We start from the raw sequence: 56609 nt of genomic DNA on the forward strand, positions 1-56609 counted from the left end.
TTCATCGCGATCCTGGACGCCGACTTCGCGCCCCGGCCGGACTTCCTGCGCCACCTCGTGCCGTACCTCGCCGATCCCGCCGTCGGCATCGTGCAGAGTCCGCAGTGCTTCGACACGGATGAGTCGATGCGGTGGATCCAGCGTGCCGCCGGTGCGGCGCAGGAGTGGTTCTTCCGCTGGATCCAGCCCTCCCGGGACGCCAGCGACGCCGCCATCTGCTGCGGCTCCAACGCCGTCTACCGGCGGAGCGCGATCGACCTGGCGGGCGGCTTCGCGCGGCTCGACCACAGCGAGGACCTGTACACCGGGCTCGCTCTGCACGAGCGGGGGTTCCGCACCCAGTACGTCCCGGTCCTGGTCGCCAAGGGCACCTCGCCCGACGAGGTCACCTCCTTCGTCAACCAGCAGTACCGGTGGGCGATGGGCAACCTGCACCTCCTCGGGACGCCGGTCCTGAAGCGGATGCGCGCGCCGTGGCGGATGCGGCTCTGCTTCTACGAAGGGGTCGTCGGGTACCTCGCCACGGCCGTGAACACCTTCGCCGCGCCGCTGCCGCCGCTGGTGATGATGTTCTGGTATCCGGACCACATCCGGCCCTGGCACGTACTGCCGCTGCTCGCCCCGCTCTGGCTCTGGCATGTGCTGATGCCCCGGATCAGCCGGACCCGCTGGCGGGTGGAGGTGATCCGGGCCAACGTCCTCACCAGCGTGGCCGCCGCCACCGCGTTCTGGCACACGCTGCGGGGACGCAGCGCGGCCTGGGTGCCCACCGGAACGCGTCCATCAGGGAGTTCGGGCGGGATGGCCCGGCGGGTGGTGGGCGTCTCGCTTCTCTGGCTGGCGCTGTCCAACGGTGCGGCCGCCGCCGGGATCGCGCTGGCCGTGGCCCGTAACGGGTGGGAGCCCAACTGGGGCCTGTTCCTTTATCTGTTGGTGCAGCTGCAGATCAATGTGCCGTTGATGCGTGACCTGATGGGCGAACTGCGGCCGGGTACAAAGTCCCCGTCGGTGCGTACGGGAGCGAAGACCTCCCTGGCCGGCCTCCGCCCTTCCGCCGGCGCGCTGCCGGCTCCCGCCGGTCTGCTGCCGCGCCGCTGGCCCGAGACGCTCGCCGCCTCCGCCGTCCTCCTGCTCACCGGTCTGCTCGCCTCTGGGTGGGTCAACCCGATGCTCCCCTGGTCGAGCTGAGCAGAAAGGCCTTTGCTGACATGGACTTCCTCCTCGCGCCCGGCCCGCGCCGGAAGCGCTCCACTCCCCCGTCGACCGTGCCACCCGCCCGGCGCTCCGGTGACGAGTCCGGGCCGAGCCCGCACCGGTCCACGTTCCGGCCCGACATCGAGGGGCTGCGCGCCGTCGCCGTGCTCGCGGTCCTCGCCTTCCACGCCGAAATCCCGGGCTTGGCAGGCGGGTTCATCGGCGTGGACGTCTTCTTCGTCATCTCCGGCTACCTGATCACCGGCCTCCTGGTCCGCGAGGCCGTCACCACCGGCCGCATCCGGCTCGGCGACTTCTTCTCCCGCCGGGCCCGGCGGCTGCTGCCGTCGGCCGCCGTGGTGCTCGCCGCGGTCGCGGTGGCCGGGGCCTGGCTGACCGTACCGCTGCGCCGCACCGACCTGGAGTACGACGTCCTCGCCTCGGCGCTCTCCGTCGCCAACTGGCGTTTCGTCTCGCAGCAGACGGACTATCTCGCCGCCGGACACGACCAGAGCCCGCTGCTGCACTTCTGGTCGCTCGCCGTGGAGGAGCAGTTCTACCTGTTCTGGGCTCCGCTCCTCGCGGTGGTGGTGCTGTTCGCCGCCCGCGCGGTACGACGAGGGCGGGCCGTGCGGTCCGTCGTGGCGCTCGTCACCGGGGCGCTGGTCCTCGGCTCGTTCGCGCTGTCGCTGCACTGGACGGAGCACGCGGTCTCGCTCGCGTACCTCGGAACGCCTTCGCGGGTCTGGCAGTTCGGGGTGGGCGCGCTGCTCGCTCTGCTGCCGTGGCATCTGCTGCGCGGGCCGCGCCCGTTGCGGCTGCTGTGCGGCTGGGGCGGGGCGGTGGCGATCGGCTGGTGCGTGGTGGCGTACGACGCGTCGACGCCGTACCCCGGCCTCGCGGCGCTCGTCCCGACGCTGGCCACTGCCGCCGTGATCCTCGCGGCGATACCGGGGCGTGGCGAGCGGAACGTGCAAGGTCCTTACGGGGTCGGCCGGTTGCTGGCCGGACGGGCGCCTCGGGCCATCGGGCGGCTCTCGTACACCCTGTACCTGTGGCACTGGCCGGTGCTCGTCCTCGCGGAGGCCCGGCTCGGTGCGCTCGGCTGGCCTGCGAGGACCGCGTGGACGCTGGCGGCCGTGCTGCCCGCGCTCGCCACGATGCGGTGGGTCGAGCGGCCGCTGCGCCGCAGCCGTACGGTCTCCGAACTCCCGCGCCGGGGCTTGGCGGTGGGCGTCTGCGCCATCGTGCTGCCGGTCGCGCTCGCCCTCGTGGTGGGCACGGCGACGCTGCACCTGATGGGCCCGACCACGCCGGTCGACGTCAAGGGCCTGCCGCCGGGCGCGGCTTCCGGCCCGTCGCTGCTCGGAGCTGCCGGGACTTCCGGGCCGCCCGGAGCCTCCGTGGCCTCCGGGGCTTCTGCGGGGGACGGCCCGATGGTGCCGAATCCGGCCCAGGCGCGCAAGGACTTCCCACCGGACCAGGGCTGCCAGGTCGCCCCGGAGGTGACCCGCAGCCCGGAGTGCCTGTTCGGCGCGGTGGACAGCCCGGACCGGATCGTGCTGCTCGGCGACTCGCACGCGGGCCAGTGGTTCTCGCCGATGCTGGCGATCGCCTCACAACGCGGCTGGGGACTTCAGGAGTTGGTCAAGCAGGGCTGCCCACTGCCGGAGTTGGACGTGGACAGCCCGCAACTGGGCCGCGCCTACCGGGAGTGCGGCGTCTGGCGTGCGGATGCCCTGGACCGCCTCCGTACGGGCCCGAAGCCCCGGCTCATCGTGATCGCCTCGCTCGACCGGTACACGGAGGACGACGAACTCCTCGCCGCCGCCTGGGAGAAGACGCTGAAGCCGCTGCGGGCGATCGGCGCGCCGATCGTGTACATCGAGGCCACTCCCGTACCCGGGTCGGACATCCCGGCGTGTGTCTCCGGCGCTGCGGACGGTGCCGCCGCCTGCGCGTTCAGCCGGGCGGACGCGGTGCCGGCCGATCCGCTGGCGCGGAGGATCGCGGCGGGGGCGGTGCCGGGCGTTCGGGTCATCGGCGTGAACCAGGTCCTCTGCCCGGGCGACGGCCCGACCTGCCCGGCGGTCCGGGAGCGGATCCTGCTCTACCGGGACGACGCTCACCTGACCAACGTGGCCGCCGTCGTACTGACTCCGAGGCTGGAGCGGCTGCTGACGGAGGCCGGGATGGACCCGGTCAGGCCCTCGGGCTCGGGCTGAGGCCTTCGACGGTGAGGGTGAAGAGGCGGTCGGCCTGGGCGGCCGGGTCGGCGTGGTGCTCGGTGGCCAGCGCGATGCCGACGGCGAGGGTGAGCAGGTCGTGGAAGGTGACGCCCGGCCTGACCACCTCGTCGCGCAGGGCGCGGCGGAGCAGAGGCGTGGCCGCGGTTTCGAGCACGGCGCCGCAGGAGTGCTGCGCGTCGGCGTCGGCCGGGACGTCGGTGGGGGGCTCGTAGGTGAGGGCGTCGGCGAGGCCTCGGGCCGAGACCGCGTACCGCACGAGGTCGTGGAGCCAGCCCAGGAGCGCGGCCCGGCTGTCGTCGGCCCGGGTGAGCTGGTCCGCGCGCTCGCAGAGGGCCTGGACGCGCTCCTGGAAGACGGCTTCGAGGAGGGCCTGGCGGGTCGGGAAGTGGCGGCGCACGGTGGCGGAGCCGACGCCGGCGGTGCGGGCGACCTGTTCGAGCGAGGCGGCGGCACCGTGCCGGGCGACCTCCGTCTCGGCCACGGCCAGGATGCGGCGGTAGTTGCGGCGGGCGTCCGAGCGCTGACCGGTCACGGCTCCCTCTCCTTCGCTCTCTTCTTGCTAAGTGGTGGACCCCGCCATATCGTAGCGAGAGCGAAACGGCGGGCCCCGCCGTTTTGTGTTCACGGCCCCCGCCGGACAGGCACCGACCCGAGGAGACATCGCCATGGCAGCCACACGTTCCGCCCCCGTACTGGTCACCGGTGCCACCGGACGCCAGGGCGGGGCCGTCGCCCGGGCGCTGCTGGCCGCCGGTGTGCCGGTGCGCGCGCTGGTACGCGACCCGGACGCGCCGCGCGCGAAGGCCGTCGAGGCGCTCGGCGTCGAGCTGATCACCGGAGACCTCTCCGACCGGTCCTCCCTGGACCCCGCCTGCGCCGACGTCCGCGCCGTGTTCTCCGTACAGATGCCGCCGATGAGCGAGGCGGGCCCCGACTTCGACGCGGAGCTGGCGCAGGCGACCCATCTGGTGGAGGCGGCGCGGGCGGCGGGCGTGGACCAGTTCGTCCAGTCGTCGACCAGCGGAGTCGGCCGGCACACGGAGACGCCGGGCTGGGCGGAAGGGCGCTGGGCGGCCCTGGAGGGCTACTTCGCCACCAAGCAGGCGATCCTGGAGAGGGTGCGCGGGGCGGGCTTCGCCCGCTGGACCGTGATCAAGCCCGCCTTCTTCATGGACAACCTGCCCCAACTGGCGCCCCACGGCCCCGAAGGCGGCCTGGCCACGGTCCTGTTGCCGGACACCACGCTGGCACTGGTGGCGACGGAGGACATCGGCGCGGCCGCCACCCACGCCGTCCTGGATCCCGCCCGCTTCCACGAGGTGGAGCTGGAGCTCGCCGGGGAGCTGCTCACCATGACGGAGGTGGCCGGGGTGCTGTCCACCGTGTGGGGCGTCCCGGTGGAGGCGCCGACGATGACCCTCGACGAGGCCCTCGCGGCGGGCATGCCGGCCTGGGGCGCCGGACACATCTGGAGCAACGCCATCGTCCAGCCCGCCCGCCCCGAACTCGCCCTGGAGCTCGGCATTCCGGTGACCACGTTCGCCACCTGGGCACAGACCCACCTGGCGAGGGCCTGAGAGGACAAGGCCAAGGCACAAAGGGCGACAGTGGCCTGAGGAGAGCGGCTATGGAACCACGGAGAGCACCGTCACCACGGTCACCGTGGAGATCGCGGCCTGGAGGTTGCGGATCGCCTCCCGGACGCTCACGCCCGCCCAGTGGCCGTCGGCGATCTCGTCCATGCGCGGGGCCAGCTGCTTCTTCGGCAGGCCTGGGAAGGCCTGCGCGTGCATTCCGGTGGCGTGCACGAGGGCGACCAGCGCGCTCGTACGGGCGTCCGGCTCGGCCCCGCGCAGCACCACGGAGGCCAGCCGGGCGCGCAGCTCGCGTTCGACGGAGCCGTCGGCCTCCGGATAGCGGCGTACGGGGAAGACGCCGAGGGCCCGGTGCCGCTCCTCGGTGACCAGGCCGCGGGCGCAGAGGCTGTCCACGACGTCCTGCGAGCCCTTCACGTGCTCCCGGGTCAGCCAGTCGACCACCTTGCGACTGCTGGAGGCCCCGTGGACCCAGCGCGTCACCCGGTCGAGCCGGCCGTCCAGGAGCTTGTCACCCGTCGGCGACGGGTCGAAGACCTCGACGCGGCCGCCCTTCACCGTGACGCGGCCCGCCATGACCAGCTCCAGGAGCATGCCCGCGGCCACGCCCCAGCGCGCCGCCGACTCCCCCTTCGCCGCGCCGGTCGCGTCGTCCAGCGACAGCAGCATGATCTCTTCGCCCAGCGAGACGGCCATGGTCGGATTCCCCGTTCTCTTCGTCCTGCCTGACCGGACAGACGTGAAGAACGCGAGGAGGGTTGCCCGACGGCGGAAACTCCTGCTCAGACGGGGTCCGCGGCCGCCGCCGCGAACGCTCCGCGCGCCAGCCGGTGCAGCAGGGCGGCGGTGGCGTCGCGGCCGGGGCGGGCCTCCGGGCGGGCCAGGTGCGGCGTGGAGTTCAGCAGGCCGAAGACGGCGTGGACGGTGACGCGGGCCTCGTTCTCGGGCAGGGCCGGATAGAGGGCGCGCACGACGCCGACCCAGACCTCCACGTACTCCCGCTGGAGCCGCCGCACCCGCTTGCGGTCCGTGTCGCGCAGCCGGTCCAGCTCGCGGTCGTGGAGGGTGATGAGGGGGCGGTCGTCGAGGGCGAAGTCGATGTGGCCCGCGATGAGCGCGTCCAGGAGCGCCTCCGGGGCGCCGTCACCGCGGGCCGCGTCCTCCGACACCCGCAGGCGGCCGCCTTCGAGGAGGCGTTCACTGATGCCGACCAGCAGCTCGGCGAGCATCGCGTCCTTGCCGGGGAAGTGGCGGTAGAGACCGGGGCCGCTGATGCCGACCGCGGCGCCTATCTCGTCGACGCCGACACCGTGGAAGCCGCGCTCGGCGAAGAGGCGCGCGGCCTCCCGCAGGATCTGCTCGCGGCGGGTGGGGGCCGCGACGCGGGCGGCGGCATGGGTGCTCATGAGGATTCATTCTAGACAGGGTCGTTAGCGGTCGTTAACCTGAGGGAAACGCGTTAACGCTCATTAACAGCAGCGGTTGACTATCGCGGTACGGGCAAGGGGGCTCGACACGATGCAGCAGGCACCGGTCCTGGCGAGCGCGGCCGATCCCGCCTCGGAGGCCTGGCAGGCCAACGAGGCGGCGCATCACGCGCTCGCCGACGAGCTGGCGGCTCGGCTCGCCACGGCACGGCTGGGCGGGGGTGAGAAGGCGCGGGCCCGCCACGAGGCGCGCGGCAAGCTGCTCCCCCGCGACCGGGTGGACGCGCTGCTCGACCCGGGTTCGCCGTTCCTGGAGCTGGCCCCGCTGGCGGCGAACGGGATGTACGGGGACCAGGCCCCGGCGGCCGGTGTCATCGCCGGGATCGGGCGGGTCTCGGGCCGTGAGTGCGTGATCGTCGCCAATGACGCGACCGTCAAGGGCGGCACGTACTACCCGATGACCGTGAAGAAGCACCTGCGCGCCCAGGAGGTGGCCCTGGAGAACCGGCTCCCCTGCCTCTACCTGGTCGACTCGGGCGGCGCGTTCCTGCCGATGCAGGACGAGGTGTTCCCCGACCGGGACCACTTCGGGCGGATCTTCTACAACCAGGCCCGGATGTCGGCGGCCGGGATTCCGCAGATCGCGGCGGTGCTGGGCTCCTGCACGGCGGGCGGGGCGTACGTCCCGGCGATGAGCGACGAGGCCGTGATCGTCCGCGACCAGGGCACGATCTTCCTCGGCGGCCCGCCGCTGGTGAAGGCCGCCACGGGTGAGGTCGTCACGGCGGAGGAGCTCGGCGGCGGCGAGGTCCACTCCCGGATCTCCGGCGTGACCGACCACCTCGCGGAGGACGACGCGCACGCTCTGCGCATCGTCCGCAACATCGTCGCGACCCTCCCGGACCGCGCCCCGCTCCCCTGGTCGGTCGAGCCGGCCGAGGAGCCGAAGGTCGACCAGGCGGGTCTGTACGGGGCCGTGCCCGTCGATTCCCGGACGCCGTACGACGTACGCGAGGTCATCGCCCGCGTGGTGGACGGCTCACGGTTCCAGGAGTTCAAGGCGGAGTACGGTACGACGCTGATCACCGGCTTCGCCCGCATCCACGGCCACCCCGTCGGCATCGTCGCGAACAACGGGATCCTCTTCGCCGAGTCGGCCCAGAAGGGCGCGCACTTCATCGAGCTGTGCGACCAGCGCGGCATCCCGCTCGTCTTCCTCCAGAACATCTCCGGCTTCATGGTCGGCAAGGACTACGAGCACGGCGGCATCGCCAAGCACGGCGCCAAGATGGTCACCGCGGTCGCCACGACCCGCGTGCCGAAGCTGACGGTCGTGGTCGGCGGTTCGTACGGAGCGGGCAACTACTCCATGTGCGGCCGGGCGTACAGCCCGCGCTTCCTGTGGATGTGGCCCAACGCCAAGATCTCCGTCATGGGCGGCGAGCAGGCCGCCTCCGTGCTGGCCACCGTCAAGCGCGACCAGCTCGGCGACGAGTGGAGCGCCGAGGACGAAGAGACGTTCAAGGCTCCGATCCGCGCCCAGTACGAGAGCCAGGGCAACGCGTACTACGCCACCGCCCGCCTCTGGGACGACGGCGTGATCGACCCCGTGGACACCCGCCAGGTGCTGGGCCTCGCCCTCACGGCCTGCGCCAACGCCCCGCTGCCGCAGAAGGACCCGGCCGGTCCCGGCTTCGGCGTCTTCCGGATGTGAGGAACAGATGACGACGATGTTCGACACCGTGCTGGTCGCCAACCGCGGCGAGATCGCCGTCCGGGTGATCCGGACCCTGCGCGAGCTGGGCGTGCGCTCGGTCGCGGTCTTCAGCGACGCGGACGCGGACGCCCGGCACGTACGGGAGGCGGACACGGCGGTACGGATCGGCCCGCCGCCGGCGTCCGAGAGCTACCTGTCGGTTCCGGCCCTGCTCGACGCGGCCCGCCGCACGGGCGCGCAGGCGGTCCACCCCGGCTACGGATTCCTGGCGGAGAACGCGGAGTTCGCCGCCGCGTGCACGGAAGCGGGCCTGGCCTTCATCGGCCCGCCGGCCTCCGCGATCTCGCTCATGGGCGACAAGATCCGGGCGAAGGAGACGGTTGCCGCGGCCGGGGTCCCGGTGGTCCCGGGCTCGTCCGGCAGCGGCCTGACGGACGCCCAACTGGATTCGGCCGCACGGGAGATCGGTACGCCGGTCCTCCTCAAGCCCTCCGCCGGGGGCGGCGGCAAGGGCATGCGCCTGGTCCGGGACGCGGCAGTGCTGGCGGAGGAGATCGCGGCGGCGAGGCGTGAGGCACGGGCCTCGTTCGGCGACGACACCCTGCTCGTCGAGCGGTGGATCGACCGCCCGCGCCACATCGAGATCCAGGTGCTGGCCGACGCGCACGGCAACGTGGTCCACCTCGGCGAGCGCGAGTGCTCGCTCCAGCGCCGCCACCAGAAGATCATCGAGGAAGCCCCTTCGGTCCTCCTCGACGAGGAGACCCGGGCGGCGATGGGCGAGGCGGCCGTACAGGCGGCCCGCAGCTGCGGCTATGTCGGCGCGGGGACGGTGGAGTTCATCGTCCCGGGCAACGACCCGGCCTCGTACTACTTCATGGAGATGAACACCCGCCTCCAGGTCGAGCACCCGGTCACCGAGCTGATCACCGGCCTGGACCTGGTGGAGTGGCAGCTGCGGGTGGCGTCGGGTGAGCAACTCCCGTACGCACAGCGGGACATCACCCTGACCGGCTGGGCGATCGAGGCCCGCGTCTGCGCCGAGGACCCGTCCCGGGGCTTCCTGCCCTCAGGCGGTACGGTGCTGGCGCTGCGCGAGCCGCAGGGCGACGGAGTGCGGACGGACTCGGGGCTCAGCGAGGGCGTGCCGGTGGGCAGCCTGTACGACCCGATGCTGTCGAAGGTGATCGCGTACGGCCCCGACCGCGCGACCGCGATCCGCAAGCTGCGGGCGGCGCTCGCGGACACGGTGATCCTGGGCGTCCCGACCAACGCGGGCTTCCTGCGCCGCCTGCTGGCCCACCCGGACGTGGTCTCCGGAAACCTGGACACGGGGTTGGTGGAACGCGAGGCGGAGGGCCTGGTGCCGGACGGCGTTCCGGACGAGGTGTACGCGGCGGCCGCGGCGGTCCGCCGGGAGGCGCTGGAGCCACGGCCGGACGCGGAGGGCTGGACGGATCCGTTCTCGGTGCCGAACGGGTGGCGTACGGGAGGTGTGCGGGCGCCGCTGGCGTTCCCGCTGCGGGTGTCGGGCGCGGACCCGGTGACGTACGAGGCGCCGGCGGGCGCGACGGTGACGGCCGACCGGGTCACGGTCGAACTCAACCGCACGGTGGGCCACTTCCACCGCTCCGGCGACTGGCTCGGCCGGGACGGCGACGCCTGGCACGTTCAGGACCACGACCCGGTGGAGGCATCCCTGAGCGGGGCGGGCCGGAGCGGTGCGGACACGCTGGCGGCGCCGATGCCGGGCACGGTCACGGTGGTGAAGGTGGCCGTCGGGGACGAGGTCGAGGCAGGTCAGAGCCTGCTCGTGGTGGAGGCGATGAAGATGGAGCACGTGATCTCCGCGCCGCACGCCGGAACGGTGACCGAGTTGGACGTCACGGCGGGGTCGACGGTGGCGATGGACCAGATCCTGGCGGTCGTGGTCCCCGTGGAGGAGTCATGAGCACGCTTCCCATGAAAGTCCCGGCACCCGGCCTGCCGGCCCGGGTCCGCATCCACGAAGTAGGGGCGCGGGACGGGCTGCAGAACGAAAAGGAGACCGTACCGACTTCGGTGAAGGCGGAGTTCATCCGCCGCCTGGCCGTGGCGGGACTGACGACCATCGAGGCGACCAGCTTCGTACACCCGAAGTGGGTGCCCCAACTGGCCGACGCGGAAGAGCTGTTCCCCCTCCTCGGGGACATCGCGGACGTGGGCGACGTCTCGCTCCCCGTCCTCGTACCGAACGAACGCGGCCTGGACCGGGCGCTGGGACTCGGGGCCCGGTCGATCGCGGTGTTCGGCTCGGCCACGGAGACGTTCGCCGCGCGCAACCTGAACCGCACGGTGGACGAGTCGCTGGCCATGTTCGAGCCGGTGGTGGCCCGCGCGAAGGCGGAGAAGGTGCACGTGCGCGGGTACCTGTCGATGTGCTTCGGCGACCCGTGGGAGGGCGCGGTGCCGGTCGCGCAGGTGGTGAAGGTCGCGAAGGCGCTGATGAACCTGGGCTGCGACGAGCTGTCGCTGGGCGACACGATCGGGGTGGCGACGCCGGGGCACGTGACGGCGCTGCTCGCCGCCCTCAACGAAGCCGCCGTCCCGACGTCCGCGATCGGCGTCCACTTCCACGACACGTACGGCCAGGCGCTGTCCAACACCCTGGCGGCGCTCCAGCACGGGGTGAGCACGGTGGACGCGTCGGCGGGCGGCCTGGGCGGCTGCCCGTACGCGAAGAGCGCCACGGGCAATCTCGCCACCGAGGACCTGGTCTGGATGCTTGACGGCCTGGGCATCGAAACGGGCGTCGACCTGTCCGAACTGACGGCCACCAGCGCCTGGTTGGCCGGACACCTGGGCCGACCGAGCCCATCCCGCACGGTCCGCGCCCTGACCCCTCCCCCTTCTTCCTCTCCCACAAGGAGTGAGTGACCCCATGTCCCTGGACCACCGGCTGACCGCCGAACACGAGGAACTGCGCCGCACCGTCGAGGCGTTCGCGCACGACGTGGTCGCGCCGAAGATCGGCGACCTCTACGAGCGCCATGAATTCCCGTACGAGATCGTCCGCGAGATGGGCCGGATGGGCCTGTTCGGGCTGCCGTTCCCCGAGGAGTACGGCGGGATGGGCGGCGACTACCTGGCGCTCGGGATCGCGCTGGAGGAGCTGGCCCGGGTCGACTCGTCGGTGGCGATCACGCTGGAGGCCGGGGTCTCGCTGGGCGCGATGCCGCTGCACCTGTTCGGCACGGAGGAGCAGAAGCGGCAGTGGCTGCCGAAGCTGTGTGCGGGTGAGGCGCTGGGCGCGTTCGGCCTGACCGAGCCGGACGGCGGCTCGGACGCGGGCGGTACCCGCACGACGGCGGTGCTGGACGAGGCGACGAACGAGTGGGTCATCAACGGCTCGAAGTGCTTCATCACCAACTCGGGCACGGACATCACGGAGTTGGTCACGGTCACCGCCGTGACGGGCCGCAAGGAGGACGGCCGCCCCCGGATCTCCGCGATCATCGTCCCCTCCGGCACCCCCGGTTTCACGGTGGCGGCCCCGTACTCCAAGGTCGGCTGGAACTCCTCGGACACCCGCGAACTGTCCTTCACCGATGTCCGCGTCCCGGCGGCGAACCTGCTCGGCGAGGAGGGCCGGGGCTACGCGCAGTTCCTGCGCATCCTCGACGAGGGCAGGGTCGCCATCTCCGCTCTGGCAACGGGTCTGGCGCAGGGCTGCGTGGACGAGTCGGTGAAGTACGCGGCGGAGCGCCACGCCTTCGGAAAGCCGATCGGCGCGAACCAGGCGATCCAGTTCAAGATCGCCGACATGGAGATGCGCGCCCACATGTCCCGCGTGGGCTGGCGTGACGCGGCGTCCCGTCTGGTGGCCGGCGAACCCTTCAAGAAGGAGGCCGCGATCGCGAAGCTGTACTCCTCGACGGTGGCGGTGGACAACGCCCGGGACGCGACGCAGATCCACGGCGGCTACGGCTTCATGAACGAGTACCCGGTGGCGCGGATGTGGCGCGACTCGAAGATCCTGGAGATCGGTGAGGGCACGAGCGAGGTCCAGCGGATGCTGATCGCGCGGGAGTTGGGGCTGCCGGGCTGCGCCCCCACGATTTCGCGGTGAGGGCCGCTCGTCGCGCGTTCGGCCCGGCGCCGACGACGTGGGGCCCACGACTGACACCCGGCACCCAGTCACGGTTTCACTCAACGCCCCGCACAACCCGTATCGGGGCCGGCCTATGGCGGAAGGACGCGGCACCATGATTTCCGGCCGCGACTGGTCCGACGCCCGGCAGGTGTGGCACCACCACCTGATGCACCACACCCCCCGCCCCTGCTCGGTCATCGTCGGGCTCGGCAGCCATGACCTGGGGGTGGCCACGTGGCGGCGGAGTTCTACCTGCGCGGGCTGGCCCCGGTCGTGGTGTTCACCGGCTCGACCAGCCCCACCACCCGGGACCGGATGCCGCGCGGAGAGGCCGTGCACTATCGGGAGCGGGCCGTCGAGCTGGGCGTACCGGCGTCCGCTGTGCTGGTCGAACCGAAGGCTCGCAACACCGGCGAGAACATCCGCTTCTCCAGGGCCCTTCTCGACGAGGCCGGGGTGGGCACCGACTCCGTACTGCTGGTCAGCAAGCCGTACGAGGAACGGCGCGCGTACGCCACGGCGCGGAAGCTGTGGCCGGGCGTGGACGTCGTCTGCGCTTCGAGTCCGATGTCGTTCGAGGCGTACGTGGAGTCGCTCGGGGACGACCGGATGGTGATCGACATGCTGGTGGGGGCCTTGCAGCGGCTGCTCGTCTATCCGGCGCAGGGCTTCATGATCGAGCAGCCGGTGCCGGACGCGGTGGTGGCGGCGTACGAGCGGCTGGTCGGAGCCGGGTTCACGAGTCGGCTGATCGCCTAGGGGGTGTCTTGTCGGCGAGCCCGGCATGATCGGCCAGACACCCCCTTGGGGGTGTCTGGCCGCGGTAGCACCTTGTTCTGCCATGCATCATGCCGATGCCCTGTGTAACGACTGGGAATGCAGGTGACCCCCGCCAGTCGGACCGAGCCCGAAGGAGCGCAGACGCTGTGCCTGCGTTCCCCGGGGCCGGTCCAACGTCAACCCGGTGGTGTGGCCGCCCCACGCAAGGCGGCCGCACCCCCGTCCGAACCGGGCCTAACGGCCCCCCGGCACCCCCACCCCGTCCTCCGTCACGTACTTCACGCCCGCATCGCTCTTCGTGATCGTGAACGCGTCCAGGGTCTCCCCCACCGCCTTGTCCGTCGTCGACCGGTCGTCCCACTTGGCCGCCACCACGGACTCGTAGCGGATCGTGTCCTTGGTGACCGTGATGCCCTGGAACGTCGACGTGTGGGCCGCGCGGGCCACCTGGGTGGCGCCGTTGCGGGTCCAGACGTTGTCGTCGTCCGGGGAGAGTTCGTAGTACTTGGGGCCGGACATCGCCACCGCGTAGACGGGGCCCGTCGTCACGCCCGGGGTGTCCGTCGCGTCCGCATCGACGTAGCCGCGGGCGTACACGTGGTCGTGGCCCATCAGGACCAGGTCGATGTCGTTGCGCTGGAAGACCGGCAGCCAGGCGTCACGGATGGGCTTCTCGTCGCGGCCGACCGCTGCCGAGAAGACCGGCTGGTGGAACGTGGCCACCGACCACTTGTTGGGGTTGTTCGCCAGGATGTGGTCGAGCCAGCGGGCCTGGAGGTCCAGCCAGAGTTTCTGCGGGTCCGGGCAACCGGTCGAGCAAGGCGGCAGGTCGGGCGGGGTCATCAGTTCGCGAGCGTCGTGCGTGCTCGCGTTGAGGGTGATGAAGCGGACTCCCTGGTAGTCCGTGTAATACGCCGTCTCCGTCAGGGACTTCGCCATGTGGGCCTCGTACGCCGCCCGTTGGCGCTCCGCCGGGGTCTCGTCCTTCGCGGGGAGGGGCGTCGGGCCGTTGGCGGGGTACTCGAACGTCGACTTCCACGTCTGCAGGAACAGGTCCGCGTTGTACTCGTGGTTGCCCGGTGCCGCGATCACGTTCGTCGTCTGGCTGCGGCCGTTCATCGCGCCGAACCACTCGTCCCACTGGCCCGCGTTGCCGCCCGAGTCCACCAGGTCGCCCGCGTTGACGCTGCCGACCGCCTTCGGGAAGCGCTGGTAGGCCAGGTCGACGACCGGGGCCCACTTCGCCTTCAGGTCGTTCTGGGCGTCGCCGAAGTAGAGGAACGTGAACTCCTCACCCGGCTTGCCCGCCGAGGTGAACACGTAGCGCTCGCTCAGCTTGTCGGCCGTGCCCACGCGGTACTCGTACCGCGTTCCCGGCTTCAGGTTCGCCATCACCGCCGAGTGCGTCCGCGTCGGGACTCCGCTGCTCAGCAGCTCCTCGTTCGTCACCGCCTTCGCCCTGCGCCAGGCCGAGTTCGAGCCCACCGGGCGGAACTGCGCCTCACCCTGCGTCGTCCCGCTGCCCGTCCGCCATGTCACCGCCTGGGAGGTGGCGGGAGTCCCCGTCGGGGTGAGGACGATGCGCTCGGGAACCACACCCGGCGCCTCCAGGTCCGGGTTGGTCGTCAGCGCCACGTCGAAGATGTGCATGATGCCGCGGTCCGTGCCCTGCGGCAGGACCACCGAGCGCACCCGCTTCTTCCCGTCCAGCACCTGCGGGACCGTGCCGAAGACCACCGTGCGCGTCGTGTCCGACGTGCCGTTCACCTTGTTGCGGCCCTCCGTGGTCACCAACGGGACGTTGCCGTAGAGGTAGTTGGTGCCGGGCGTCCAGTCGGTGAACTGCACCGCCACGTTCTGCGTCGAGCCGTCCTCGTACTCCACGCTCGCCAGGCCCTGCGACGGGCCGTTCGTGGCCAGGCCGAGGAAGGAGATGCCCGTCGCCTTGACGCCCTTGCCGTTCCCGCCGGTCAGGTTCACCCGCTGGCCGTGCGGGATCCAGTTGTCCGGCTGCCCCGCCTCGGTCTTCGGCCAGGTGAACGTCACACCCGTGTCGCCCAGCGGCAGTTTCGCACCCGGTGCCGCGCCCGCCGCCGCCAGCTTCTCGCGGGAGAGGGAGTTGTCGCTGAGGTCGAGCGAGCCCAGCCTGCCCTGGCCGTCCGGCGTCGAGCCGATGTTGTTGCGGGCATCGGAGCCTTCCGTGTACGAGGGCGGGACATCGGCCGCACCCGTGCCCCAGGTGCCCGGCGCCTCGCCCATCGTGTACGTCAGCACGCCGCCCGCCCGCGCGAAGTCCTCGGTCAGCCAGGACTGCGTACGCGAGGCGCCGTTGACCTTCAGCCCCGTCACGTACGGCCGGTCCGCCGACGCGCCCTCCGCCTTGATCGTGATCCGGCGGTCGCTGTCCGCGCTGTCGATCACGATCCGGTCGAACATCGGCGAGCTGAGCACCAGGTTCGCCGTCCCGTACACCGCCGGGTTCATCCCGAGGTTCGCCCACACGTACCAGGCGCTGAGCGAGCCCAGGTCGTCGTTGCCCGGCAGGCCCGACGGAGTCGTGTCGTACATCTCGTCCGTCGCCCGGCGCAGCACCTCCGACGTACGGTGCGGCTGGCGCAGCCAGTTGTAGACGTACGGCATCGAGAAGCTCGGCTGGTTGGAGAGGTAGGCGCCCGTGGTGTTGTAGACGCCCGCGTCCAGCGACTTGGTGTGCTCGTCGAGGTCGCGGGTCACCGGCTCGATGCCGCCTCGCTTCTCGATCAGGGTGCCGAGGTTCTGCGGGACCATCCAGCCGTACTGGTATCCCGTCGCCTGCTCGAACTGGTTGCCGCGCTCACCGAGGTTGAAGGAGCGGTCGAAGCCGTTGCGCCCGCGCGGGCGGATGCGGTCGGTCTCCGGGTCCAGCAGGTTCTGCCAGTTCTGCGCCCGCGTCATGAACCGGTCGTGGGTGGCCTTCTCGCCCAGCCTGCCCGCCAGTTGGGCGATGGCGAAGTCGTCGATCGCGTACTCAAGGGTCTTGGAGGTGGCCGAGTCGCCCTTGCCGTTGTCGATGAAACCGGCGCTGAAGTACTGCTGCGCGTGCGCCCGCTTCGTCGTGTCCGCCGGCAGCGACTGCGTTTTCCGCATCGACGCGAGCGCCGCCTTGCGGTCGTAGTCCACGCTGCCGAAAGCGTCGATCGACGACAGCACCACCTGGAGCGAGTCACCGCTCATCTTCTGCTGCGACTGGTTCAGATGCGGCCAGTTGGGCCAGGCGCCCGTCTGCTTCACCAGGTCCACCAGCGACTGGTTGATGTCGTCGCCGACCTTCGGGAAGAGCAGCGCGATGAGCTGCGCCTGGCCCCGGTACATGTCCCAGCCCGCGTACGTCACGTAGTGGTGCCGGCCCGGCGCCACCTTCCGGACCTTGCCGTCGTGGCCCGGGTACTGGCCGTTCACGTCGTCGGAGACGTTCGGGTGGAGGAGGGAGTGGTAAAGCGCTGTGTAGAACTTCACCCGCTCCGACTTCGTGCCGCCGGTGGCCTTCACCGTGGACAGCGTGTCCTTCCAGACCTGCGCCGTCGCCTTCCGGACCTGGTCGAAGGTGCGGCCGCCGGTCTCCTCCTCCGCGTTGCGGGCCGCGTTCGCCACGCTCACGTAGCTGAGCCCGGTCCGCGCGGTGACCGTCGCTCCCTTCGGGAAGACCAGGTACGCCCCCGAGCCGTGCCTGGCCTCGCCACCGCGCGCGGTCGCCGCGCCGGAGGTGACCGTACCGCCCTGCCAGGTGCCGTACGAGGTGAAGTCGCGGTCGAAGGTCGCGGAGAAGTAGGCGCGGTAGCGGCCGCCCTCGTCGCACACCGACGCCGTCTCGACCCAGCCGCTGACCGTGCGGCCCTCGACCTTCACCTCGCTGCCGAAGACCCGGTTGTTGGAGCCCGCCACGTCCAGGATCAGCGTCGACGAGTCCTTGCGGGCGGGGAACTCGTACCGGTTGACGGCGGTCCGGGTGGTCGCGGTCAGCTCCGTCTCCACGCCGTTGCCGAGGCCGACCGTGTAATGGCCGGGCGCGGCCGTCTCGTCGCGGTGGTCGAAGTCCAGGTAGTACGGGTCGATCTTCGTGCCGGGACTGGTCGGCAGCGCGCCCCCGGTGAGCGGGCCCGTGTACGGCAGCACCGGGAAGTCGAAGGCGCTGAAACGGCCTTCGCAGCCGGTGCCGGAGAGCCGGGTCATGCCGAAGCCGCGGAGCTTGTCGGCGCTGTACTCGTAGCCGCCCTTCTGGTCCCCGTCCGAGGAGCGGTACGTCGTCGGGCTCGACTGGACCATGCCGAACGGGGTCGTGGCGCCCGGCCAGGTGTTGCCGTAGGCGCTGTTGCCCTTGTTCTGGGCCGGGTCCAGCTCGGTGCCGATGAACGGGTCGACGGCGTCGTACGCGCTGATCGACGAGGCACGCGGGGCTGCCTCGGCCGCCGTGGCGGTGACCGTGGCCGGCACCAGGCCCGCGACGAGCGCGCCCGACGTGAGGGCGGCCACGGCGACGGCACGCAGCCGCCCCCGTCTCGTCCGGGGCGGCGGGTGTGCGGCGGCGGTGGGTTCCCGCATGAGCGGTCCTCTCGGGGCAGACGGAAGGCGTGGGCCCCGGCCGGCTGATGACAACGTTGTCCAGCCCCCGTCCGGGCGCGTGCACCACAGTGCTCGGCACAGTTTTCCCCGAGAGGGCCGCGATGGGAAGACCTGGCCAACAGGCCATGTCCGCGAGGCCGCGAGGCCGCGAGCCACGCGCACCCGGCGGGCGCCTCAGCGCCAGGCGTGGCGGATCGTCAGCCGCCCGTATCCCAGGGCCACCGAGAAGCGGACGCGCGGGCCGCCACCTCCGGGAATCCCGTTCGACAGGTCGGCCTCCCGTCCGGCAAAGTCCCTGCATGAGCCACCGTTACTGGCCCCTCCGCGGGCTCCGGATCCGTACGCCCCGCCTCGAACTGCGGCTGCCCGACGAGGCGCTCCTCGACCAGCTGGCCACGGTCGCCACGGGCGGGGTGCACGCCGCGGACCGGATGCCGTTCCTCGTACCGTGGACCGACGGCACGCCCGACGAGGTCGGCCGGGCCACCTACCAGCACGTGCTGGGCACCATCGCCGGGTGGACGCCCGAGGAGTGGCACCTTTCTCTGGTGGTCCTCCACGACGGCCAGGTCGTGGGCCGACAGGACGTGATGGGCAAGGAGTTCGGCGTACGGCGTGAGGTGGTGACCGGGTCGTGGCTCGGCCTCCCGCACCAGCGGCAGGGCATCGGCACGGAGATGCGGGCCGCCGCTCTCCACCTGGCCTTCGCGGGGCTCGGCGCCCGGTACGCCGCCTCGGAGGCCTGGACGGACAATGCGGGCTCGCTCGGTGTCTCGCGCAAGCTCGGGTACGAGCCCGACGGCCTCCAGATCCAGGTGATCCGCGGCGAGGCCGCTCCCTTGCAGCGGCTGCGGCTGGACCGGGCCGGGTGGGAGAAGCACCGGAGCGTCGACGTCACCGTGGAGGGGCTGGACGCCTGCCGGGCCGACTTCGGGGTGTAGGGCCGCAGGACGGCGACTTCGGGGCGCGGGGCCGCCGGAGGGCGGAGGGTTCGCCGGAGGGTGGAGGGTTCGCCGGTTCTCCGGCGGGTGGGGGCGGAGCTGTCGGAGTCGGATCGGAACGGGGTCGGGGCGGGCGGTCGTTTCGGGCCGGCCCGCCTGCGGCACGGCCCCACGACACCGTGACCACCTGGCAAGGTTAGGCTAACCTTCCTCCGGACTGCCCTCGCCGGAGCCGGGCCCGTCCGCCCGTCGCTCCTGCCCGTTCCGGAGGAGCCCTCGTTGACGACGACCGCCGCCGTGCCCCGTGTCGCCCCGTTCCGCTTCTTCGACCTGACCGTCCTGCGGGTCAGGCGGCTCGGCCCCTCCATGCTCCGGATCACGCTGGGCGGACCCGGGGCCGAGGGATTCCGGGCCGGCGGGCGCGACCAGAGCCTCTCCCTCTTCCTGCCGCACCCGGGGCAGGGCGAGGCCGTGGTGCCGGAGGGTGAGGACGGGGCCTGGTACCCGAAGTGGCGGGCGCTGCCCGAGGACGTACGGGCGGTGATGCGGTCGTACACCGTGCGGGCCCAGCGCGTGAAGGCCGACGGCTCCACCGAGGTGGACATCGACTTCGCGCTCCACGGTGACGGCGGTCCGGCGTCCCGCTGGGCACTCATGGCCGCGTCGGGCGACCGGCTCAAGGTGCTGGGGCCGGCGGTCGCGGACAACACCTCTGTCCGCTTCCGGCCGCCGGAGGACACCGACTGGGTGCTCATCTGGGCCGACGAGACGGCCCTGCCCGCCGCCTCCGCGGCACTGGAGTGGCTGCCCGCCGGAATGCCCACGCGGGCCTGGCTGGAGGTGCCGAAGACCGAGGACCGGCAGGCCCTCAACACCGCCGCCAAGGCCCGGATCAGCTGGCTCGTCCGGAGTGAGGGCTCGCCGCCCGCCGTGGAGGCCGTGCGCGCCGCCGAGCTACCGGAGGGCACCCCGTACGTCTGGATCGCGGGCGAGTCGTCCGAGGTGCGCGCGCTCCGCCGCCACCTCGTCCAGGAGCGCGGCTTCGACCGCAGGCGGGTCACCTTCGTCGGGTACTGGCGGCGCGGCCTGAGCGAGGAGCAGCTGCGGGCGGAGACGATCGCCCGCGCCGCAGCGGTGGAGTAGCCGAACCGGAACCAAAGCGGACAACCTCCGCACCCGATGGGGCCGGGAACAACCCGTGATCGAGTTAGGTTAGGCTTACCTCACTTCGACATCGCGTCCCTCGTCCCCCCTTTTCTCTCTCCTGCCCGGAGGGCCGCGATGAAGTTCCCCTCACCCGGGAGGACCCCTTCATGCGTTCGCACCTGCTCAACGACACGACTGCGGAGCACTACCGGCGCACCGTCACCGCAGGAGTGGAACGGGTCGCGGCCAAACTCGCCGCCACCGAGCGCCCCTTCAGCGGGGTCGGTGTCGACGAGCTCTCCCCCGTCGTCGACGCGATCGACCTCGACCGGCCGCTGGGCGACGCCACCGCCGCCCTCGACGAGCTCGGCGAGGTCTACCTCCGCGACGCCGTCTACTTCCACCACCCCCGCTACCTCGGCCACCTCAACTGCCCGGTCGTCATCCCCGCCGTCCTCGGCGAGACCGTGCTCTCCGCCATCAACTCCTCCCTGGACACCTGGGACCAGAGCGCGGGCGGCACGCTCATCGAGCGCCGGCTGATCGACTGGACCACCGAGCGCATCGGCCTCGGACCGGCCGCCGACGGCATCTTCACCAGCGGCGGTACGCAGTCCAACCTCCAGGCCCTGCTGCTGGCCCGCGAGGAGGCGAAGGTCCGGCCGGAGCACTACACCCGGCTGCGGATCTTCACCTCCGAGTGCAGCCACTTCAGCGTGCAGAAGTCCGCCAAACTGCTCGGCCTCGGCCCGGACGCGGTGGTCTGCATCCCGGTCGACAGCAACAAGCGCATGCAGGCCGTGGCCCTGGCCCACGCCCTGGAGCAGTGCGTGGCCGAAGGTGCCGTGCCGATGGCCGTCGTCGCGACCGCCGGCACCACGGACTTCGGCTCCATCGACCCGCTGCCCGAGATCGCCGCGCTCTGCGAGCAGTTCGCGACCTGGATGCACGTGGACGCCGCGTACGGCTGCGGTCTGCTGGCCTCCCGCGAGCGGCGCGGCCTCCTCGAAGGCATCGCGCACGCCGACTCGGTGACCGTGGACTACCACAAGTCCTTCTTCCAGCCGGTGAGTTCGTCGGCGATCCTGGTCCGCGACCGGGCGACCCTGCGCCACGCCACGTACCACGCGGAGTACCTGAACCCGCGCCGGATGGCCGAGGAGCGGATACCCAACCAGGTCGACAAGTCCCTCCAGACGACCCGCCGGTTCGACGCGCTCAAGCTGTGGATGACGCTGCGCGTCATGGGCGCCGACGGCATCGGAGAACTCTTCGACGAGGTCTGCGACCTGGCCGCCGAAGGCTGGAAGCTGCTCGCCGCCGACCCGCGCTTCGACGTGGTGGTGCAGCCGCAGCTCTCCACGCTCGTCTTCCGCTACATCCCGTCCGGTGTCACCTCGCCGGACGAGATCGACCGCGCCAACCTCCACGCCCGCAAGGCGCTGTTCGCCTCCGGCGAGGCGATCGTCGCGGGCACCAAGGTCGGCGCCCGCCAGTACCTGAAGTTCACCCTCCTCAACCCCGAAACGACCGTGGCCGACATGGCCACGGTCCTCGACCTGATCTCCGGCCACGCCGAGCAGTACCTGGGAGACTCCCTTGACCGCGCTTCCTGACCCCCACGACTTCATCGGGATCGGGCTCGGCCCGTTCAATCTCGGTCTTGCCTGCCTGACCGAGCCGATCGACGAACTCAACGGTGTCTTCCTGGAGTCCAAGCCGGACTTCGAGTGGCACTCCGGGATGTTCCTCGAAGGGGCCCATCTCCAGACGCCGTTCATGTCGGACCTGGTCACCATGGCCGACCCGACCTCGCCGTACTCCTTCCTCAACTACCTCAAGGAGCGCGGCAGGCTCTACTCGTTCTACATCCGGGAGAACTTCTACCCGCTGCGGACCGAGTACAACGACTACTGCCGCTGGGCCGCCGCCAAACTGAGCAGCATCCGGTTCGACGAGACCGTGGAGGCGGTGACGTACGACGAGGGCACCGAGCTCTACACCGTGCGCACCGCGTCCGGCGAGGAGTTCCGCTCCCGCCACCTCGTCCTCGGCACCGGGACGCCGCCGTACATCCCCGAGGCCTGTCACGGTCTCGGCGGCGACTTCCTGCACAACTCCCGCTATCTGGAGGGGAAAGCCGAGCTCCAGAAGAAGAAGTCGATCACTCTGGTCGGCAGCGGGCAGAGTGCGGCGGAGATCTACTACGACCTGCTGTCCGAGATCGACACCTACGGTTACCGCCTCAACTGGGTGACGCGCTCCCCGCGGTTCTTCCCGCTGGAGTACACCAAGCTCACGCTGGAGATGACCTCCCCGGAGTACATCGACTACTTCCACGCGCTGCCCGAGGAGACCCGCTACCGGCTGGAGACCGGCCAGAAGGGGCTGTTCAAGGGCATCGACGGGGAGCTGATCGACGCGATCTTCGACCTGCTCTACCAGAAGAACCTGCCCGGCCCGGTCCCGACCCGGCTGCTCACCAACTCGGCTCTGCTCAGTGCGCGTTACGACGAGGAGGGCGGCGCGTACAGCCTGGGGCTGCGGCAGGAGGAGCAGGGCAAGGAGTACGGGCTCACCACCGAGGGCCTGATCCTCGCCACCGGCTACCGCTACGAGGCGCCCGCCTTCCTGGCGCCGGTCACCGGCCGGCTGCGCCACGACAGCCGGGGCCGCTTCGACGTGGCCCGCAACTACAGCATCGACACCACCGGGCGCGGGATCTTCCTGCAGAACGCCGGGGTGCACACCCACTCGATCACCTCGCCCGACCTGGGCATGGGTGCCTACCGCAACGCGTACATCATCGGCGAACTGCTCGGCCGTGAGTACTACCCGGTCGAGAAGTCCATCGCCTTCCAGGAGTTCGCGATATGAACCACCCCCGCAGCGACGAAACCCCCGGAAAACTCGGCGACTTCACCGTCCGCCCGCTCGATCCCGCCGGTGACGCCGAGCTGGTGCACGGCTGGGTGACCCACCCCAAAGCCGCGTTCTGGCTGATGGGCGGGGCCGGACTGGAGGAGGTGGAGCGGGAGTACATGGCGATCGCCGCCCATCCGCACCACGAGGCGTTCATCGGTCTGCACGACGGCGCGCCGGCGTTCCTGATCGAGCGGTACGACCCCACCGAGGTCGAGCTGAAAGGGCTGTACGAGGCGGAGCCCGGCGATGTCGGGATGCACTTCCTGGTCGCGCCGACCGACACCCCGGTGCACGGCTTCACCCGGGCCGTGATCACCGCCGTGATGGAGTTCCTCTTCGCCGATCCGTCGGTGCGCCGGGTCGTCGTCGAGCCCGATGTGACCAACAGCGCCGTCCAGGCCCTCAACAAGGCCGTCGGCTTCGAGGTCCTGCGGGAGATCGCCAAACCGGAGAAGGACGCGCTGCTCAGCGCCTGCACCCGCGAGCAGTTCGAAGCAGCAACCGGAGGAACCGACCGATGACGACCGCCCTCACCGACAGCGTCGCCCACCTCTCGCCGGACCGCTGGGCCACCGCAAACCGACTGCTGGTCCGCAAAGCGCTGGCGGAATTCAGCCATGAACGGCTGCTGACGCCCGCTCCCCTCGGCGAGGACCGCTACACCCTCCGTAGTGACGACGCGGGTACGGAGTATCGTTTCACCGCGCGCGTCTTCGCGCTGGACCACTGGCAGGTCGAGGCCGACTCGATCACGCGCCACCGGCACGGGGCCGAAGTACCGCTCGACGCGCTGGAGTTCTTCATCGAGCTGCGGGTGGCGCTCGGGCTCTCCGAGGAGATCCTGCCGGTCTACCTGGAGGAGGTCTCCTCCACCCTGGCCGGAACCGCCTACAAGCTCACCAAGGAACCGGCCACCTCCGGCCAGCTCGTCGCCGCCGGTTTTCAGGCCATCGAGACCGGGATGACCGAGGGCCACCCGTGCTTCGTGGCCAACAACGGCCGGCTCGGCTTCGGGGTCGACGAGTACCGCGCGTACGCCCCGGAGGCCGCCTCGCCGATCCGGCTGGTCTGGCTGGCCGCCCGCCGCGACCGGGCCACCTTCACGTCGGGCGCCGGTCTGGACTACGACACGCTGGTCGAGGGCGAGCTGAGCGAGGCCGCCCGGGAGCGGTTCGCCGCCACGCTGCGCTCGCTCGGCCTGGACCCGGAGGCGTACTTCCTGCTGCCCGTCCACCCCTGGCAGTGGTGGAACAAGCTCGCCGTGACCTTCGCCGGTGAGCTGGCCGAACGCCACTTGGTGGTGCTCGGCGAGGGCGAGGACGCCTACCTGGCCCAGCAGTCGATCCGTACGTTCTTCAACACCGACCACCCGGAGAAGCACTACGTCAAGACGGCGCTCTCCGTCCTGAACATGGGCTTCATGCGCGGCCTCTCCGCCGCCTACATGGAGGCCACCCCGGCCATCAACGACTGGCTGGCCGGGCTCATCGAGCGTGACAGCCTGCTGACCGCCGCCCGGTTCTCGATCATCCGGGAGCGGGCCGCGATCGGCTACCACCACCGAAGCTACGAGGCGGCCACCGCCAAGGGCTCGCCGTATCTGAAGATGCTGGCCGCGCTCTGGCGCGAGAGCCCGGTAGCCGGTCTGGAGCCGGGCGAGCGGGTCGCCACCATGGCCTCGCTGCTCCACACCGACCACGAGGGCCGCTCGGTGGCCGCGGCGCTCATCGCGGAGTCCGGACTGGACGCGCAGGTGTGGCTGCGGCACTACCTGGACGCCTATCTGGTGCCGGTGCTGCACAGCTTCTACGCCTACGACCTGGTCTACATGCCGCACGGCGAGAACGTGATCCTGGTCGTCGAGGACGGGGTCGTCACCCGCACGGTCTTCAAGGACATCGCCGAGGAGATCGCGGTCATGGACCCGGACGCGGTGCTGCCGCCGAAGGTCGACCGGATCCGCGCCGAGGTGCCGGAGGACATGAAGCTGCTGTCGGTCTTCACCGACGTCTTCGACTGCTTCTTCCGCTTCCTCGGCGCGGGCCTGGCCACCGAAGGGGTCCTGGACGAGGACACCTTCTGGCGGACGGTCGCCGAGTGCGTACGCGGCTACCAGGAGTCGGTGCCGTACCTCGCGGAGAAGTTCGCGCAGTACGACCTGTTCGAGCCGGAGTTCGCGCTCTCCTGCCTCAACCGCCTCCAGCTGCGCAACAACCAGCAGATGGTCGACCTCAACGACCCCGCGGGCGCGCTCCAGTTGGTCGGCCGCCTGAAGAACCCGATCGCCAAGTTCTGAGCGGTCCGCATGAGCCGGTGAGCGCCCGGGGACGGTCCCCCGGGCGCTCACCTCCGTCCTCACCGGTCCCAGTCCACCTGCGGCGAGCGGTGGAAGCCGATACCGAGCGCGGTCAGCCGCGGCCCCTGAGCGGCGAGGCGCACCCGGTACGTGTCCCAGTCGCGGGCCGCGGCCGGCGACCAGCCGATCTCGGCGGCGCCCAGCAGCCGCGGGAAGGCCATCGCCTCGATCTCCGCGCTGTCCGTCAGCGTCTCGGTCCACAGCGGCGCCTCGATCCCGAGGACGGCCTCCTGCGGGGCGCCTTCCAGGTAGGTCGCCGGGTCCCAGTCGTAGGATCGCCGCACCTCGACCGGTCCGGCCCAACTCAGGCCGAGCGGTGTGTCCTTGGTGTACTTCATGTCCAGGTACACCCGGTCGGCCGGTGAGAGCACCAGCCTGGTGCCGCTCCTCGCCGCGTCGGCCACCCGCTTGCGCTCGGCGGCGCCCGTCCGGTCGTGGCCCCAGTACTGCGCCACCGCGCCCTTCACCGGCACCGCGCCGGTCAGCTGGTGCCAGCCCATCACCGTCTTGCCGTACTTCCCGACGACCGCCTGCGCCCTCGCCATGAAGGTGGCGTAGTCCTCCTGGCTGGTGGCGTGTGCCTCGTCGCCTCCGATGTGGAGGTACGGACCCGGAGTGAGGGCGGCGAGTTCACGCAGGACGTCGTCCACGAAGTCGTACGTCACCGGCTTGGAGACGCAGAGCGAGCTGAAGCCGACCGTGGTCCCGGTGTAGAGCAGCGGGGCGACGCCGTCGCAGTTCAGCTCGGCGTAGGAGGCGAGGGCGGCGCTGGTGTGGCCGGGCAGGTCGATCTCCGGGACGACCTCCAGATGGCGGGAGGCGGCGTACCGGACGATCTCGCGGTACTGCGCCTTCGTGTAGTACCCGCCGGGCCCGCCGCCGACCTCGGTGGAGCCGCCGTACGGGGCGAGCCGGGGCCAGGAGTCGATGGCGATCCGCCAGCCCTGGTCGTCGGAGAGGTGGAGGTGCAGCTTGTTGACCTTGTAGAAGGCCAGCTGGTCGATGTAGCGCTTCACCTCGGCGACGGAGAAGAAGTGGCGCGAGACGTCGAGCATGGCACCCCGGTAGCCGTAGCGCGGCGCGTCCGTGATGGTGCCGCCCGCGACCTTCCACGGCCCCTTCTGCCGGCTGTCGGCCTCCACCCGGTCCGGGAGGAGCTGGCGCAGCGTCTGGACGCCGTGGAAGAGCCCGGCCGGGGCGCGGGCGGTGATGGTGAGCGCGGCGGGTGTGGAGCGCAGCCGGTACCCCTCCTCGCCGAGGCCACGCTCCCGCGAGCCCAGCTCCAGCCGGATGCCACCGGGGCCCGGCCGGTCGGTGACGGGCAGCGCGTAGCCGGTGGCCGGGCGCAGCAGCTCCGCCAGGTAGGTGCCGATCCGCCGGACCTCGCCGGAGTGGCCGGAGACCCTGATCGGGGTCGTGGCGGTGATGGCGTACGGGGAGCCGCCCGGCACCACCGTCGCGGGGACCGGCACGAGCTGCCCGAGCGGGCGGGGTGCGGAGGCGGCCACGGCCGAGGAGGTCGCGGCGGTGGCGGAGAAGGCGGCCGCCACGACGAGCAGGAGGGTGGAGAGGAGCCTGGGGAGGGTTCCGGGCCGGGCCTTCGGGGTCGTACGCCGGGCTTTCCCGATCGGACGTCGCTGTCGCACAAGCCTGTCCCTTCGACGGGTGCTACCTGTGGATCTCCGGGTAGCCGAACGCGCCGGCCATGCGTATCGCGGAGCGGTGGAGGGGTCAAGGACCGGGCCCGCTCCCGTACGCCCGGCTGGCAGAATCGCGGGTATGGCAGAAATCATCCAGCGCGACGGAACGTGGACGTTCGACGGGGAGACGGTACGCATCGTGCCGGGCGGCAAGGCGCATCCGGTCCGGCTGGCTCTGGGTGAACTGGCCGTTCCCGTACAGGCCTTGGCGGGTGTCTCGTTCGAGCCGGACCGCAAGGGCGGCCGGCTGCGGCTCCGGCTGCGCGGCGGCGCGTGCCCGGTGCTGCGGGCCGCCGACGGCCGCCTCAAGGACGGCGCCGACCCGTACGTCCTGGCCGTGGAGAAGGACCGCACGGGCGTGGCGGAGTACTTCGTCGACGAGGTCCGCAACGCGCTGCTGATCGAGCAGGTGCCCGAGGGCCCGGTGGACCGCTTCCTGCTGCCGGGGCCCTCGCTGCCGGTCTCCGGCGGAGGCGGTGACGGCACGGCGTCCTTCGACGGCGAGACCGTGCGGCTCACCTGGAACTGGAAGGCCGAGGAGTCCAAGACCGCGAGCGGCCCGGCGACCTTCCCGCTGGCGCGGATCGCGGGCGTGCGCTGGCTGCCGTCGATCGGCCTGGAGAACGGCTATCTGCGGTTCGAGCCGCTGGACGGGCCGGTCTCGGCCCCGCCGAAGTACGACCCGTACTCCCTGGAGCTGTGGGGGCTGTCCAAGAAGGAGTACACGGCGGTCGTGGTCGCGGCGGCGGTCCTGGCCCGGCTGCCCCAGGCCCGTACGGCACTGGACGCGCCCGTGGAGGCCCCGGCCCTCACCAAGGCGCCCGAGCCCGCGCCCGCCGCCGTACCGGCCGCCGACGATCACGACGTGCTGCTGCGGCGGCTGCGGGAGCTGGGCGAGCTGCACCGGGCCGGGGTCCTCACGGATGAGGAGTTCAGTACGGCGAAGCAGGCGATCCTGAGCCGGATGTGACCGTTTCGAGCACCTTCCCCGGGGCGCTCTGCCCGATATCGGGCAGATTTCTTGCGTAGGAGCGGTTCGGCAAGCAATATCGACGGGTGCTTGAACGCCGCTCGTCGCACGACGACCTCATCGACCACCTCGTCCGCTCCACCGCGCTCCAGCGCGGCGAAGCGGCCCGGGTGATCCTCGACGTGCTGGCGTACTTCGACGAGAGCACCGACGACTTCGTCCGGCGCCGCCACCGCGAACTGCAGTCCGGCGGCCTGGTCAACACGGAGATCTTCGAGCGGATCGCGGCCGAGCTGCCGCACCGCGCCGTGGCGCCGCCGGAGCTCTCGCTCCGCCAGCTGCGTCGCATCGTCTACGGCTGAGCGAGCCGGACGCCCGTGCGAGGGCGCGGCACGCAGGCAGACACAGACAAGTACGTGTACGTCGATGGAGGGGCAGAAAATCCATGTGCGGGATCGTCGGATACATCGGGAAGCGTGATGTGGCACCGCTGCTGCTGGAAGGCCTGCAGCGGCTGGAGTACCGGGGTTACGACTCCGCGGGCATCGTCATCACCGGCAAGGCGGCGGCGGGCAAGCCGGGCGCGCTGAAGATGGTCAAGGCCAAGGGCCGGGTCCGCGAGCTGGAGGCCAAGGTACCCAAGCGGTTCGCCGGCACCACCGGCATCGCGCACACCCGCTGGGCCACCCACGGCGCCCCGAGCGACGAGAACGCGCACCCGCACATGGACGCGGACAACAAGGTCGCCGTCGTCCACAACGGGATCATCGACAACGCCTCGGAGCTGCGCGCCAAGCTCACCGCCGACGGCATCGTCTTCCTCTCCGAGACCGACACCGAGGTGCTGGTCCACCTGATCGCCCGCGCGCAGGCGGACACGCTGGAGGAGAAGGTCCGCGAGGCGCTGCGCCACGTCGAGGGCACGTACGGCATCGCCGTCCTGCACGCCGACTTCAACGACCGCATCGTGGTCGCCCGCAACGGCTCGCCGGTCGTCCTCGGCATCGGCGAGAAGGAGATGTTCGTCGCCTCGGACGTCGCCGCGCTGGTCGCCCACACCCGCCAGGTCGTCACGCTGGACGACGGCGAGATGGCCACCCTGAAGGCCGACGACTTCCGTACGTACACGACGGAGGGCTCGACCACGACGGCGACGCCGACCACCGTGGAGTGGGAGGCCGAGTCGTACGACATGGGCGGCCACGACACGTACATGCACAAGGAGATCTCCGAGCAGGCCGACGCGGTGGACCGCGTGCTGCGCGGCCGGATCGACGACCGGTTCTCCACCGTGCACCTGGGCGGGCTCAACCTGGACGCGCGTGAGGCGCGCGGGGTGCGCCGGATCAAGATCCTCGGCTGCGGTACCTCGTACCACGCGGGCCAGATCGGCGCGCAGCTCATCGAGGAGCTGGCGCGGATCCCCGCCGACGCCGAACCGGCCTCCGAGTTCCGCTACCGCAACCCGGTCGTCGACCCCGACACCCTGTACGTGGCGGTCTCCCAGTCGGGCGAGACGTACGACGTGCTCGCCGCCGTCCAGGAGCTGAAGCGCAAGGGCGCGCGGGTCCTCGGCGTGGTGAACGTGGTCGGCTCCGCGATCGCGCGGGAGGCCGACGGCGGTACGTACGTCCACGCGGGCCCGGAGGTCTGCGTGGTCTCCACCAAGTGCTTCACCAACACGGTGGTCGCCTTCGCGCTGCTCGCGCTGCACCTGGGCCGCATCCGTGACCTCTCGGTCGCCGACGGCAAGCGGATCATCGACGGGCTGCGGAAGCTCCCGGAGCAGATCAGCGAGATCCTGGCGGGCGAGGACGAGATCAAGCGGCTGGCGGCGGAGTACGCGGACGCCAAGTCGATGATGTTCATCGGCCGGGTGCGCGGCTATCCGGTGGCCCGTGAGGCCTCGCTGAAGCTGAAGGAGGTCTCGTACATCCACGCCGAGGCCTACCCGGCCTCCGAGCTGAAGCACGGCCCGCTCGCGCTGATCGAGCCCGCGATGCCGACCGTGGCGATCGTGCCGGACGACGACCTGCTGGAGAAGAACCGGGCCGCGATGGAGGAGATCAAGGCGCGCAGCGGCCGGATCCTCGCCGTGGCGCACCAGGTCCAGGAGAAGGCCGACCACACCATCGTCGTACCGAAGAACGAGAACGAGCTGGACCCGATCCTCATGGGCATCCCGCTCCAGCTCTTCGCGTACCACACGGCCCTCGCGATGGGCCGGGACATCGACAAGCCGCGGAACCTGGCGAAGTCGGTGACGGTCGAGTAGTCGGCCGCACGACGAGTTGGGCCCCGCACCGTCGTGATGACGGTGCGGGGCCCAACTCGTTGCAGGACGAGGGCTCCTGTACGCGCTCAGGGGATGACGACGACCGGGCGCTGGGCGCGGCGGGCGAGGCGGCCCGCCACCGAGCCGAAGATCCGGCCGACGAGGCCGTGCGTGGAGCCGACGACGATGGCGTCGGCGGAATACTCGCGTCCGACCTCCTCCAGCTCGTGGCAGATGTCGCCGCCGCGCTCCACCAGCACCCACGGGATCTCGGAGAGGTAGTCCGCGCAGGCCAGCTCCAGGCCGAGGACCTCGGTGCGGTGGTCGGGGACGTCGACGAAGACGGGCGGCTCGCAGCCGGCCCAGACCGTGTTCGGGAGCCGGTTGGCCACGTGGACGATGATCAGGCCCGAGCCCGATCTGCCGGCCATGCCGATCGCGTAGGCGAGAGCCCGCTCGCTGGAGGTGGAGCCGTCGAAACCGACCACCACTCCGTGGCGGAAGGCGGGATCGCACGCGGGGCGCGCTTCTTCGACCGTCCGCGGCTCCGACCTGGGGTCGGCTACCTGCTTGCGGTCTTTGGGTTCAGGGATTTCGTGACCGGCCATCGGTGTCTCGGCGAAGAGAGTCCTCGTGAGGAGGGAGCGGTTTCGAGAGGTGCTCAGCTGAAGGTGCGGCTCTGTCCGGGAATCATCTTCCCAACCCCATACCCCCAAGGGTACGGCGCCACTCCTCCTCTGCCCAGACCCCCGCAAAAGCACGCGTGACGTTGGAGGGAGCATGCCCGAGGCGGTCCGGTATGGCAATGCCAGTTGTGTCGTACACGGGCCTCGGCGGGGCGGGAGGAGGGTGGACGCCCTGTTTTCCGGGGCGCCGGGCGGCGGTACGGGACATGAGGGCGTGGCCGCGGCGGACGGCGTGGGCCGGCGGACCGCACCGCCGATTCCGATCGCCCGCGACCCATCGGTCGGTAATCCGACTGCCATCGCCCCAGGAGCCCCTCCAGCCCTGTCAGACCGTCATGTTCCGCACCGGTGGCCCGAACCCGCCGTGTCTCACCGGACCGAGGGAGCGCACCGGGGCGGCTGCCAGGCGGAAGTTGTGCGCCCGGCGTGACTGGAACCCGTGCACACAACCGTTCATTTTCAGCCAACTTCACATCCTGGCCGAACCCTTCGCGGAGTGGCCGGAGAACCCACCGCCCACCAGGCAGGAATAGACCGCGCGGTACGCTTTCACCCGACGCGGACGGGCCACCTTCGCGAAGGGCACTTCCCTGTGCGCTTCACGGGTGAAACGCTTCGTGATCGAACGCTTCACGCCACGTTTCCTTATCGACTTAACGCCGGTGGGGCAAGGTGTCACGGCGGGGCCACGCGACGAAGTAGATTCGATCTTGAAAATCGGGGGGCTGGGGAACCGTGCGAAACCAAGGGGAAACGTGCAGGAGCGGCAGGCCCGTAAGGACCAGGGAGACGCGAACACCGAGGGGGGCTTAGCGTCATGAGCCAGGACTCCGCCACCGCGACGGAGGCCGCACGCAAGCTGACCGGGCGGCGACGCCGGGAAGTCGTTGCCGTGCTGCTCTTCAGCGGCGGCCCTATCTTCGAGAGCTCCATCCCGCTCTCCGTTTTCGGAATCGACCGGCAGGACGCGGGAGTTCCCCGCTACCGCCTGCTGGTCTGCGGCGGCGAGGACGGACCGCTGCGCACGACGGGTGGACTCGAACTGACCACGCCGTACGGCCTGGAGGCGATCAGCAGGGCAGGCACCGTGGTGGTGCCCGCCTGGCGGTCGATCACCTCACCACCGCCCGCCGAGGCCCTGGACGCGCTGCGGCGCGCCCATGAGGAGGGCGCCCGCATCGTCGGCCTGTGCACGGGAGCCTTCGTGCTCGCGGCGGCCGGCCTGCTGGACGGCCGGCCGGCCACCACGCACTGGATGTACGCGCCGACGCTGGCCAAGCGCTATCCGTCGGTGCACGTCGATCCGCGCGAACTCTTCGTGGACGACGGCGATGTGCTGACCTCCGCCGGTACGGCGGCGGGTATCGACCTCTGCCTCCACATAGTCCGCACCGACCACGGCACAGAGGCGGCGGGCGCACTGGCCCGCAGGCTCGTCGTACCGCCGCGGCGCAGTGGCGGACAGGAGCGCTACCTGGACAGGTCGCTGCCCGAGGAGATCGGCTCCGACCCGCTCGCCGAGGTCGTGGCCTGGGCGCTGGAGCATCTGCACGAGCAGTTCGACGTGGAGACGCTCGCGGCGCGCGCCTACATGAGCAGGCGGACCTTCGACCGCAGGTTCCGCTCGCTCACGGGGAGCGCACCGCTCCAGTGGCTGATCACCCAGCGGGTGCTTCAGGCACAGCGGCTGCTGGAGACCTCCGACTACTCGGTCGACGAGGTCGCCGGACGCTGCGGCTTCCGCTCACCGGTCGCGCTGCGCGGGCACTTCCGCCGCCAGCTCGGCTCCTCCCCCGCCGCGTACCGGGCCGCCTACCGGGCCCGTCGTCCGCAGGGGGTGGCGGAGAGCTCCGCGACGGTGCTGGAGACGGTCGTGCCCAGCCAGGCATCGCCGTCCGGCCGCAGGAGCGCCCCGATGGGCTCCTCGGCTCCGGTTTCCGTGTCGGCCTCTGCGGGCTCCTCGGAGCACTCGCTGCCGGTCCCCGACGCGTACGCTCCCGGGCGCCCGGCCCTGCCGGGACAGCGGAGCGCCCCGTAGGGTGGGGCGCATGAACGACCGCATGGTGTGGATCGACTGCGAGATGACCGGGCTCTCGTTGACGGACGACGCACTGATCGAGGTGGCCGCGCTGGTCACCGACTCGGAGTTGAACGTGCTCGGCGACGGGGTGGACATCGTGATCCGCCCGCCGGACGCGGCCCTGGAGACGATGCCCGAGGTGGTGCGGCAGATGCACACCGCCTCGGGCCTCCTCGACGAGCTGGCCGGGGGCACCACCCTGGCCGACGCCGAGGAGCGGGTCCTGGCGTACGTCCGCGAGCATGTGAAGGAGCCGGGCAAGGCCCCGCTCTGCGGAAACTCGGTCGGTACCGACCGCGGCTTCCTGGCGCGGGACATGCGGGAGCTGGAGGGCTACCTCCACTACCGGATCGTGGACGTGTCCTCGGTCAAGGAGCTGGCCCGCCGCTGGTACCCGCGGGCGTACTTCAACAGCCCGGAGAAGAACGGCAACCACCGGGCGCTGGCGGACATCCGCGACTCCATCGCGGAGCTCCGCTACTACCGGGAGGCCGTCTTCGTGCCGCAGCCCGGCCCGGACTCGGAGCGCGCCAAGGAGATCGCGGCGCGTCACGTGATCCGCGCCGCACCGTAGCGAACCGCCCGCCGCACCGTGGCGAACCGTCCGCTCCACTGGAGCGAGCCGGCCGCGTCACACCGGATGAAACCGCTGGTCAGGGACGTGCGAGCGGCCGCCGACCGGCCCCGGGAAACGGGGGCGCGAGCACCCTCCCGGACCCTGTACACTTTTTCTCGGCCGGTCGGAAACGACCGGGCGACATGGTGGGTATAGCTCAGCTGGCAGAGCACCTGGTTGTGGTCCAGGATGTCGCGGGTTCAAGTCCCGTTACTCACCCTGACAGAAGGGCCCCGGTCTTCGGACCGGGGCCCTTCTTCGTGTGCGGGGCCCGGCGGGGCGTGGGCGGCCGGATCGCGGACTCCCTGATGGCTTCCGCAGGGCGGGATGGGAGCATGGCGGGATGTCATGGAGATCGCAGGCGCACGTCCGAGTGCGCGAGGAGGGCGGCACCTTCGTCGTCGAGGCCTTCGGAGAGCTGGACATCGACGAGCGGGACCTGTTCGCGGCGGCCTGGGACGAGGTGGACGAGCGGTGCCTGCCGGCCACGGTCGTGGACCTCGCGGGCGTCACCTTCGCGGACAGTTCCTTCCTGGACTCACTGCTGCGGGGCCGGGCGCGGCACCTGGCCGCGGGACGGGGGTTCGTCCTGGCGGGTCCGCTGCATCCCACCGTGCGGCTCCTGTTCGACGTGACCGGGGTCTCCCCGCATCTACCCATGGCCGATTCCCTGGCGGAGGCACTGCTCAGGGCTGCCGACGGTGCCGGAGGGACGAGAGGCTGAGACGTCGCCGGTTGTCTTCGGCGGCGACATCAGGGATCGTTGCTCGAAGGCAACTGTCCTCCGAGTCGAAGAGGTGAGGGATTCGCGCAGCGGGTCCTAGGTTTTTGGTTTCCACTCCTGTACGTCATGCCGGGTCCACGGATCGCGGCCTCCTCTGGGGCCCCGCTCCCTACCCCGTGCTGGTCGTCGACCCCCACGGCAGCATCACGCGGCGCAACGAAGCGGCCGCGTCCCTCCTGCCCGAGGCCGAACCCGGCGCGGCCCTGGCGGAGACCGCCCCCCAGTGGCTCGCGACGGCGCACCGGGCGCTGCTCTTCCCCGCCCCGGGCATCGTGCCGGGGGCGGGCGAACCGTTCGGCGGCGCCGTCGGGGACCACTACGTCGAGGCCCATCCGATGATCCGCGAGGAGGGGTCGGTCGCCTGGTGGCTGATCGACGACACCGACCACCGCGTGGCCCGGGAGGCTCTGCGCCTGGAAAGGGAGCGGACCGCCTTCCTCACGGAGGCCTCCAACACCCTGCTCTCCTCCCTCAACCTGGCGCGGTGCATGGACGTGACCGCGCAGCTGGCGGCCGACAGCCTCGCCGACGCGGCGCTGGCCATCGCTCCGACCCGCGGACGCCATCTGCCCGTGGTGACGTGTGTGCGCGGCGGCGCCCCGGTCCTCTCGCAGGTGCGGGCGGACCCCGACGAGGTGCCCGGACTCGGCGAGGCGCTGCGCGGCTTCCCGCCGGTGCCCTCCCGCTGGATCGACCCGACGTCCGCGCCCGAGTGGATCGTTCCGGAGGGTTTCGGGCCGGTCGGTTCGATCGTGATCACCCCGCTCCCCGGACACGGCGTCCCGGCCGGGGCCCTGATCCTGCTGCGGCGGGACGGCGGCGCCCCCTTCGACGAGGGGGAGGAGGTCTTCGCCCGGCTGTTCGCCGCGCGTGCCGGGGCGGCGATGTCGGCAGCGCGCCTCTACGCGGAGCAGACCGCGATCTCCGAGACCCTGATGCGCGAGCTCCTTCCCCCGGCCCTGCACCAGGTGGACGGCGTGGACTTCGCCGGCGGCTACCGGGCCTCCGCCGACCACCAGCGCATCGGCGGTGACTTCTACGACGTACATCCCGCGTCGGTGGCGGGAGAGGCATCCCTGGTGACCTTGGGGGATGTGTGCGGCAAGGGCCTGGACGCCGCCGTGCTCGCGGGCAAGATCCGCAACACCCTGCACGCCCTGCTGCCGCTGGCCGACGACCACCAGCGCATGCTCGGCCTCCTGAACACGGCGCTCCTCAACTCGCACCACACGCGGTTCGCGACCCTCGTCCTGGCCTCCGCCGAACGCCGGGCCAACGAGGTGCACCTGAGGCTGACCAGTGCCGGGCATCCGCCCCCGCTCATCATCCGCGCGGACGGCACGGTCGAGGAGGCCGACACCAGCGGCACCTTGGTGGGGGCCCTGCCGGAGATCCAGTCCCGCAGCGTCGCCGTCACCCTCACCGCCGGTGAGTCCTGCGTCCTGTACACGGACGGCATCACCGAGGCGAAGGGCGGGCCGATGGGCGACGTCCAGTTCGGTCAGGAGCGCCTGCGCCGCGCGCTCTCCGCGTGCGCCGGGATGCTCGCCGAGGGCATCGTGGAGCATGTGCAGATGCTCGCCACGCAGTGGCTCGGGACCCGGCGCCACGACGACATGGCCGTCGTCGTGATCTCCGCACCCCGGACGCACCACCTGACGGCGGTGGACGGGCACACCCGAGGCCGGTTCACCGGATGAGCGGCGCTCCGGAGACCGGCGCCCGCGCCGAGGACGAGCACGTCACCCTGGAGAGGCTGGCGCAGGACCTGTGGAAGGCCGTCTCCGTGGCGGACGAGCGCGCCGCCACCGACGTGGTGCTGGACGCCGTCGAGGGCGGCGCGGACCCGGAGAGCGTGCTGCTCGACGTGATCGCGCCGGTTCAGGGCCGGGTCGGCGCGGAGTGGGCCGCCAACCGGCTCACCGTGGCCGAGGAGCACGCCGCGACGGCGATCAACGAACGCGCGATCACGGCGATCAGCCTGCATCCCATCGCCCGCACCCGGGTCAGCCGCGGCAGGGTCACGGTGGCCTGTGTGGACGGCGAGTGGCATGCCCTGCCGGCCCGGCTGCTGGCCGAGGTGCTCAAGCTGCGCGGCTGGCAGGTGGACTACCTGGGGGCCCAGGTCCCCGCCCCGCATCTCATCGCGCACCTGCACAGCACCCACGCCGAGGCGGTCGCCCTCTCCAGCTCCATCGCCACCAGGCTGCCCACCGCGCACGCGGCGATCACGGCCTGTCAGGCCATCGGCGTCCCCGTGATCGTCGGCGGAGCCGCCTTCGGGCCCGGCGGCGTCTACGCCGGGCTGCTCGGTGCGGACGCCTGGGCTCCGGACGCCCGCGCCGCGGCCGGCCTGCTCGGGGCGGGGCCACTGCCCCGCCCGCGGCTGGACCATCAGCAGATGGACGACCTGCCGCATCTGGTGGACCAGGAGTACACCCTGGTCACCCGGAGCAGCGGATCCGTGGTGCGGAACGTGTTCACGGCGCTGGAGAGCGCCTACCCCGCCATGCGGCGCTACGACGAGGCCCAGCGGGAGCGGACGGCGGAGGACATCGCCCACATCGTGGAGTTCCTCGCCACCTCGCTGTACCTCGGGGACGAGGAGCTCTTCGCGTGGTTCATCGGCTGGACCGCGCAGATCCTCGAATCCCGTGGCGTACCCGCCCGGAGCCTGCCTCCGACCCTCGCCCTGCTGGAGCGGGAACTGAAGGACTTCCCCCGGGCCATCCGTACGCTTCGGCGCGGAGCCCACACCCTCACCGCCGGGAACACCGTATGACCACGACACCGCACCCCGATCCCTCGGCCGGGACCACGGCCGTCGGCGAGAGCCGACTGCACATAGCGCTGCACGGCGACCTCGACCACGAGAACGCCGACGCCCTCGTACGTGAGGTGGCGGCCCGGCTCTCCGCCCGGCCCGGAGCGACCGATCTCCGGCTGAGCTGTGCCGGGCTCGGCCACATCGACTCCATGGGCCTGTCGGCGCTGCTGATGATCCGCCGCCATGCCCGAACCGCCCGCGTACGGCTCCACCTGGACGAACGGCCCGCCCACCTGGAACGGCTGCTCCGTCTCACCGGCACTCTGGACCATCTGACCGGGCCGGACGGTGCGGAGCGGGGTGCGGGGTCGCCGTCGGCACCGACCGACGGTCCGTCATGACGGACCGCGAGGAGACCGAGGGCTGCCACCGTACGGCCGAGGCCGCGGGCGGCATCACCGAACTCCTCGACGTCCTGTGGGAGAGCGCCCGGAACAGCACCGCTCGGGTGGCCGCGCCGGGCTCCACCTCACAACTGCGCCTGATGTACCTGATGGACCGCGAAGGCGGCATCCGCATGCGTACGGTGTGCCACCTGCTGACCGCCTCCCCGCCGAGCGTCAGCCGCATGTGCGACCGGTTGCAGGCCATCGGATTCATCGAACGGATGCCCTGTCCGGACAGCGGCCGCGAGGTGGTGCTGCGGCTGACCGCGGAGGGGGAGCGGCATCTGCGCCGCATCCGCGAGCGGCGCGACGACGTGCTGCACGAGGCCATCGCCGGCATGCGCCCGACGGAACGGCGAGCCCTCGCCCGTGGCCTGGCGGGGCTGACCTCGCGACTCGCGGCGACGCAGGACCCGGGGGACGGCGCCCGCCCGGGGCGCTCCGCGGCCTGAGCCGGAGCGGTCCCGTCAGGAGGCCAGGGCGGATTCCAGGTCGGGAGCGGTGGTGAGCACCGCGTCCAGCCCGGTCACCTGGAGCGGTGTGAGTGCCGCGCCGTCGGGCAGGACGAAGACCAGCCGCCGCTCATGGTTCCTGTGGTGGTGGTACAGCCGGAGCAGGACGTTGAGGAAGTCGGAACTCATGAAGGTGGTCCGGCTCAGATCGACCACCGACAGGCGCTGATCGCCGCGGCAGAGACGGCTCGCCATCTCCTGGGCCGCTTCCCCGTCGTCCACGTCGACCTCACCGACGACCGTGAGCACGAGGGCCCCGTCGACGGGTTCTGTGAGCTGAAAAGATTCCTGTTCCCCGTGCATGCTCAGTTTCCTGCCCTGGAACGCGCTGTGCAGGCTTCCTGCCTGCCCCACGCAACCTTACGAGGTGTCCCGGACCTCCAGCTCCGTGGGCGGCACCACCGTCGGCCGCTCCTCCGGTCAGCCGGCCGGCTCCTCGCTCCGGGAGCGGCGGGCCGGGGCCTCCACCTGGGCGACGACCTGTGCGTGGAAGCGGTCCACGGCCTCGTCGACGCTGCGGATGAAGCCCGTCTCGGCGGCGCCCCGGCCATTGCCCATGCTTTTGAACAGGGAGAGCCGGAAGCCGGTGATCTGCGCCCCTCCCTTCGGGACGATGTCGGCGGGCTCCGGGCGCAGCCGCTCCAGCGTGCCGCGCGGGCCGGGCGACGGACCGTCGACGAGCGTCTCGATGTGCAGGTCGGCCGGTGCCTCGGCCAGCCGCCGGATCAGCCGCTTGACCCGGCTGAGGGGGTAGCCGGGCTCGGCGGACGGGACCTCGATCGACGTACGGAGCTTGCCGGTGCGCAGGTCGGCGAGGATGGCCAGGACGCCCGGCGTGCCCTCGATCCGGATCTCCGCGTTGAGCCGTCCCTGCTCGCAGAGGTGGTCGGCGAGCTCGGTGCGGCGGGTCCGCGGATCGGAGCCCCGCCGGGTGCGCTGGACCGGCAGGACCTTCTGTCCCAGCTCCCCGCCAAGGCGCAGGCAGACCTGGCGGACCAGGCGCTCCCAGTTCTCGATGACCTCCAAGGCCCGGGCGTCGCCCTGGCACAAGGTCTCGTCGTCGATGCCCCTGCGGACCGGGACCCAGGCGGCGCCCATGTTCTGGAAGCCGTGGCAGCCGGAGTTCTCGTGCTGGAGGTAGTGGAGCAGCTCCTGGAGCAGCCAGGCGTGGGCCGCGTTGCCGACGCCCTCGTGGCGGATCAGCATCTGCGCCTGGTGCACGACCTCGGCCCAGGACAAGTGCCAGAGGGCCACCTTGTGCTTGCGCCGGCCGTCGATCCGCACGTCGACGAGCGGGCTGCCTTCCAGCGCCACGTCGTTGGAGAGCGTGATCACCGCCTCGTACCCGCGCCGGGCGGCGATGTCCATGTAAGCCTGCACCTGGTCGGGCTTGAGCGCGTTCCCGTTGGTCTTGGTCTCGACGAGCGCCGTCCACAGCTTGCCCGCCCTCTCGACCCGGATCACCCCGTCCGGCCGCCGGGGCGACTCGCCGTGCGGCAGCGTCACCTCGGTGTACGTCTCCATCCGGCCGGCCGGCGCGCCGAACCCCGCGGTGAGGCGGCGGCCGAACTCCGGCACCTGCGCCATCACGGAGAGGACGACGGAGGTGGCCCGCGTCTCGCGCTCGCGGTCGCTCTTGAGCGCGGAGACCGGGAACAGCCGGGCGGAGCGCCAGGACTCGTTGTCGGCGAGGCTCTTCCTGACCGTACGAGGGAGGGTGACCTTCTTCTTGGCCGTACGAGGACGGCGTACGGGCTTGGGCGGGGTGACCGGGTCCGGGGAGGCGGGAGCCGCGTCGTCGGCGCGGGCGGCGGTGGCCTGGGCGGGGACCCGGACCTCCGGGGCGGCGGCCTGCGGCTCCGCTTCGGCGTGCTCCTGTTCCGGCTCCGGCCCCTCCGCCTCGTCGTCGTCGATGTCGACGCCGTAGTCGGTCGCCAGCCCGGCGAGCCCCGACGCGTACCCCTGGCCGACGGCCCGGAACTTCCACTCCCCCGAACGCCGGTACAGCTCGCCGAAGATCACCGCGCTGACCTCGTCGGCCTCCTCGACCGCGAACCGGACCAGGCCGTCGCCCGCGCCGTCCGCGAGGGTGAGACGGAGGTCGTCCAGCTCGCCGAAGCGGGATCCGCCGTAGCGGCTGGCGGCGACGACCACGGTGTCGATCTCCTGCGGCACGGCGTCCAGATCGAAGCTGATCCGGTCCTCGCTGCCGTCGGCCGTGGGCGTCTTGCCGAGCAGCTGCACGCTTCCGTTGCCGGCCACGGGGTTGTTGTAGAAGCAGAAGTCGTCGTCGCTGCGGACCTTGCCGTCGCCGTCGAGCAGGAGGACGGAGACGTCCGCGTCGCCCTCCCCCGTAGCGCTGCTCCAGCCCAGGCCCACCACCACCGAGCCGACGTTCTCGCTCAGCGCCGTGAGACCGACGTTGGCGCCCTTGACCATCTCGTGCACAAGGCCCCCCAGATGCACAGCCGCTGGAACGCACCCGGCAGCCCACTGCGTGACGTGTGTGGTGCGTCACACATTCGTCGTACGCAGCGAACACTAGCCGCCGGAGCAAAGACGCGTGAAGAACTGGTGAAATCCGGAGGCCTGGCTACCGCAACGACGTGCCGCGAGGCCGTCACGACGAGTCGCGCACCACCAGCTGCGTCGGCAGCACCACCTTCGGCCGCTCCTCGCCCGCGCGTCCCGCGATCTCCTCCAGGAGCAGTTCGGCCATCCGGCGGCCCATCTCCTCGATCGGCTGGCGGACACTGGTGAGGGCCGGGTGCATGTGGCGGGCGACCACCGAGTCGTCGAAGCCGATCAGGGCCACGTCCTCGGGGATGCGGCGGTCCGCCTCGCGCAGGACCTGGCGGGCGCCGGCCGCCATCACGTCGGAGGCGGCGAACACCGCGTCCAGGTCGGGGCGGCGGGCCAGGAGTTCGCGCATCGCCCGCGCGCCGCCCTCCTCGGTGAAGTCGGCCGGGGCGATGAGGCGTTCGTCCGGGGGCAGGCCCGCGGCGGCGAGGGCGGCGCGGTAGCCGTCCAGGCGGCGCTGGGCACCGTAGACCTCCAGGCGGCCGGTGATCGTGGCGATCCGGCGGCGCCCCCGGGAGATCAGGTGGTCGACGGCGGCCCTCGCGCCCTCGAAGTTGTCCGAGTCGACCGAGGCCAGCGGCTCGGCCGCGTGCCGGGCACCGCTGATCACGCACGGCATGCCGAGCTGTTCCAGCAACTCCGGCAGCGGGTCGTCGGCGTGCACCGCGACCAGCAGGACCCCGTCGACACGGTGCGCGGTCAGGTACTGCGCCAGCCGGCGGCGCTCGCGGTCGTTGCCCGCGAGGGTGAGGAGCAGCTGCATCTCGGTGTCGGCCAGGGCCGCGCCCACGCCGCGCACTATGGCGGAGAAGTACGGTTCGGCGAAGAAGCGGGTCTCCGGCTCCGGCACCACCAGCGCGATGGCGTCGGTGCGGTTGCCGGCGAGGGCGCGGGCCGCGCGGTTGGGGACGTAACCCAGCTCGGCGACGGCCGCCTCGACGGCCTCGCGGGTCGCTTCGCTGACCCGGGGCGAGCCGTTGATGACCCGGGAGGCGGTGCCGCGGCCGACGCCGGCTCTGGCCGCCACCTCTTCGAGCGTGGGCCGCCCGCCGTTCCGTACTCGCGCTGCCGCCATGGCTGCCTCCCCGTTCCCGGTCAATTTCTCACAGCCGTACAGTCAATCCAAGTCCTGGATCGATCACTCCGACGAGCGTACGGACAGTGTATTGGGAGCGCTCCCAAAGCCGGGTGGAGGTGTGGGCCCCGGTCTGTCGCCACCGGGGCCCACTGTGCTCAGGTCCTCACGCCTCCGGCGGCAGCCCGTGGCGTGTGATCACCTCGCTGTACCAGTGGGCGCTCGCCTTGGGGGTGCGGCGCTGGGTCGCGTAGTCGATGTGGACCGCGCCGAACCGCTTCGCGTAGCCGTACCCCCACTCGAAGTTGTCCATCAGCGACCAGAGGAAGTAGCCGCGTACGTCGGCGCCGTCGGCCACCGCCCGCTGTACGGCGGCGAGATGGCCGTGCAGGTAGGCGATCCGCTCCGGGTCGTGGACCTGGCCGTCCGCGTCCACGGTGTCCTCGAAGGCCGCGCCGTTCTCAGTGACCATCAGCGGCAGGCCGGGGTTCTCGCGGGCGACGTCCATGAGGAGGGCGTGGAGGCCGTTCGGGTCGACCGACCAGTTCATGGCCGTACGCGGCTTGCCTTCGGCGAGGTGGAAGGCGACGTGCTCCGAGCCCGGCCACGGAGAGTGGTCGCTGCTGCCGTGGCCGTCGTTGCGGGTGTCTCCGGCGCCGGAGGCGGGCGTGGAGACGATCGTGGGCGTGTAGTAGTTGACGCCGAGCACGTCGATCGGGGCGGCGATGGCGGCGAGGTCGCCCTCGCGGATCAACTCCGGCCAGTTCACGGTGCGTTCGGTGTCGGCCAGCAGGTCTTCCGGGTAGGCACCCTTCAGCATGGGGCCGGTGAAGATCCGGTTGCCCACCGCGTCGATCCGGCGCGCCGCGTCCGCGTCCGCGTCGCTGCCGGTGAGCGGGCGCACCTGGTGGAGGTTGAGGGTGACCGAGGTCTGCGCGGCGGCGGGGAGGTTGGCGCGCAGCGCCTCGGTCGCCCGGCCGTGGGCCAGGTTGAGATGGTGGGCGGCCCGCAGCGCGGCGGCCGGTTCGGTGCGGCCGGGGGCGTGGACCCCGGAGCCGTAACCGAGGAAGGCCGTGCACCAGGGCTCGTTGAGCGTCGTCCACATCCCGACCCGGTCGCCGAGCGCGCGCGCCATGATGGCGGCGTAGTCGGCGAACCGCTCGGCCGTCGCGCGCTCGGGCCAGCCGCCCGCGTCCTCCAGCTCCTGGGGCAGGTCCCAGTGGTAGAGCGTGGCGACGGGCGTGATGCCGGCCGCGAGCAGCTCGTCGACGAGCGAGCGGTAGAAGTCCAGGCCGCGTTCGACGGCGGGACCGCGGCCGGTGGGCTGGACGCGGGACCAGGAGACGGAGAAGCGGTACGCCTGGAGGCCGAGCCGCTTCATCAGCGCCACGTCGTCCCGGTACCGGTGGAAGTGGTCGGCGGCCACGTCTCCGGTGTCGCCGTTCAGGACCTTGCCTGGGGTGTGGCTGAAGGTGTCCCAGATGGAGGGGGTGCGGCCGTTCTCGGCGGCTGCTCCTTCCACCTGGTACGCGGCGGTGGCGGCACCCCAGACGAAGCCCGTCGGGAAGGGGGCGGGGGCCGCGGGGGCCTGCTGCGGGGCGGTGTCGGATCGTACGACGGTCATACGGGAGCGCTCCCATAGGGGTAGTGGAGGATGAGGTGGAGGGGCGGTGCGGCCGGGGCCGGCCGCACCGCGGACGACGTCAGCCCTTGACCGCGCCCGACATGATCCCGCCCACGATCTTCTTGCCGAAGACCACGAACACCACCAGCAGCGGCAGCGTGCTGATCAGCGCGCCCGCCATGACGATGGACTGGTCGGGCGTGTACGAGGCGCTGAGCTGGCCGAGCGCCACCTGGAGGGTCGGATTCTGCTGGTTGAGGGCGAGGTAGGGCCAGAAGAAGTCGTTCCACGCCTGGACGAAGGTGAGCATCCCGAGCACCATCATCGCGGGGCGGGCCACCGGCAGCACCACGCTCACCACGATGCGGAAGTTGTTCGCCCCGTCGATCTTGGCCGCCTCGATCAGCTCGTACGGCAGCGCCTCGATCAGGTACTGGCGCATGAAGAACACGCCGAACGCGCTCACCAGCGTCGGGAAGATCACCGATTCGAGCTGCCCGCCCCAGCCGAGGCCGGACATCATCATGAAGAGCGGGACCACGCTGAGCTGCGGCGGGATCGTGAGCGTGGCGATGACGGCGGTCATCAGCCAGCCCCGGCCCCGGAAGCGCATCTTGGCGAACGCGTAGCCGGCGAGCGTGCAGAAGAAGAGCGTCGCGGCGGTGATGGACGACGAGACGATGACGCTGTTGACGATCGCCTTGCCGAGGCTGGCCTGCTCCCAGGCCGTCTGGAGGTTCTCCACCAGCCTGCCGCCCGGCAGGAACGGCGGTGTGGAGGCGAGGACTTCGTCCTGTGTGCGGGAGGCCGCCACCAGGGTCCAGTACAGCGGCAGCAGCGAGCCGAAGCCGACGACGGCGAGCGCGAGGTACGCGAACGGGCCGCCCTTCATCTGCTGGCCCGCGCCCATCCTGAAGCGGCTGGGGCGGTGCGGGGCGCTGTCCTTCGGCGACGGTGCGGGCTTCACCGGGGCGGTGGGTGTGGTGCTGGTCATGGTCATGGATTCGCTCCCGGTCAGACCGCGGACTTGCGGACGTAGCGGCCGATGAACCAGTTGACCGCGGCGATGATGAGCAGGAGCGCGAGCATCGCCCAGGCCACGGCGGCCGCCGGACCCAGATGTCCGAGGTTCCAGCCGTAGTTGTAGAGGTAGATGCTGAGCGTCTCGTACTGGTTCTCGTTGCCGCCGGTGGCGCCCATCGCGCCGCCCTCCAGCAGCAACGGCTCACCGAACAGCTGCATGGACCCGATCGTCGAGATGACGATGGTGAACAGGATCGTCGGCCGCAGCGAGGGGATGGTCACCTTGCGGAACTGCTGCCAGCGCGAGGCGCCGTCCAACGAGGCGGCCTCGTAGAGGTCGTTGGGGACCGCCTGCATGGCCGCGAGGTAGATCAGCGCGTTGTAGCCGGTCCAGCGCCAGATCACGATGATCGAGATGGCGAGCTTCGAAGTCCAGTGCCCGTTGGCCCAGTTGACCGGGTCGAAGCCGACGAGGCCGAGCGTCCAGTTGAGCAGTCCGCCGTCCGCCCGGAAGACCAGCGCGAAGACGAGGGCGGCGGAGGCGACGGAGGTCGCGTACGGCGTGAGGATGATCGTGCGCCAGAACGTGCTGGCGCGCAGGCGGTAGTTGAGCAGGTGCGCGAGGCCGAGCGCCACCAGGAGCTGCGGGACGGTCGAGATGACACCGATCAGGAAGGTGTTGCTGACCGAGGTCCAGAACTCCGGGTCGTGCAGGATCTTGTCGAAGTTCTCCCAGCCCACCCACTCCATCGAGTCCAGGCCGGTCATCGAGACCCGGTGCAGGGCGATCCAGCCGGTGTAGAGGAGCGGGTAGAGGCCGAAGGCCCCGAAGATCAGGAAGAACGGCGCTATGTAGGCGTACGGGGACGCCTTGTCGTCGAACCGCCACAGCCGGCTGCGCCACAACTGCCTCCGCTCGGACGGTGGTTCCTTCTGCGGTTCGCGGGGCGGGGATGCGTACGCGTCCCGAGTGGGGGTCGAGGTTGCCACGGGCGGGAGTCCTTCCCTGGGGGCGTCGGCGGGCGGCTGAGTCATGGAGTGGGTGGGCCGGTGACGGGCGGCCGGGGCGGGCGGGCGCGGCAGGAGTCGCCCGCCCGCCCCGGCGCGCGACCGGTTCAGCTCAGCCGATCGCCTTGTCGATCGTGCGGACCGCGACGTCCCAGGCCGCGTCCGGCTTCGTACCGCGCTGCTCCATGTTGTTGATCTGCGTGGAGATCGAGTCCTTGATCACGCCGTCCTTCGGGCCGAGCACCGCCTCGGGGATGGACTTCGCGCCGTCCGCGTAGATCTGGCCGATGGGCGCGTTGTTGAAGTACGGCAGGGTGGCGCTCTTCACGTCCGGCAGCTCGTAGGCGCCCTGGTTGGACGGGAAGACCCCGATCGCCTTGAAGACGGCGGCCTGCTGCTCGGGCGCGGTCAGCCACTTGACGAGCTTGGCGGCCTCGTCGACGTTCTTGCCGGACTTCGGTACGGCGAGGAAGGAGCCGCCCCAGTTGGCGGAGGTGGCACCGGGTGCGCTGGTGATGTCCCACTTGCCCTTGTTGGCGTCACCGGCGTACGTGGAGATCTGGCCGGCCATCCAGGCCGGGCAGACGACGGTGGCGACGGTGCTCTTGCGCAGGGCTGCCTGCCACTGGTCCTCGAACTGTGCCAGGCCCTGCGTCAGCTTCTTGGACGCGGCCTCGGCGGCCAGGTCCCAGCCCTTGCTGACGCTGGCGCTCTCCTTGTAGACCGGCTTGCCGCTCGCGTCGTAGTACTGCTCGGGGCTGGAGCTGACGACCGCGTTGAACATGGCGCTGGCGGAGTCCATGAAGTACGTGCCCTGGGGCGCCTTCTTCTTGTACTCCTCGCCGAGCGCGAGGAAGTCCTCCCAGCCGCCGGCCGTCCGCTTCGCGACTTCGGCGCGGTCGGTGGGCAGGCCGGCCTTCTCGAACAGCTCGCGGTTGTAGCAGAGGGACATGGGGCCGATGTCGGTGCCCGCGCCGATCACCGCGCCGCTGGGCGCGGTGGCCTGCTTGGCCTTCCAGGAGACCCACTGGTCGACGTCGATCACCTTGGAGAGGTCGGCGAACGAGTCCGCCTTGGTGTCGACGATCTCCTTGATCCGGCCGACCTCGATGCCGTGGACGTCGGCGAGGCCACTGCCCGAGTTCAGCTGCTGGAGCAGCTTCGGGTAGTAGTTCTTCTCCTCGGCGGTGGTGTCCTCCTTGACCGTGATCTTCGGGTTGAGCTCGTGGTACTTCTCGAAGAGCCCGGCCTCCTTGTACCCGAACTGGCCGAAGTCGGCCACGGTCAGCGTGATGTTGCCGTCGGCGTCGGCTCCCTTGCTGCCGGAGTCGGACGAGCCGCCGCAGCCGGTGAGCAGCAGGGCGGTGACCGTCAGGCCCGAGGTGGCCACGATCGCGGTTCTCCGGCGTCGACCGGCAACGCTGCGGGTGATGCGCATTCCACTGCTCCTTGGTGCGGGGAAGTCCTGGTGAGAGGACAAGGAAGTCCTGCGGGAAGGAAGCGCGCGGGATCCCCTCCCCGTGATCGTGGGAGCGCTCCCATGCGCCGATGCCGGAAGGTTGCTGCCTCAAGGGGGTGGGTGTCAAGAGTTGAAGACGATTCCGTTGCCGAAGGATGTCCAGCGCGTCACGCGAGGGCCCTGGACCCGGTCACCCGTCGAGAGGTGAACGGGGGTTGCCGAAGCGGGGTGAAGTGCCGGGAGGCCTCACCCCTGTTAATTTCACCCTTATGTCCTCTTTGATCACGCGTGCCGTCGACACCGGAACCGGTGGGTGACGCGGGATGGGCGTACTGCGCGACCATCCCGAACTGGCCCTCTTCTTCTGTCTCGCCGCCGGCTACCTGGTCGGCAAGCTCCGCGTCGGTCCGATCACGCTCGGCGGTATCTGCGGCACGCTGATCGTGTCGCTGCTGATCGGCACCCGGAACGTCAGCGTCGACGACGACGTCAAGACCGTCTTCTTCGCGCTGTTCATCTTCTCGCTCGGCTACATGGCCGGGCCCCAGTTCTTCGCCAACCTCAACCGCTCCAGCCTGCGCTTCTTCACGCTCTGCCTGATCGAACTGGTCTGTGTCCTAGGGATCGCCTACGGGCTCGCCAAGGCCTTCGACCTGGACGTCGGCACGGCGTCCGGCATCCTGGCGGGCGCGGCCACCGAGTCCGCCGTCGTGGGTACGGCCACCGAGGCGATCGGCAAGCTCAGCGACCTGACCTCCGAGCAGATCACCCAGTACCAGGGGCACGTGGCGACCGCCTACACGGTCTGCTACCTGTTCGGCCTGATCACCATCGTCCTGTTCACCAGCCAGATCATGCCGATGCTGCTCCGCATCAACCTGGCCGACGCCTCCCGCGAGCTGTGGGAGAAGATGCGCGGCGGCCAGGCCGGTCTGGAGTCCGACGAGCGTGAGGCGCTGCCCGGCACGGTCGGCCGCACCTACCTGGTCACCCACGCCGACGGACGTACGGTCGGCGACCTGGAGAACGCGCTCGGCGGCCACATCACGGTCGAGGGCGTCAAGCGCGGCAGCAAGCTGCTGACGCCCTCCCCGGAGCTGGAACTGACGCTCAGCGACCTGATCCAGGTCGTCGGCCGGCGCTCGGCGATCATCGAGGCGGGCCGGGAGATCGGCCCGGAGACCCCGGCCGTCCCGGGGCTCGACGCGCCGCTGGCCACCAGCCAGGTCGCCGTCACCGAGAAGGCCACCGCCGGTTCGACCATCGACCGGCTGGAGAAGAACCACCCGGAGTTCCGCACGGACGGCGTCTACATCACCGACGTCCTCCGCAACGACCAGCACCTCCCGGCCAGCGGCGAGACCGTCCTCCAGCGCGGCGACGTCCTCACCCTGGTCGGCGCGCGGGGCGGGCTGAACCGGCTGGTCGCCAAGATCGGCGCGGTCGTGAAGAACGACTCCACCGACTTCGTCTACATCGGCTTCGGCATCGTCGCCGGCTCGCTGCTCGGCCAGATCGTGGTCAAGCTCGGCGACGTCCCGATGTCGCTCGGCACCGGCGGCGGCTGCCTGATCTCCGGCCTGCTCTTCGGCTGGTTCCGCTCCCGCAAACAGACCTTCGGCGCCTTCCCGCCGCAGGCCGCGACCACGCTCAAGGACATGGGCCTGGCCGTCTTCATCGCCTGTACGGGACTGGCGGCGGGACCGCAGGCCTGGCCGCTGCTCAAGGAGTACGGGGCGCTGCTGCCGTTCGCCGGGATCGCCATGGTGCTGGTGCCCGCGACGATCTCCCTGATCGTCGGGCGGAAGCTGCTGAAGATCGAGAAGCCGCTGCTGATCGGCGCCATCGCCGGACAGCAGTGCTCGACCCCGGCGATCACCTCCATCACCCAGGTGGCCCAGAGCTCCGTACCGCTCCTCGGCTACACGATCACGTACACGCTCTCCAACTTCCTGCTCCCGCTGACCGGCCCGATCCTCGTCGGCGTCCTGGGGGCCTGACATGATCGACTTCCTCAACCGGAACATCTTCCAGCCCCACCCCGAACTGCTCGTCTTCCTCGTCATCGCGCTCGGCTTCCTGCTGGGCAAGGTCCGCTACCGGGCGATCGCGCTGGGCGCGGTGACGGGGTGCCTGGTGGCCGGGCTGGTGCTCGGCGCGCAGTTCAAGGTGGAGATCGACGACACGGTGAAGAACCTGTTCTTCATCATGTTCCTGTTCGCGCTCGGCTACCGGGTCGGCCCGCAGTTCTTCCGGGGGCTGAAGAAGGACGGCGTGCCGCAGGTGGTCAACGCGGTCGTGGTCTGTGTGACCGGGCTGCTGGTCTCCTGGCTCTTCGCGAGCCTGCTCGGCTACGGCCCCGGGCTCGGCGCCGGCCTGATGAGCGGCGCTCTCACCCAGTCGGCCGCGATCGGGGTCGCGCAGGACGCCATCGGTACGCTGCCGGGGCTGTCGGCCGACGAGGCGAAGACCCAGGCGAACCTGGTGGCCGTCGGCTACGCGGTGACGTACCCGCTCGGCACCATCCTCTGCGCGATGCTCCTGGCCAACGTCCTGCCCAAGCTGTACCGCAGGGACCTGGCGAAGGAGAGCGCCGCCCTCGCCGCCGAGCTGGACGCGCCGGACGAGAGTCCGGACGAGGGCGCGGGCTATTACGAGGTGGTGCTGCGCGCCTACCGCGTGGACCGCCCGGACCTGGTGGGCCGCTCGGTGGCGGACTTCGAGGAACAGCAGAAGGGGCTGGGCCGCCGGGTCTACCTCACCGGCATCCGCCGCGACGGCGCGGTCCTGGAGCACGACCAGTCCCGTACGCTCCGCCTCGGCGACACCGTTGCGGTCAGCGCGATCAGGGGCGACCTGGTCGACTTCGACCCCCTCACGCACATCGGCGCCGAGGCCGACGACGTCGAACTGCTGGGCTACCGCACCGAGACGCTGCACGTCGTCGCCTCGCGGAAGGCGCACCTCGGGCGGACGGTCGCGGAGGTGCGGCGGGAGCCGTTCATGGTCGGCGTCTACATCGACAAGCTGTACCGGGCGGGCGCGGAGTTCCCCTACCGGCTCTCCACCCCGCTGGAGCGCGGCGACACGTTGATCCTCACCGGACCGGAGCGGCTGGTCGGTCCGGCGGCGAAGGCGCTCGGCAAACCGGTGCCGACCAGCTTCGCCACCGACATGGTCTGGGTGGGGCTCGGCATCTTCCTCGGCGGCTGCATCGGCATCCCGGCGCTGACGGCGGGCGGGGTGCCGATCTCGCTCTCCACCTCCGGCGGCGGGCTGATCATGGGCCTGGTCTTCGGGTGGATCCGCGGGAAGTACCCGACGTACGGGAACGTGCCGCCGGGCGCCCAGTGGTTCATGGACACCCTCGGCCTCTGCCTCTTCGTCGCCGTGGTCGGCATCAACGCCGGTCCGAGCTTCACCAGCGGCCTCTCCACGGCCGGCTGGGGGCTGCTGGTCTTCGGCGCGGTCGCCACCGTGGTCCCGCTGATCGTGGGGTTCCTGGTCGGCCACTACGTACAGAAGATCCGGTTCCCGGTGCTGATGGGCGTCCTGGCGGGCGGCCAGACCACCACGGCGGCGATCGGCGCCGTCAACGAGACCTCGAAGTCGCAGATCCCCACCCTCGGTTACACGATTCCGTACGCCGTCGGCAACGTCCTGCTGACGGTGTGGGGCGCCGTGATCGTCATCCTCAACCACTGACCCTGCACGGGAGCGGACACCACCATGCCCAAGACCAAGCTCAGCCGGGAAGAGATCCGGTCCTTCGCCCAGCTCTCGCCCTTCGAGCTGAAGGACAAGTTCATCCAGATCGCGTCGGAGGCGCAGAGCGACAAGCCGGGCCAGAAGGGGAAGACCACCCGGGCGATGCTCAACGCGGGCCGGGGCAACCCCAACTGGACCGCGACCGGCCCTCGCGAGGCGTACCACGCGCTCGGCTACTTCGCGATCTCCGAGTCCCGCCGGGTCTGGACGGCGGACAACCTCGGCGGGATGCCGGAGGAGGCCGGGTGCGCGGAGCGGTTCGAGCGCTTCGTCCGTACGCATCCGGAGCTGCCCGGCATCGAGTTGCTGAAGGCGAGCGTGGACCTGGCGGTCAAGCGGTTCGGCTTCGACCGGGACGCGTTCGTCCACGAGCTGGCGGACTCCTCGATCGGCGACAACTACCCGGTGCCGGACCGGATCCTGCGCCACACCGAGGAGATCGTGCGCGGTTACCTCGCGGACGAGATGTTCGACCACCGGCCGCCGGAGGGGCAGACGCTGAGCCTGTTCGCCACCGAGGGCGGCACGGCGGCGATGTGCTACATCTTCGACTCGCTGATGAAGAACGGGATCCTGAAGAAGGGCGACCGGATCGCCCTGATGGTCCCGGTGTTCACCCCGTACCTGGAGATCCCGGAGCTGGACACGTACGGCTTCGACGTGGTCCATGTGGAGGCGAACCTGTTCACCGAGACCGGGGTGCGGCAGTGGCGCTACCCGGAGGAGGAGGTCGCCAAGCTCGCGGACCCGTCGGTGAAGATGGTCTGCTGCGTCAATCCGAGCAACCCGCCCTCGCTGGCGCTCTCTTCACGGGTCAGCGAGCAGATCGCCTCCATCGTCGCCGAGCAGAACCCGAACCTGGTCATCGTGACCGACGACGTGTACGGGACGTTCGTCGAGGGCTTCCGCTCGCTCGCCGCCGACCTGCCGCGCAACACGCTGCTCGTCTACTCCTACTCCAAGCACTACGGAGCGACCGGCTGGCGGCTCGGGGTGATCGCGCTGCACGACGACAACGTGATCGACGCGATGCTGAAGGAGCAGGACGCGGAGCAGAAGGAGCGGCTCAACCGGCGTTACGGGACGCTGTCGTTGGAGCCGGAGAAGATGAGGTTCATCGACCGGATGGTGGCCGACTCCCGACAGGTGGCGCTGAACCACACGGCGGGGCTCTCGCTGCCGCAGCAGGTGATGATGGCGCTGTTCTCGCTCTTCGACATGCTGGACGAGGGCCAAGCGTACAAGCACCGTATCCGGGCCATCGTGCAGCAGCGGCTCGAACTCCTGCTGGAGGGCGTGCACATGAAGGTCTCGGAGGACCCGAAGCGGGCGGCGTACTACATCGAGCTGGACCTGCTGGCCGAGGCGGAGCGCGTCCACGGGAAGCCGTTCGCCGACTTCCTGGAGGCCAACTACGAGCCGGTGGACCCGCTGTTCCGGCTGGCCGAGCAGACATCGGTGGTCCTGCTGAACGGCGGCGGCTTCGACGGGCCGGAGTGGTCGGTACGGGTGTCGCTGGCCAACCTGGACGATCTGGACTACCTGAAGATCGGCCACCATCTGCGGGCGATCTTCGACGCGTACGCGGAGGAGTGGCGGGCCCAGGCCGGGTGAAGGGGCACGCCCCGGCCGGTGGTGGGGTGACCAGGCCGGGGCGCGCGTGTGGGGGGTACGGGGTGGTTCGGGGGCTACCCGAAGGCGGCGAACGCCTTCGTGAAGGCCAGCGGCTCCTGGTCGATCGAGCTGCACGTGGCGTCGGCGGCCGGCTTCGGCCCACCCGGGCACGCCTTGTCCCGGGTGCCGGACCACATGGCCAGGCGGCCGATGCCCTTCTCCTGGGCGAACTTCACGACCTGGGCGGCATCCTCGACCGTGAAGATCTCGGTGACGACGTCGTTCACGCCGATCATCGGGGTGACGGCGACGGCCTGCCAGGCGGCGGCCTCGGAGAGCCCGAGCACGCCCTTGATCTGGGCCTGGGTCGCGGTCGCCGCCTGGATGGCGTACTCGCCCATGTCGTCGCTGTAGGCGGGCCCGTAGTCCATGGCCATGATGTTGACCGCGTCGACCCGGACGCCGTTCTTCTTCGCGTCGGCGAGCAGGTCGACGCCGGGCCGGGTCAGCCCTTCGGGCATGACGGGGAGGGTGAAGGCGACGTCCAGGTCCGGGTACTTCTTCTGGAGCTGCGCGATGGCCTGGGCGCGGCGGGTGTTGGCGGCCGCGTCGGGGAGCGCGGCGCCTTCGATGTCGAAGTCGACCTTGGTGAGGTCGTAGGCGTCGACGACCTTGCCGTACGCGGCGGCGAGATCGGCGGACGAGGCGCAGTTCAGGGCGAGTTCGGCACCGGCCGCGCCACCGAAGGAGACCCGGACGTCACCGCCCTTGTCCCGGAGCGCGCCGATCTGCTTGGCCACTTGATCGTCACCGAGCCCGGTGACGCCGCCCCAGAGCGGGGCGCAGTCGCCGCCGGAGGTGATGAAGGCGAGGTGGAACTCGTCGACCCCGGTCCTGGTGGCGGTGTCGAGGAGGTCGTAGGCCGGGTGGAGCGAGGTGTCGATGTAGGGGGCGAACCGGGAGCCGGTTTCCCCGCCGCCACCGGGGCGACCGGTGGCGGTGGGGGCCGGCGTGGGGGTCGATGCGCTCGCGCTGGGGGACGCGGACGCGGTGGGTGTGGTCGTGGGGGTGTCCGTGGGTCCGGTCGTGGGGGTGTCCGTCGGGCGGCCGCTGGAGGTGGGGGCCGGGCCGCCGGCGGAGCAGGTGGCGTCGTTGATGAGGCAGGAGGCCGGGTCGCCCGCCGTGCCGGTGGCGGAGGTGGCCGAGGTGACGAAGCCGACGGTCACGGACTTACCCGGGGCGAGCTCCCTGTCCCAGCTCGCGGGCTTCACGGTGACGCGGTTGCCCTGCACGGTGTGCTCGCCGTTCCAGAGCGAGCCGATCTTCGTGCCGGCCGGAAGCTCGAACTGGAGCGTCCAGTCGGTGAGAACCTCGTCGGTCTCGTTGGTGACGACGTACTGGCCGGTGTAGCCACTGGTCCAGTCACTGGTCCGGGTGTACGCGGCCCCGACCGCCGCCGCCTGCGCCGTACCGGTCAGGGCGAAGACCGTCCCGCCGATGACGGCCGCGGCGACGATCGCACCGACCGTCTTGGTGCGCGCGCTCGCCGTGCGGCGGTGTGTACGGGAACCCATCAACGTGCCCTGCCTGCCTCTGTGTACGTGCTCTGTGCGCTGTGGATCTCTTTCGGGGTTGCGAGGAGCACGCTAGCGGCAGCGGAACGGGTAAAACGGGCGTTCCGGACCGGAGTTGATGTTCTTAGGGCGCGCTTAAGGTGCGGCTAAGAGGGCGCTGAGGTGGCGGGACCAGCCGTCGTGCGGGACTCCTTGCGGCGTTGGCGGCCGAAACGGCGGGTGACCCGGCGACCGTGGCCGCGGCGGCCACGTTCCGGGCTGCTGCCGTGCAGGCCGATCCAGATCCGGACCTCCGTGCCGCCGAGCACGGAGCGGCCGATGCGCAGGTCGCCGCCGGTGGACTCGGCGACCCGGCGCACGATGTCCAGGCCGAGGCCGGTGGAGCCGACCGCGCCCGGCTTGGTGGTTCCTCGGGCCAGGGCCGCCTCCGGGTCGGCGATGCCGGGGCCCGCGTCGGAGACGAGGACGATGACCGCGTCGCCGCTGTGGTGGACGTCGACCGCGAAGGCGGTGCCCTCGGGCGTGTGGCGGAAGACGTTGCCGAGCAACGCGTCCAGGGCGGCGGCCAGTTCGGGGCGGGCGACGGGGATGCGTACCGCACGGTCCACTCCCGCGAGCCGCACCTTCCGGCCCTCGTCCTCCGCCAGCGCCGACCAGAAGCCCATCCGCTCCCGGATCACCTCGGAGGCGTCGCATCCGGCGCCCGTCTGCACGCCCTGGGTCTGCGGGCGCTGTTCGCGGGCGGTCCGGATGATCGTGTCCACCTCGTGCTCCAGCTGCTCGACCGCCGCCCGGGTCTGGTCGGCCGCCGGGCCCTCGCCGAGCGACGCCGCGTTCAGCCGGAGGACGGTGAGCGGGGTGCGCAGGCGGTGCGAGAGGTCGGCGGCCAGCTCGCGCTCGTTGGCCAGGAGCTGGACGACCTGGTCGGCCATGGAGTTGAACGCCACGGCTGCGGAACGGAGTTCGGTGGGACCCTCCTCCGGTACCCGGGTGGCCAGCCGCCCCTCCCCCAGGTCCTGGGCCGCGCCCGCGAGACGCTGGGCGGGCTGGACCATCCGTACGCCGAGCCGGTCCGCGACCGCCACCGAGCCGACGATCAGCGCCACACCGACGCCCGCCAGGATCAGCCAGGCGGTGGCGACCCCGTTGGAGACCTCGCCCTCCGGGACGAAGACCTCCACCACCGCGATGTCACCGGTGGAGAGCGCGGTGGGCTGGAGGAGGGCGAAGCCGCCGGAGGCCTCGGTGATCGAGGCGCGGCCGGCCTTCCGTACCGTCTCGACGTCCTTGGGGCTCGCCCGCCGGGTGCCGATGTCCAGCGCCTCGCCCACGGTTCCGTCCGCCGCCTTGTCCGGCGCCGGGACGTGGACGGCGAGCCGGCCCCGGTCGCCCGGTTCGGTGGAGAGGACGGCCCGGGTCAGCTCCTCGCGGTCGGTGGTGATGGAGAGCGCCGGAGCGATCATCGCCGCCTGCCGCTCGGCGTCGGAGAAGGCCCGGTCGCTGGCCATCTCCCGGATCACGAGCCCGAGCGGCACGGCGAAGGCGATGACCACCATCGCGGTGACGGCGAGACACACCTTGACCAGCGCCCACCTCATGCGGGCGGCTCCACGGCCGGGGCTTCGGCGGGCGGCTGGAGCTTCACGCCGACGCCGCGCAGAGTGTGCAGATAGCGCGGCCGGGCGGCGGTCTCACCGAGCTTGCGGCGGAGCCAGGAGAGGTGGACGTCGATGGTCTGGTCGTCGCCGTACGACTGCTGCCAGACCTCGGCCAGCAGCTCCTTGCGGGCGACGACCACGCCGGGGCGTCCGGCGAGGAAGGTCAACAGGTCGAACTCGCGCCGGGTCAGATCGAGTTCGGCCCCGTCCAGTTCGGCGCGGCGGCGCAGCGGGTCGATGGCGAGGCCGCCGACGCGGATGACCCGGGGCGGCGGCGGCTGGTCCCCGGCCGCGCGCGAGCGGCGCAGCACGGCGGCCATCCGGGCGGAGAGGTGCTCCACGGAGAAAGGTTTGGTCAGGTAGTCGTCGGCGCCGTCGTTGAGGAGCCGGACGATCTCGCTCTCGTCGTCCCGGGCGGTCGCGATGATGACCGGGACGTCGGTGATGGACCGGAGCATCTTGAGCGCCTCAGCGCCGTCCAGGTCGGGCAGCCCGAGGTCGAGGATGACCACGTCGAAGCGGAAGTGCGCGACCTCGCGCAGCGCTTCGAGCGCGGTGCCCACGCTCCGTACCGTGTGGGAGGCCTCACTGAGGTGCCGGATGAGGGCGGAACGTACGAACTGGTCGTCCTCGACCACGAGCACACTTGCCATGGGCGGCACCGTACGCCATCCGGCCGGGCCCGGTCCCCGCCCCGTCCCACCTCGCCGGAATCCTCCGCAAAGGCCGGCACAGGCGCATGGCCAGGACGAGACAGCCCAGGTACGCGTGGTGCAGGATGTGCCCGATGCAACGAGGACTCGTACACGCGCTCGCGTGGTCGCTCGCCACCGGCGCGGCGGTCACGCTGTCGTGGTGGGGTGTGCACACGGTCATGACGGGGACGGCGTACGACCCGCCGCGGGCCGTGCCGATCTCCGTGGGCGGCGCCCCGCAGCGGATCGGGCAGTCCACCGAGGAGCCGCTCGTCTCGTCCACGTACCGCACCCCGCCGCCTCCCTCCCTCTCACCCTCACCCCCGGCGCGCAGCAGCAGTCCGAGCCCTTCACCATCCACCGCACGCCCCTCCCGTACGCCGTCGAGCACCCCGCCGAAGCAGCCCGCGCCCTCCACGCCGGCCGCGAACTCCGGTGAGGTGAAGGGGTACCGGACCGACGGCGGCCGGGTGGTGTTCGAGCTCGGGAAGACCTCGGCGAAGCTGGTCTCGGCGACGCCGGAGCCGGGCTGGTCGATGCAGGTGTGGACGAACGACGCCTGGATCCGGGTCGACTTCAGCGACGGCGGCGGTGTGGACGGGAAGACGTACTCCGTGTTCTGCACCTGGAACGG

Annotated in this window: 44 protein-coding genes, 1 tRNA gene and 1 pseudogene (2 of these 46 only partly in view); 29 read left to right on the forward strand and 17 right to left on the reverse strand. The window is 71.1% G+C overall.

The window, feature by feature from the left end; genetic code table 11:
• Both ACIRR8_RS02920 and ACIRR8_RS02925 read left to right on the forward strand, forming a co-directional pair.
• Window positions 1–1188: the 3' portion of a glycosyltransferase family 2 protein gene (locus ACIRR8_RS02920; RefSeq protein ID WP_404058219.1), read on the forward strand. Its footprint begins 531 nt before the window's first position; the window shows 1188 of its 1719 coding nt (coding positions 532–1719); its start codon lies off the left edge, out of view; its stop codon occupies window positions 1186–1188.
• 20 nt (window positions 1189–1208) lie between these two features.
• A complete protein-coding gene (locus ACIRR8_RS02925; RefSeq protein ID WP_404058221.1) occupies window positions 1209–3419 on the forward strand; it encodes an acyltransferase family protein in 2211 nt (736 codons plus the stop codon).
• On the opposite strand, the gene ACIRR8_RS02930 is transcribed toward ACIRR8_RS02925, so the two are convergent.
• A complete protein-coding gene (locus tag ACIRR8_RS02930) occupies window positions 3397–3975 on the reverse strand; it encodes a TetR/AcrR family transcriptional regulator (protein ID WP_404058223.1) in 579 nt (192 codons plus the stop codon). The genes ACIRR8_RS02925 and ACIRR8_RS02930 overlap by 23 nt on opposite strands.
• Window positions 3976–4108: 133 nt before the next feature.
• On the opposite strand from ACIRR8_RS02930, the gene ACIRR8_RS02935 reads away from it, so the two are divergent.
• Entirely contained in the window at window positions 4109–5020 is a 912-nt protein-coding gene (locus tag ACIRR8_RS02935) for an NmrA family NAD(P)-binding protein (protein WP_404058225.1), read from the forward strand.
• Between the two features lie 48 nt (window positions 5021–5068).
• Here the strand turns inward: ACIRR8_RS02935 and ACIRR8_RS02940 are convergent, their stop codons facing one another.
• Together ACIRR8_RS02940 and ACIRR8_RS02945 are read right to left on the reverse strand one after the other, a co-directional pair.
• A complete protein-coding gene (locus ACIRR8_RS02940; protein ID WP_404058227.1) occupies window positions 5069–5734 on the reverse strand; it encodes a GPP34 family phosphoprotein in 666 nt (221 codons plus the stop codon).
• A gap of 86 nt (window positions 5735–5820) precedes the next feature.
• Entirely contained in the window at window positions 5821–6444 is a 624-nt protein-coding gene (locus tag ACIRR8_RS02945) for a TetR/AcrR family transcriptional regulator (protein ID WP_404058229.1), read from the reverse strand.
• 112 nt (window positions 6445–6556) lie between these two features.
• Between ACIRR8_RS02945 and ACIRR8_RS02950 the strand changes: the two genes are divergently transcribed.
• The 5 genes and pseudogenes from ACIRR8_RS02950 to ACIRR8_RS02970 all read left to right on the forward strand — a co-directional run bounded on the left by ACIRR8_RS02950 (window position 6557) and on the right by ACIRR8_RS02970 (window position 13073).
• Window positions 6557–8179 carry a carboxyl transferase domain-containing protein gene (locus tag ACIRR8_RS02950; RefSeq protein WP_404058231.1) on the forward strand — a complete coding sequence of 541 codons (1623 nt, stop codon included), beginning with the start codon at window positions 6557–6559 and terminating at the stop codon, window positions 8177–8179.
• Window positions 8180–8186: 7 nt separating this feature from the next.
• Window positions 8187–10133 (forward strand): acetyl-CoA carboxylase biotin carboxylase subunit, encoded by a 1947-nt coding sequence (locus ACIRR8_RS02955; RefSeq protein WP_404058233.1) that lies wholly within the window; start codon window positions 8187–8189, stop codon window positions 10131–10133.
• A gap of 11 nt (window positions 10134–10144) precedes the next feature.
• Window positions 10145–11098 (forward strand): hydroxymethylglutaryl-CoA lyase, encoded by a 954-nt coding sequence (locus tag ACIRR8_RS02960; protein ID WP_404058715.1) that lies wholly within the window; start codon window positions 10145–10147, stop codon window positions 11096–11098.
• Between the two features lie 4 nt (window positions 11099–11102).
• The gene (locus ACIRR8_RS02965; protein ID WP_404058235.1) at window positions 11103–12290 is read left to right on the forward strand and encodes an acyl-CoA dehydrogenase family protein; all 1188 of its coding nucleotides are present in this window, start codon (window positions 11103–11105) and stop codon (window positions 12288–12290) included.
• 136 nt (window positions 12291–12426) lie between these two features.
• Window positions 12427–13073: pseudogene (locus tag ACIRR8_RS02970) on the forward strand (YdcF family protein).
• A gap of 255 nt (window positions 13074–13328) precedes the next feature.
• On the opposite strand, the gene ACIRR8_RS02975 reads toward ACIRR8_RS02970, so the two are convergent.
• Window positions 13329–17672, reverse strand: a complete 4344-nt coding sequence (locus ACIRR8_RS02975) for a GH92 family glycosyl hydrolase (protein ID WP_404058237.1) — start codon at window positions 17670–17672, stop codon at window positions 13329–13331.
• A gap of 320 nt (window positions 17673–17992) precedes the next feature.
• On the opposite strand from ACIRR8_RS02975, the gene ACIRR8_RS02980 reads away from it, so the two are divergent.
• The 6 genes from ACIRR8_RS02980 to ACIRR8_RS03005 all read left to right on the forward strand — a co-directional run bounded on the left by ACIRR8_RS02980 (window position 17993) and on the right by ACIRR8_RS03005 (window position 25001).
• Complete coding sequence (locus ACIRR8_RS02980) at window positions 17993–18634, forward strand: GNAT family N-acetyltransferase (RefSeq protein WP_404058239.1); 642 nt, start codon at window positions 17993–17995, stop codon at window positions 18632–18634.
• A gap of 279 nt (window positions 18635–18913) precedes the next feature.
• Entirely contained in the window at window positions 18914–19777 is an 864-nt protein-coding gene (locus tag ACIRR8_RS02985; protein ID WP_404058241.1) for a siderophore-interacting protein, read from the forward strand.
• 170 nt (window positions 19778–19947) lie between these two features.
• Window positions 19948–21396: a pyridoxal phosphate-dependent decarboxylase family protein gene (locus ACIRR8_RS02990; protein ID WP_404058243.1), complete on the forward strand. Its 1449-nt coding sequence runs from the start codon at window positions 19948–19950 to the stop codon at window positions 21394–21396.
• A complete protein-coding gene (locus ACIRR8_RS02995) occupies window positions 21380–22657 on the forward strand; it encodes a lysine N(6)-hydroxylase/L-ornithine N(5)-oxygenase family protein (protein WP_404058245.1) in 1278 nt (425 codons plus the stop codon). Before ACIRR8_RS02990 ends, ACIRR8_RS02995 begins: the two co-directional genes overlap by 17 nt.
• Window positions 22654–23226, forward strand: coding sequence for a GNAT family N-acetyltransferase (locus tag ACIRR8_RS03000; RefSeq protein ID WP_404058247.1), 573 nt, complete (start codon window positions 22654–22656; stop codon window positions 23224–23226). Before ACIRR8_RS02995 ends, ACIRR8_RS03000 begins: the two co-directional genes overlap by 4 nt.
• Window positions 23223–25001 (forward strand): IucA/IucC family protein, encoded by a 1779-nt coding sequence (locus ACIRR8_RS03005; protein ID WP_404058249.1) that lies wholly within the window; start codon window positions 23223–23225, stop codon window positions 24999–25001. The genes ACIRR8_RS03000 and ACIRR8_RS03005 overlap by 4 nt, the downstream gene beginning before the upstream one ends.
• A 59-nt stretch (window positions 25002–25060) precedes the next feature.
• Here the strand turns inward: ACIRR8_RS03005 and ACIRR8_RS03010 are convergent, their stop codons facing one another.
• The gene (locus tag ACIRR8_RS03010; protein ID WP_404058251.1) at window positions 25061–26707 is read right to left on the reverse strand and encodes a beta-N-acetylhexosaminidase; all 1647 of its coding nucleotides are present in this window, start codon (window positions 26705–26707) and stop codon (window positions 25061–25063) included.
• Between the two features lie 133 nt (window positions 26708–26840).
• On the opposite strand from ACIRR8_RS03010, the gene ACIRR8_RS03015 reads away from it, so the two are divergent.
• The 3 genes from ACIRR8_RS03015 to glmS all read left to right on the forward strand — a co-directional run bounded on the left by ACIRR8_RS03015 (window position 26841) and on the right by glmS (window position 30006).
• Complete coding sequence (locus ACIRR8_RS03015) at window positions 26841–27731, forward strand: DUF4429 domain-containing protein (RefSeq protein WP_404058253.1); 891 nt, start codon at window positions 26841–26843, stop codon at window positions 27729–27731.
• A gap of 86 nt (window positions 27732–27817) precedes the next feature.
• Window positions 27818–28093: a hypothetical protein gene (locus tag ACIRR8_RS03020; protein ID WP_003968990.1), complete on the forward strand. Its 276-nt coding sequence runs from the start codon at window positions 27818–27820 to the stop codon at window positions 28091–28093.
• Window positions 28094–28176: 83 nt separating this feature from the next.
• Window positions 28177–30006, forward strand: coding sequence for a glutamine--fructose-6-phosphate transaminase (isomerizing) (gene glmS, locus ACIRR8_RS03025; protein ID WP_404058255.1), 1830 nt, complete (start codon window positions 28177–28179; stop codon window positions 30004–30006).
• 86 nt (window positions 30007–30092) lie between these two features.
• Here the strand turns inward: glmS and ACIRR8_RS03030 are convergent, their stop codons facing one another.
• Both ACIRR8_RS03030 and ACIRR8_RS03035 read right to left on the reverse strand, forming a co-directional pair.
• Complete coding sequence (locus ACIRR8_RS03030) at window positions 30093–30614, reverse strand: universal stress protein (protein WP_404058257.1); 522 nt, start codon at window positions 30612–30614, stop codon at window positions 30093–30095.
• 547 nt (window positions 30615–31161) lie between these two features.
• Window positions 31162–31326 (reverse strand): hypothetical protein, encoded by a 165-nt coding sequence (locus ACIRR8_RS03035; RefSeq protein ID WP_404058259.1) that lies wholly within the window; start codon window positions 31324–31326, stop codon window positions 31162–31164.
• A 183-nt stretch (window positions 31327–31509) separates the two neighbouring features.
• Here ACIRR8_RS03035 and ACIRR8_RS03040 point away from each other — a divergent pair, with 183 nt between their 5' ends.
• From ACIRR8_RS03040 to ACIRR8_RS03075, 8 genes are all read left to right on the forward strand, one after another.
• On the forward strand, window positions 31510–32730 hold the full coding sequence (locus tag ACIRR8_RS03040; protein ID WP_404058261.1) for a helix-turn-helix domain-containing protein: 1221 nt from the start codon (window positions 31510–31512) through the stop codon (window positions 32728–32730).
• A 10-nt stretch (window positions 32731–32740) separates the two neighbouring features.
• Window positions 32741–33346, forward strand: a complete 606-nt coding sequence (gene orn, locus ACIRR8_RS03045; protein ID WP_404058263.1) for an oligoribonuclease — start codon at window positions 32741–32743, stop codon at window positions 33344–33346.
• A 188-nt stretch (window positions 33347–33534) separates the two neighbouring features.
• Window positions 33535–33607 (forward strand) — tRNA-His (locus ACIRR8_RS03050).
• Between the two features lie 124 nt (window positions 33608–33731).
• The gene (locus ACIRR8_RS03055) at window positions 33732–34112 is read left to right on the forward strand and encodes an STAS domain-containing protein (RefSeq protein ID WP_404058265.1); all 381 of its coding nucleotides are present in this window, start codon (window positions 33732–33734) and stop codon (window positions 34110–34112) included.
• A 176-nt stretch (window positions 34113–34288) separates the two neighbouring features.
• On the forward strand, window positions 34289–35872 hold the full coding sequence (locus ACIRR8_RS03060) for a PP2C family protein-serine/threonine phosphatase (RefSeq protein ID WP_404058267.1): 1584 nt from the start codon (window positions 34289–34291) through the stop codon (window positions 35870–35872).
• Window positions 35869–36954, forward strand: a complete 1086-nt coding sequence (locus tag ACIRR8_RS03065) for a B12-binding domain-containing protein (RefSeq protein ID WP_404058269.1) — start codon at window positions 35869–35871, stop codon at window positions 36952–36954. The genes ACIRR8_RS03060 and ACIRR8_RS03065 overlap by 4 nt, the downstream gene beginning before the upstream one ends.
• Window positions 36951–37340: an STAS domain-containing protein gene (locus ACIRR8_RS03070; RefSeq protein WP_404058271.1), complete on the forward strand. Its 390-nt coding sequence runs from the start codon at window positions 36951–36953 to the stop codon at window positions 37338–37340. Before ACIRR8_RS03065 ends, ACIRR8_RS03070 begins: the two co-directional genes overlap by 4 nt.
• A complete protein-coding gene (locus ACIRR8_RS03075; protein ID WP_404058273.1) occupies window positions 37337–37837 on the forward strand; it encodes a MarR family winged helix-turn-helix transcriptional regulator in 501 nt (166 codons plus the stop codon). The genes ACIRR8_RS03070 and ACIRR8_RS03075 overlap by 4 nt, the downstream gene beginning before the upstream one ends.
• Before the next feature lie 15 nt (window positions 37838–37852).
• Here ACIRR8_RS03075 and ACIRR8_RS03080 read toward each other — a convergent pair whose 3' ends face one another.
• The 7 genes from ACIRR8_RS03080 to ACIRR8_RS03110 all read right to left on the reverse strand — a co-directional run bounded on the left by ACIRR8_RS03080 (window position 37853) and on the right by ACIRR8_RS03110 (window position 46645).
• Complete coding sequence (locus tag ACIRR8_RS03080; protein WP_404058275.1) at window positions 37853–38200, reverse strand: STAS domain-containing protein; 348 nt, start codon at window positions 38198–38200, stop codon at window positions 37853–37855.
• A 117-nt stretch (window positions 38201–38317) separates the two neighbouring features.
• Entirely contained in the window at window positions 38318–40336 is a 2019-nt protein-coding gene (locus ACIRR8_RS03085) for a TerD family protein (protein ID WP_404058717.1), read from the reverse strand.
• Between the two features lie 181 nt (window positions 40337–40517).
• Entirely contained in the window at window positions 40518–41552 is a 1035-nt protein-coding gene (locus ACIRR8_RS03090; RefSeq protein ID WP_404058277.1) for a LacI family DNA-binding transcriptional regulator, read from the reverse strand.
• Window positions 41553–41718: 166 nt separating this feature from the next.
• A complete protein-coding gene (locus ACIRR8_RS03095) occupies window positions 41719–43176 on the reverse strand; it encodes a GH1 family beta-glucosidase (protein ID WP_404058279.1) in 1458 nt (485 codons plus the stop codon).
• A gap of 79 nt (window positions 43177–43255) precedes the next feature.
• On the reverse strand, window positions 43256–44176 hold the full coding sequence (locus ACIRR8_RS03100; protein WP_404058281.1) for a carbohydrate ABC transporter permease: 921 nt from the start codon (window positions 44174–44176) through the stop codon (window positions 43256–43258).
• Between the two features lie 14 nt (window positions 44177–44190).
• Window positions 44191–45189, reverse strand: coding sequence for a carbohydrate ABC transporter permease (locus tag ACIRR8_RS03105; RefSeq protein ID WP_404058283.1), 999 nt, complete (start codon window positions 45187–45189; stop codon window positions 44191–44193).
• Between the two features lie 130 nt (window positions 45190–45319).
• Complete coding sequence (locus ACIRR8_RS03110; protein WP_404058285.1) at window positions 45320–46645, reverse strand: ABC transporter substrate-binding protein; 1326 nt, start codon at window positions 46643–46645, stop codon at window positions 45320–45322.
• 344 nt (window positions 46646–46989) lie between these two features.
• On the opposite strand from ACIRR8_RS03110, the gene aspT (ACIRR8_RS03115) reads away from it, so the two are divergent.
• Genes aspT (ACIRR8_RS03115) through ACIRR8_RS03125 form a run of 3 tightly spaced genes read left to right on the forward strand, consistent with a single transcriptional unit; the run spans window position 46990 to window position 52048 of the window.
• A complete protein-coding gene (aspT, locus tag ACIRR8_RS03115; RefSeq protein ID WP_404058287.1) occupies window positions 46990–48666 on the forward strand; it encodes an aspartate-alanine antiporter in 1677 nt (558 codons plus the stop codon).
• A gap of 1 nt (window position 48667) precedes the next feature.
• Entirely contained in the window at window positions 48668–50371 is a 1704-nt protein-coding gene (gene aspT / locus ACIRR8_RS03120) for an aspartate-alanine antiporter (protein WP_404058289.1), read from the forward strand.
• 24 nt (window positions 50372–50395) lie between these two features.
• Window positions 50396–52048, forward strand: a complete 1653-nt coding sequence (locus tag ACIRR8_RS03125) for a bifunctional aspartate transaminase/aspartate 4-decarboxylase (RefSeq protein ID WP_404058291.1) — start codon at window positions 50396–50398, stop codon at window positions 52046–52048.
• Window positions 52049–52122: 74 nt separating this feature from the next.
• Here ACIRR8_RS03125 and ACIRR8_RS03130 read toward each other — a convergent pair whose 3' ends face one another.
• The 3 genes from ACIRR8_RS03130 to ACIRR8_RS03140 form a co-directional block, all read right to left on the reverse strand.
• A complete protein-coding gene (locus tag ACIRR8_RS03130; protein WP_404058293.1) occupies window positions 52123–53622 on the reverse strand; it encodes a cellulose binding domain-containing protein in 1500 nt (499 codons plus the stop codon).
• A gap of 146 nt (window positions 53623–53768) precedes the next feature.
• On the reverse strand, window positions 53769–55220 hold the full coding sequence (locus tag ACIRR8_RS03135) for a sensor histidine kinase (protein WP_404058295.1): 1452 nt from the start codon (window positions 55218–55220) through the stop codon (window positions 53769–53771).
• On the reverse strand, window positions 55217–55933 hold the full coding sequence (locus ACIRR8_RS03140) for a response regulator transcription factor (RefSeq protein WP_404058297.1): 717 nt from the start codon (window positions 55931–55933) through the stop codon (window positions 55217–55219). The genes ACIRR8_RS03135 and ACIRR8_RS03140 overlap by 4 nt, the downstream gene beginning before the upstream one ends.
• Window positions 55934–56067: 134 nt before the next feature.
• Between ACIRR8_RS03140 and ACIRR8_RS03145 the strand changes: the two genes are divergently transcribed.
• On the forward strand, window positions 56068–56609 hold the 5' portion of the coding sequence (locus tag ACIRR8_RS03145) for a hypothetical protein (RefSeq protein WP_404058299.1). 34 nt of this gene lie beyond the right edge of the window; only the first 542 of its 576 coding nucleotides appear in the window; it begins with the start codon at window positions 56068–56070; the stop codon falls past the right edge of the window.

The organism is Streptomyces sp. NPDC101178 (genome assembly GCF_044767965.1).
In the GTDB taxonomy this organism is placed as follows: domain Bacteria; phylum Actinomycetota; class Actinomycetes; order Streptomycetales; family Streptomycetaceae; genus Streptomyces.

What these genes read in the sequence shown, in the direction of transcription:
- ACIRR8_RS02935 (WP_404058225.1), top strand. Translation starts at nt 4,109, where the DNA reads ATGGCAGCCACACGTTCCGCCCCCGTACTGGTCACCGGTGCCACCGGA.
- ACIRR8_RS03140 (WP_404058297.1), bottom strand. Translation starts at nt 55,933, where the DNA reads ATGGCAAGTGTGCTCGTGGTCGAGGACGACCAGTTCGTACGTTCCGCC.
- ACIRR8_RS02950 (WP_404058231.1), top strand. Translation starts at nt 6,557, where the DNA reads ATGCAGCAGGCACCGGTCCTGGCGAGCGCGGCCGATCCCGCCTCGGAG.
- ACIRR8_RS02975 (WP_404058237.1), bottom strand. Translation starts at nt 17,672, where the DNA reads ATGCGGGAACCCACCGCCGCCGCACACCCGCCGCCCCGGACGAGACGG.
- ACIRR8_RS03070 (WP_404058271.1), top strand. Translation starts at nt 36,951, where the DNA reads ATGACCACGACACCGCACCCCGATCCCTCGGCCGGGACCACGGCCGTC.
- ACIRR8_RS03090 (WP_404058277.1), bottom strand. Translation starts at nt 41,552, where the DNA reads ATGGCGGCAGCGCGAGTACGGAACGGCGGGCGGCCCACGCTCGAAGAG.
- orn (WP_404058263.1), top strand. Translation starts at nt 32,741, where the DNA reads ATGAACGACCGCATGGTGTGGATCGACTGCGAGATGACCGGGCTCTCG.
- ACIRR8_RS03080 (WP_404058275.1), bottom strand. Translation starts at nt 38,200, where the DNA reads ATGCACGGGGAACAGGAATCTTTTCAGCTCACAGAACCCGTCGACGGG.
- ACIRR8_RS03135 (WP_404058295.1), bottom strand. Translation starts at nt 55,220, where the DNA reads ATGAGGTGGGCGCTGGTCAAGGTGTGTCTCGCCGTCACCGCGATGGTG.
- ACIRR8_RS03075 (WP_404058273.1), top strand. Translation starts at nt 37,337, where the DNA reads ATGACGGACCGCGAGGAGACCGAGGGCTGCCACCGTACGGCCGAGGCC.
- ACIRR8_RS02925 (WP_404058221.1), top strand. Translation starts at nt 1,209, where the DNA reads ATGGACTTCCTCCTCGCGCCCGGCCCGCGCCGGAAGCGCTCCACTCCC.
- ACIRR8_RS03130 (WP_404058293.1), bottom strand. Translation starts at nt 53,622, where the DNA reads ATGGGTTCCCGTACACACCGCCGCACGGCGAGCGCGCGCACCAAGACG.
- ACIRR8_RS03015 (WP_404058253.1), top strand. Translation starts at nt 26,841, where the DNA reads ATGGCAGAAATCATCCAGCGCGACGGAACGTGGACGTTCGACGGGGAG.
- ACIRR8_RS02980 (WP_404058239.1), top strand. Translation starts at nt 17,993, where the DNA reads ATGAGCCACCGTTACTGGCCCCTCCGCGGGCTCCGGATCCGTACGCCC.
- glmS (WP_404058255.1), top strand. Translation starts at nt 28,177, where the DNA reads ATGTGCGGGATCGTCGGATACATCGGGAAGCGTGATGTGGCACCGCTG.
- ACIRR8_RS02965 (WP_404058235.1), top strand. Translation starts at nt 11,103, where the DNA reads ATGTCCCTGGACCACCGGCTGACCGCCGAACACGAGGAACTGCGCCGC.
- ACIRR8_RS02990 (WP_404058243.1), top strand. Translation starts at nt 19,948, where the DNA reads ATGCGTTCGCACCTGCTCAACGACACGACTGCGGAGCACTACCGGCGC.
- ACIRR8_RS03055 (WP_404058265.1), top strand. Translation starts at nt 33,732, where the DNA reads ATGTCATGGAGATCGCAGGCGCACGTCCGAGTGCGCGAGGAGGGCGGC.
- ACIRR8_RS03095 (WP_404058279.1), bottom strand. Translation starts at nt 43,176, where the DNA reads ATGACCGTCGTACGATCCGACACCGCCCCGCAGCAGGCCCCCGCGGCC.
- ACIRR8_RS03110 (WP_404058285.1), bottom strand. Translation starts at nt 46,645, where the DNA reads ATGCGCATCACCCGCAGCGTTGCCGGTCGACGCCGGAGAACCGCGATC.
- aspT (WP_404058287.1), top strand. Translation starts at nt 46,990, where the DNA reads ATGGGCGTACTGCGCGACCATCCCGAACTGGCCCTCTTCTTCTGTCTC.
- ACIRR8_RS03065 (WP_404058269.1), top strand. Translation starts at nt 35,869, where the DNA reads ATGAGCGGCGCTCCGGAGACCGGCGCCCGCGCCGAGGACGAGCACGTC.
- aspT (WP_404058289.1), top strand. Translation starts at nt 48,668, where the DNA reads ATGATCGACTTCCTCAACCGGAACATCTTCCAGCCCCACCCCGAACTG.
- ACIRR8_RS03040 (WP_404058261.1), top strand. Translation starts at nt 31,510, where the DNA reads ATGAGCCAGGACTCCGCCACCGCGACGGAGGCCGCACGCAAGCTGACC.
- ACIRR8_RS02945 (WP_404058229.1), bottom strand. Translation starts at nt 6,444, where the DNA reads ATGAGCACCCATGCCGCCGCCCGCGTCGCGGCCCCCACCCGCCGCGAG.
- ACIRR8_RS02955 (WP_404058233.1), top strand. Translation starts at nt 8,187, where the DNA reads ATGACGACGATGTTCGACACCGTGCTGGTCGCCAACCGCGGCGAGATC.
- ACIRR8_RS03000 (WP_404058247.1), top strand. Translation starts at nt 22,654, where the DNA reads ATGAACCACCCCCGCAGCGACGAAACCCCCGGAAAACTCGGCGACTTC.
- ACIRR8_RS03125 (WP_404058291.1), top strand. Translation starts at nt 50,396, where the DNA reads ATGCCCAAGACCAAGCTCAGCCGGGAAGAGATCCGGTCCTTCGCCCAG.
- ACIRR8_RS03100 (WP_404058281.1), bottom strand. Translation starts at nt 44,176, where the DNA reads ATGACCATGACCAGCACCACACCCACCGCCCCGGTGAAGCCCGCACCG.
- ACIRR8_RS03085 (WP_404058717.1), bottom strand. Translation starts at nt 40,336, where the DNA reads ATGGTCAAGGGCGCCAACGTCGGTCTCACGGCGCTGAGCGAGAACGTC.
- ACIRR8_RS02960 (WP_404058715.1), top strand. Translation starts at nt 10,145, where the DNA reads ATGAAAGTCCCGGCACCCGGCCTGCCGGCCCGGGTCCGCATCCACGAA.
- ACIRR8_RS03030 (WP_404058257.1), bottom strand. Translation starts at nt 30,614, where the DNA reads ATGGCCGGTCACGAAATCCCTGAACCCAAAGACCGCAAGCAGGTAGCC.
- ACIRR8_RS02940 (WP_404058227.1), bottom strand. Translation starts at nt 5,734, where the DNA reads ATGGCCGTCTCGCTGGGCGAAGAGATCATGCTGCTGTCGCTGGACGAC.
- ACIRR8_RS03005 (WP_404058249.1), top strand. Translation starts at nt 23,223, where the DNA reads ATGACGACCGCCCTCACCGACAGCGTCGCCCACCTCTCGCCGGACCGC.